At 67.1% G+C, this 55,952-nt stretch carries 51 protein-coding genes, 4 tRNA genes and 1 other RNA gene (2 of these 56 only partly in view); 24 read left to right on the top strand and 32 right to left on the bottom strand.

All coding sequences use genetic code 11. From position 1 onward, the window contains the following. The 3 genes from ACZ6IE_RS07040 to sucB form a co-directional block, all read left to right on the top strand. Nucleotides 1–739 carry the end of a leucyl aminopeptidase gene (locus tag ACZ6IE_RS07040; protein WP_464607346.1) on the top strand. It extends 797 nt beyond the left edge of the window, so the window shows 739 of its 1,536 coding nt (coding positions 798–1,536); the start codon falls outside the window, past its left edge; it ends in the stop codon at nucleotides 737–739. Nucleotides 740–842: 103 nt separating this feature from the next. Then, on the top strand, nucleotides 843–2,261 hold the full coding sequence (gene lpdA / locus ACZ6IE_RS07035; RefSeq protein WP_083709470.1) for a dihydrolipoyl dehydrogenase: 1,419 nt from the start codon (nucleotides 843–845) through the stop codon (nucleotides 2,259–2,261). A 57-nt stretch (nucleotides 2,262–2,318) separates the two neighbouring features. Then, the gene (gene sucB, locus ACZ6IE_RS07030; RefSeq protein WP_464607345.1) at nucleotides 2,319–3,809 is read left to right on the top strand and encodes a 2-oxoglutarate dehydrogenase, E2 component, dihydrolipoamide succinyltransferase; all 1,491 of its coding nucleotides are present in this window, start codon (nucleotides 2,319–2,321) and stop codon (nucleotides 3,807–3,809) included. Here sucB and ACZ6IE_RS07025 read toward each other — a convergent pair. After that, nucleotides 3,806–4,954 carry a hypothetical protein gene (locus ACZ6IE_RS07025; RefSeq protein ID WP_464607344.1) on the bottom strand — a complete coding sequence of 383 codons (1,149 nt, stop codon included), beginning with the start codon at nucleotides 4,952–4,954 and terminating at the stop codon, nucleotides 3,806–3,808. The two genes, sucB and ACZ6IE_RS07025, sit on opposite strands and share 4 nt — an antisense overlap. A 106-nt stretch (nucleotides 4,955–5,060) precedes the next feature. Between ACZ6IE_RS07025 and ACZ6IE_RS07020 the strand changes: the two genes are divergently transcribed. Then, the gene (locus tag ACZ6IE_RS07020) at nucleotides 5,061–5,768 is read left to right on the top strand and encodes a DUF4191 domain-containing protein (RefSeq protein ID WP_464607343.1); all 708 of its coding nucleotides are present in this window, start codon (nucleotides 5,061–5,063) and stop codon (nucleotides 5,766–5,768) included. 99 nt (nucleotides 5,769–5,867) lie between these two features. Here the strand turns inward: ACZ6IE_RS07020 and ACZ6IE_RS07015 are convergent, their stop codons facing one another. Further along, nucleotides 5,868–6,095, bottom strand: a complete 228-nt coding sequence (locus tag ACZ6IE_RS07015) for an RNA-binding S4 domain-containing protein (RefSeq protein ID WP_464608602.1) — start codon at nucleotides 6,093–6,095, stop codon at nucleotides 5,868–5,870. A 179-nt stretch (nucleotides 6,096–6,274) separates the two neighbouring features. Between ACZ6IE_RS07015 and ACZ6IE_RS07010 the strand changes: the two genes are divergently transcribed. Continuing rightward, the gene (locus ACZ6IE_RS07010; RefSeq protein WP_464607342.1) at nucleotides 6,275–8,152 is read left to right on the top strand and encodes an alkyl/aryl-sulfatase; all 1,878 of its coding nucleotides are present in this window, start codon (nucleotides 6,275–6,277) and stop codon (nucleotides 8,150–8,152) included. Nucleotides 8,153–8,177: 25 nt separating this feature from the next. Here ACZ6IE_RS07010 and ACZ6IE_RS07005 read toward each other — a convergent pair whose 3' ends face one another. Beyond that, complete coding sequence (locus ACZ6IE_RS07005; RefSeq protein WP_464607341.1) at nucleotides 8,178–8,516, bottom strand: RDD family protein; 339 nt, start codon at nucleotides 8,514–8,516, stop codon at nucleotides 8,178–8,180. A gap of 229 nt (nucleotides 8,517–8,745) precedes the next feature. On the opposite strand from ACZ6IE_RS07005, the gene glnA reads away from it, so the two are divergent. Next, on the top strand, nucleotides 8,746–10,170 hold the full coding sequence (glnA, locus tag ACZ6IE_RS07000; protein WP_079727494.1) for a type I glutamate--ammonia ligase: 1,425 nt from the start codon (nucleotides 8,746–8,748) through the stop codon (nucleotides 10,168–10,170). A gap of 284 nt (nucleotides 10,171–10,454) precedes the next feature. Here the strand turns inward: glnA and ACZ6IE_RS06995 are convergent, their stop codons facing one another. The 3 genes from ACZ6IE_RS06995 to ACZ6IE_RS06985 all read right to left on the bottom strand — a co-directional run bounded on the left by ACZ6IE_RS06995 (nucleotide 10,455) and on the right by ACZ6IE_RS06985 (nucleotide 15,143). Then, the gene (locus ACZ6IE_RS06995) at nucleotides 10,455–13,499 is read right to left on the bottom strand and encodes a bifunctional [glutamine synthetase] adenylyltransferase/[glutamine synthetase]-adenylyl-L-tyrosine phosphorylase (protein ID WP_464607340.1); all 3,045 of its coding nucleotides are present in this window, start codon (nucleotides 13,497–13,499) and stop codon (nucleotides 10,455–10,457) included. Nucleotides 13,500–13,523: 24 nt separating this feature from the next. After that, nucleotides 13,524–14,861, bottom strand: a complete 1,338-nt coding sequence (locus ACZ6IE_RS06990; protein ID WP_077053288.1) for a glutamine synthetase family protein — start codon at nucleotides 14,859–14,861, stop codon at nucleotides 13,524–13,526. A gap of 93 nt (nucleotides 14,862–14,954) precedes the next feature. Continuing rightward, nucleotides 14,955–15,143: a hypothetical protein gene (locus tag ACZ6IE_RS06985; RefSeq protein ID WP_077053289.1), complete on the bottom strand. Its 189-nt coding sequence runs from the start codon at nucleotides 15,141–15,143 to the stop codon at nucleotides 14,955–14,957. A 74-nt stretch (nucleotides 15,144–15,217) separates the two neighbouring features. Between ACZ6IE_RS06985 and map the strand changes: the two genes are divergently transcribed. Continuing rightward, a complete protein-coding gene (map, locus tag ACZ6IE_RS06980; protein ID WP_464607339.1) occupies nucleotides 15,218–16,102 on the top strand; it encodes a type I methionyl aminopeptidase in 885 nt (294 codons plus the stop codon). A 64-nt stretch (nucleotides 16,103–16,166) separates the two neighbouring features. Then, entirely contained in the window at nucleotides 16,167–17,102 is a 936-nt protein-coding gene (ppgK, locus tag ACZ6IE_RS06975) for a polyphosphate--glucose phosphotransferase (protein WP_464607338.1), read from the top strand. 150 nt (nucleotides 17,103–17,252) lie between these two features. Here ppgK and rnpB read toward each other — a convergent pair. The 4 genes from rnpB to ACZ6IE_RS06955 all read right to left on the bottom strand — a co-directional run bounded on the left by rnpB (nucleotide 17,253) and on the right by ACZ6IE_RS06955 (nucleotide 19,685). Continuing rightward, nucleotides 17,253–17,620: RNase P RNA component class A (rnpB, locus tag ACZ6IE_RS06970), an RNA gene on the bottom strand. 22 nt (nucleotides 17,621–17,642) lie between these two features. Next, nucleotides 17,643–18,065 carry a reverse transcriptase-like protein gene (locus ACZ6IE_RS06965; RefSeq protein WP_077053291.1) on the bottom strand — a complete coding sequence of 141 codons (423 nt, stop codon included), beginning with the start codon at nucleotides 18,063–18,065 and terminating at the stop codon, nucleotides 17,643–17,645. Then, the gene (locus ACZ6IE_RS06960) at nucleotides 18,062–18,799 is read right to left on the bottom strand and encodes a zinc ribbon domain-containing protein (protein WP_464607337.1); all 738 of its coding nucleotides are present in this window, start codon (nucleotides 18,797–18,799) and stop codon (nucleotides 18,062–18,064) included. The genes ACZ6IE_RS06965 and ACZ6IE_RS06960 overlap by 4 nt, the downstream gene beginning before the upstream one ends. A gap of 37 nt (nucleotides 18,800–18,836) precedes the next feature. After that, entirely contained in the window at nucleotides 18,837–19,685 is an 849-nt protein-coding gene (locus ACZ6IE_RS06955; RefSeq protein WP_464607336.1) for a Nif3-like dinuclear metal center hexameric protein, read from the bottom strand. 153 nt (nucleotides 19,686–19,838) lie between these two features. Here ACZ6IE_RS06955 and ACZ6IE_RS06950 point away from each other — a divergent pair, with 153 nt between their 5' ends. Continuing rightward, nucleotides 19,839–20,735: a helix-turn-helix transcriptional regulator gene (locus ACZ6IE_RS06950; RefSeq protein WP_464607335.1), complete on the top strand. Its 897-nt coding sequence runs from the start codon at nucleotides 19,839–19,841 to the stop codon at nucleotides 20,733–20,735. 78 nt (nucleotides 20,736–20,813) lie between these two features. On the opposite strand, the gene ACZ6IE_RS06945 is transcribed toward ACZ6IE_RS06950, so the two are convergent. After that, the gene (locus tag ACZ6IE_RS06945) at nucleotides 20,814–21,557 is read right to left on the bottom strand and encodes a hypothetical protein (RefSeq protein WP_464607334.1); all 744 of its coding nucleotides are present in this window, start codon (nucleotides 21,555–21,557) and stop codon (nucleotides 20,814–20,816) included. 178 nt (nucleotides 21,558–21,735) lie between these two features. Between ACZ6IE_RS06945 and ACZ6IE_RS06940 the strand changes: the two genes are divergently transcribed. Further along, nucleotides 21,736–22,548, top strand: a complete 813-nt coding sequence (locus tag ACZ6IE_RS06940) for a dienelactone hydrolase family protein (RefSeq protein WP_464607333.1) — start codon at nucleotides 21,736–21,738, stop codon at nucleotides 22,546–22,548. Nucleotides 22,549–22,648: 100 nt separating this feature from the next. Here the strand turns inward: ACZ6IE_RS06940 and ACZ6IE_RS06935 are convergent. From ACZ6IE_RS06935 to ACZ6IE_RS06910, 6 genes are all read right to left on the bottom strand, one after another. After that, nucleotides 22,649–22,722, bottom strand: a tRNA-Val gene (locus ACZ6IE_RS06935). A 29-nt stretch (nucleotides 22,723–22,751) separates the two neighbouring features. Further along, on the bottom strand, nucleotides 22,752–22,874 hold the full coding sequence (locus ACZ6IE_RS06930) for a Nif3-like dinuclear metal center hexameric protein (protein WP_464608601.1): 123 nt from the start codon (nucleotides 22,872–22,874) through the stop codon (nucleotides 22,752–22,754). A gap of 366 nt (nucleotides 22,875–23,240) precedes the next feature. Then, nucleotides 23,241–24,074, bottom strand: coding sequence for a hypothetical protein (locus ACZ6IE_RS06925; RefSeq protein ID WP_464607332.1), 834 nt, complete (start codon nucleotides 24,072–24,074; stop codon nucleotides 23,241–23,243). 3 nt (nucleotides 24,075–24,077) lie between these two features. After that, entirely contained in the window at nucleotides 24,078–25,025 is a 948-nt protein-coding gene (locus tag ACZ6IE_RS06920; RefSeq protein WP_464607331.1) for a ParB/RepB/Spo0J family partition protein, read from the bottom strand. Then, complete coding sequence (locus ACZ6IE_RS06915) at nucleotides 25,025–25,867, bottom strand: DNA adenine methylase (protein ID WP_464607330.1); 843 nt, start codon at nucleotides 25,865–25,867, stop codon at nucleotides 25,025–25,027. Before ACZ6IE_RS06915 ends, ACZ6IE_RS06920 begins: the two co-directional genes overlap by 1 nt. 92 nt (nucleotides 25,868–25,959) lie before the next feature. Next, a tRNA-Val gene (locus tag ACZ6IE_RS06910) sits at nucleotides 25,960–26,032 on the bottom strand. A gap of 49 nt (nucleotides 26,033–26,081) precedes the next feature. Between ACZ6IE_RS06910 and ACZ6IE_RS06905 the strand changes: the two genes are divergently transcribed. After that, complete coding sequence (locus ACZ6IE_RS06905) at nucleotides 26,082–26,771, top strand: hypothetical protein (RefSeq protein WP_464607329.1); 690 nt, start codon at nucleotides 26,082–26,084, stop codon at nucleotides 26,769–26,771. 8 nt (nucleotides 26,772–26,779) lie between these two features. Here the strand turns inward: ACZ6IE_RS06905 and ACZ6IE_RS06900 are convergent, their stop codons facing one another. After that, nucleotides 26,780–27,250: a peroxiredoxin gene (locus ACZ6IE_RS06900; RefSeq protein WP_077053298.1), complete on the bottom strand. Its 471-nt coding sequence runs from the start codon at nucleotides 27,248–27,250 to the stop codon at nucleotides 26,780–26,782. Between the two features lie 299 nt (nucleotides 27,251–27,549). Between ACZ6IE_RS06900 and aceE the strand changes: the two genes are divergently transcribed. From aceE to ACZ6IE_RS06870, 6 genes are all read left to right on the top strand, one after another. Next, nucleotides 27,550–30,276 carry a pyruvate dehydrogenase (acetyl-transferring), homodimeric type gene (gene aceE, locus ACZ6IE_RS06895; protein WP_464607328.1) on the top strand — a complete coding sequence of 909 codons (2,727 nt, stop codon included), beginning with the start codon at nucleotides 27,550–27,552 and terminating at the stop codon, nucleotides 30,274–30,276. Nucleotides 30,277–30,291: 15 nt separating this feature from the next. Then, nucleotides 30,292–31,485, top strand: a complete 1,194-nt coding sequence (locus tag ACZ6IE_RS06890; RefSeq protein ID WP_464607327.1) for a PucR family transcriptional regulator — start codon at nucleotides 30,292–30,294, stop codon at nucleotides 31,483–31,485. 97 nt (nucleotides 31,486–31,582) lie between these two features. Beyond that, complete coding sequence (locus tag ACZ6IE_RS06885) at nucleotides 31,583–32,494, top strand: ACP S-malonyltransferase (protein ID WP_464607326.1); 912 nt, start codon at nucleotides 31,583–31,585, stop codon at nucleotides 32,492–32,494. Between the two features lie 92 nt (nucleotides 32,495–32,586). After that, complete coding sequence (locus ACZ6IE_RS06880) at nucleotides 32,587–33,594, top strand: beta-ketoacyl-ACP synthase III (RefSeq protein ID WP_464607325.1); 1,008 nt, start codon at nucleotides 32,587–32,589, stop codon at nucleotides 33,592–33,594. Between the two features lie 61 nt (nucleotides 33,595–33,655). Continuing rightward, nucleotides 33,656–33,904 carry an acyl carrier protein gene (locus tag ACZ6IE_RS06875; RefSeq protein WP_077053303.1) on the top strand — a complete coding sequence of 83 codons (249 nt, stop codon included), beginning with the start codon at nucleotides 33,656–33,658 and terminating at the stop codon, nucleotides 33,902–33,904. A 126-nt stretch (nucleotides 33,905–34,030) separates the two neighbouring features. After that, nucleotides 34,031–35,272, top strand: a complete 1,242-nt coding sequence (locus tag ACZ6IE_RS06870; protein ID WP_464607324.1) for a beta-ketoacyl-[acyl-carrier-protein] synthase family protein — start codon at nucleotides 34,031–34,033, stop codon at nucleotides 35,270–35,272. Nucleotides 35,273–35,399: 127 nt separating this feature from the next. On the opposite strand, the gene ACZ6IE_RS06865 is transcribed toward ACZ6IE_RS06870, so the two are convergent. Continuing rightward, nucleotides 35,400–35,906 (bottom strand): DUF3145 domain-containing protein, encoded by a 507-nt coding sequence (locus ACZ6IE_RS06865; RefSeq protein ID WP_464607323.1) that lies wholly within the window; start codon nucleotides 35,904–35,906, stop codon nucleotides 35,400–35,402. 205 nt (nucleotides 35,907–36,111) lie between these two features. Here ACZ6IE_RS06865 and ACZ6IE_RS06860 point away from each other — a divergent pair, with 205 nt between their 5' ends. The 4 genes from ACZ6IE_RS06860 to ACZ6IE_RS06845 all read left to right on the top strand — a co-directional run bounded on the left by ACZ6IE_RS06860 (nucleotide 36,112) and on the right by ACZ6IE_RS06845 (nucleotide 43,132). Continuing rightward, entirely contained in the window at nucleotides 36,112–36,678 is a 567-nt protein-coding gene (locus ACZ6IE_RS06860; protein ID WP_464607322.1) for a PadR family transcriptional regulator, read from the top strand. Nucleotides 36,679–36,680: 2 nt separating this feature from the next. Then, nucleotides 36,681–37,631, top strand: coding sequence for an alpha/beta fold hydrolase (locus ACZ6IE_RS06855; protein ID WP_464607321.1), 951 nt, complete (start codon nucleotides 36,681–36,683; stop codon nucleotides 37,629–37,631). Between the two features lie 108 nt (nucleotides 37,632–37,739). Beyond that, a complete protein-coding gene (locus ACZ6IE_RS06850) occupies nucleotides 37,740–41,789 on the top strand; it encodes a Pls/PosA family non-ribosomal peptide synthetase (protein WP_464607320.1) in 4,050 nt (1,349 codons plus the stop codon). Beyond that, nucleotides 41,786–43,132 carry a M1 family metallopeptidase gene (locus tag ACZ6IE_RS06845; protein WP_464607319.1) on the top strand — a complete coding sequence of 449 codons (1,347 nt, stop codon included), beginning with the start codon at nucleotides 41,786–41,788 and terminating at the stop codon, nucleotides 43,130–43,132. Before ACZ6IE_RS06850 ends, ACZ6IE_RS06845 begins: the two co-directional genes overlap by 4 nt. Nucleotides 43,133–43,140: 8 nt before the next feature. Here ACZ6IE_RS06845 and ACZ6IE_RS06840 read toward each other — a convergent pair whose 3' ends face one another. Beyond that, the gene (locus tag ACZ6IE_RS06840; RefSeq protein ID WP_464607318.1) at nucleotides 43,141–43,638 is read right to left on the bottom strand and encodes a 4'-phosphopantetheinyl transferase family protein; all 498 of its coding nucleotides are present in this window, start codon (nucleotides 43,636–43,638) and stop codon (nucleotides 43,141–43,143) included. Between the two features lie 126 nt (nucleotides 43,639–43,764). On the opposite strand from ACZ6IE_RS06840, the gene ACZ6IE_RS06835 reads away from it, so the two are divergent. Beyond that, on the top strand, nucleotides 43,765–44,112 hold the full coding sequence (locus ACZ6IE_RS06835; protein ID WP_464607317.1) for a hypothetical protein: 348 nt from the start codon (nucleotides 43,765–43,767) through the stop codon (nucleotides 44,110–44,112). Nucleotides 44,113–44,129: 17 nt separating this feature from the next. Here the strand turns inward: ACZ6IE_RS06835 and ACZ6IE_RS06830 are convergent. The 3 genes from ACZ6IE_RS06830 to ACZ6IE_RS06820 form a co-directional block, all read right to left on the bottom strand. Next, a tRNA-Ile gene (locus tag ACZ6IE_RS06830) sits at nucleotides 44,130–44,204 on the bottom strand. A 42-nt stretch (nucleotides 44,205–44,246) separates the two neighbouring features. Beyond that, nucleotides 44,247–45,527, bottom strand: a complete 1,281-nt coding sequence (locus ACZ6IE_RS06825; protein WP_464607316.1) for a glycosyltransferase — start codon at nucleotides 45,525–45,527, stop codon at nucleotides 44,247–44,249. A gap of 119 nt (nucleotides 45,528–45,646) precedes the next feature. Next, entirely contained in the window at nucleotides 45,647–46,558 is a 912-nt protein-coding gene (locus ACZ6IE_RS06820) for a DMT family transporter (protein ID WP_464608600.1), read from the bottom strand. A 63-nt stretch (nucleotides 46,559–46,621) separates the two neighbouring features. Between ACZ6IE_RS06820 and def the strand changes: the two genes are divergently transcribed. Further along, on the top strand, nucleotides 46,622–47,188 hold the full coding sequence (def, locus tag ACZ6IE_RS06815; protein WP_077053313.1) for a peptide deformylase: 567 nt from the start codon (nucleotides 46,622–46,624) through the stop codon (nucleotides 47,186–47,188). Between the two features lie 123 nt (nucleotides 47,189–47,311). Here the strand turns inward: def and ACZ6IE_RS06810 are convergent. The 5 genes from ACZ6IE_RS06810 to dusB form a co-directional block, all read right to left on the bottom strand. Then, a tRNA-Asn gene (locus ACZ6IE_RS06810) sits at nucleotides 47,312–47,384 on the bottom strand. A gap of 84 nt (nucleotides 47,385–47,468) precedes the next feature. After that, nucleotides 47,469–48,308, bottom strand: a complete 840-nt coding sequence (locus tag ACZ6IE_RS06805) for an ABC transporter ATP-binding protein (protein WP_464607315.1) — start codon at nucleotides 48,306–48,308, stop codon at nucleotides 47,469–47,471. A 35-nt stretch (nucleotides 48,309–48,343) separates the two neighbouring features. Beyond that, nucleotides 48,344–50,581, bottom strand: coding sequence for a DNA primase (gene dnaG, locus ACZ6IE_RS06800; protein ID WP_464607314.1), 2,238 nt, complete (start codon nucleotides 50,579–50,581; stop codon nucleotides 48,344–48,346). 92 nt (nucleotides 50,582–50,673) lie between these two features. Further along, complete coding sequence (locus ACZ6IE_RS06795) at nucleotides 50,674–51,960, bottom strand: deoxyguanosinetriphosphate triphosphohydrolase (RefSeq protein ID WP_464607313.1); 1,287 nt, start codon at nucleotides 51,958–51,960, stop codon at nucleotides 50,674–50,676. After that, entirely contained in the window at nucleotides 51,953–53,125 is a 1,173-nt protein-coding gene (gene dusB, locus ACZ6IE_RS06790) for a tRNA dihydrouridine synthase DusB (protein ID WP_464607312.1), read from the bottom strand. The genes ACZ6IE_RS06795 and dusB overlap by 8 nt, the downstream gene beginning before the upstream one ends. Nucleotides 53,126–53,159: 34 nt before the next feature. Between dusB and ACZ6IE_RS06785 the strand changes: the two genes are divergently transcribed. Next, nucleotides 53,160–53,654: an aminoacyl-tRNA deacylase gene (locus tag ACZ6IE_RS06785; protein ID WP_464608599.1), complete on the top strand. Its 495-nt coding sequence runs from the start codon at nucleotides 53,160–53,162 to the stop codon at nucleotides 53,652–53,654. 51 nt (nucleotides 53,655–53,705) lie between these two features. On the opposite strand, the gene ACZ6IE_RS06780 is transcribed toward ACZ6IE_RS06785, so the two are convergent. The 4 genes from ACZ6IE_RS06780 to recO all read right to left on the bottom strand — a co-directional run. Then, the gene (locus ACZ6IE_RS06780; protein WP_464607311.1) at nucleotides 53,706–53,918 is read right to left on the bottom strand and encodes a hypothetical protein; all 213 of its coding nucleotides are present in this window, start codon (nucleotides 53,916–53,918) and stop codon (nucleotides 53,706–53,708) included. Then, nucleotides 53,915–54,667 carry a DsbA family oxidoreductase gene (locus tag ACZ6IE_RS06775; protein WP_464608598.1) on the bottom strand — a complete coding sequence of 251 codons (753 nt, stop codon included), beginning with the start codon at nucleotides 54,665–54,667 and terminating at the stop codon, nucleotides 53,915–53,917. The genes ACZ6IE_RS06780 and ACZ6IE_RS06775 overlap by 4 nt, the downstream gene beginning before the upstream one ends. A 101-nt stretch (nucleotides 54,668–54,768) precedes the next feature. Then, nucleotides 54,769–55,572: an isoprenyl transferase gene (locus ACZ6IE_RS06770; RefSeq protein WP_077053318.1), complete on the bottom strand. Its 804-nt coding sequence runs from the start codon at nucleotides 55,570–55,572 to the stop codon at nucleotides 54,769–54,771. Continuing rightward, nucleotides 55,569–55,952, bottom strand: the 3' portion of a protein-coding gene (recO, locus tag ACZ6IE_RS06765; protein ID WP_464607310.1) for a DNA repair protein RecO. It continues 354 nt past the right edge of the window; only the last 384 of its 738 coding nucleotides appear in the window; its start codon lies beyond the right edge, outside the window; its stop codon occupies nucleotides 55,569–55,571. Before recO ends, ACZ6IE_RS06770 begins: the two co-directional genes overlap by 4 nt.

The raw sequence follows: 55,952 nt of genomic DNA, 5'->3' as shown, positions 1-55,952 counted from the left end.
CGTCGGCAAGGGCATCACCTTCGACACGGGCGGCCTGTCGCTCAAGCCCGCCGGTTCGATGATCGGCATGAAGTACGACATGGCCGGTGCCGCGAGTGTGCTGGCCGTCATCGTGGCCGCCGCGCGACTCGAACTGCCCGTGCGCCTCACATCCTGGATGTGTATCGCCGAGAACATGCCGTCGGGTCAGGCCATGCGCCCCGACGACATCCTCACCATCCGCGGTGGCACCACCGTCGAGATCAACAACACGGATGCCGAGGGCCGCCTCGTGCTTGCCGACGGCCTCGTCGCCGCCAGCGAAGAATTCCCCGACGCCATCGTCGATATCGCCACCCTGACCGGCGCGCAGCAGGTCGCCCTCGGCAACCGATACTCCGGACTCATGGGCGACGACACGTTCGTCGCGCAGGTCAAGGCCGCGGCCGACGCCGTCGACGAACCCATGTGGCCCATGCCCTTCGCCGAGGAGCTGCGCAAAAAACTCAACTCCCCCATCGCCGACCTGCAGAACGCCAAGCTCGGCCAGACGGCCGGAGGCATGTTGCTCGCGGGCGCGTTCCTGCGCGAGTTCATCGGCGACACCGAGGACGGCAGCGGCCAGATCCCCTGGACCCACATCGACACGGCCGGACCGTCGAACAACACGGATGCCGCTTACGGGTTCACGGGCGGAGGCCCGACCGCGTCGGGCGTTCGCACACTGCTGAAAGTGGCCGAAGAGTTTAGCCGCCCGTAGTAGGCTCGAATGGGCAAAGGATGCCCGCCTCTGCGTCGCCTGAGAACCAGGCGGGCGCACACCAGCAACATGCACAACACCAGATGCTTGAGGGAGAAGTTCAGTGTCGGAAACCAACCCGTCCGGAAACACCACGTCTGAGAACCAGGGATCGAACGACACGTTCGACCTGGTCGTGTTGGGCGGTGGATCAGGCGGATACGCCGCAGCGTTGCGCGCGTCAGAGCTCGGCTTCACCGTCGGCATGATCGAGAAAGACAAGGTCGGCGGCACGTGCCTCCACCGCGGTTGCATCCCCACCAAGGCGCTGCTGCACTCGGCCGAGATCGCCGATGGCGCTCGCGACTCCGAGAAATACGGTGTGAAGGCCACCTTCGAGGGTGTCGACATCCAGGCCGTCACGGCCTACCGCGAGGGCATCGTCGCCAAGAAGTACAAGGGCCTGCAGGGCCTCGTCAAGGCGCGCAAGATCACGACCATTGAAGGCGAGGGTCGTCTCACGTCCCCCACCACGGTCCAGGTCGGCGACCGCACCATCACGGGCAAGAACGTCATCCTCGCCACGGGCTCCTACAGCCGCTCGCTGCCCGGCCTCGAGATCGGCGGCCGCGTCATCACGAGCGAGCAGGCGCTGCAGCTCGACTTCATCCCCAAGAAGGTCGCCGTGCTCGGCGGCGGCGTCATCGGTGTCGAGTTCGCGAGCGTGTGGAAGTCCTTCGGCTCCGACGTCACGATCATCGAGGCGCTCCCCCACCTGGTTCCCAACGAAGACGAGTCGATCTCCAAGTCGCTCGAGCGCGCGTTCCGCAAGCGCGGCATCAACTACTCGCTCGGCGTGCGCTTCCAGAGCGTCACCCAGAACGATGACGGTGTCGTCGTCACGCTCGAAGACGGCAAGACCTTCGACGCCGACCTGCTGCTCGTCGCCGTCGGCCGTGGCCCGTCGACCGCCAACCTCGGCTACGAAGAGGTCGGCGTCACCATGGATCGCGGCTTCGTCATCACGAACGAGCGCCTCGAGACGAGCGTTCCCGGCGTCTACGCCGTCGGCGACATCGTCCCCGGACTGCAGCTGGCACACCGAGGCTTCCAGCAGGGCATCTTCGTGGCCGAAGAACTCGCCGGGTTGAAGCCCATCGTCATCCCCGACATCAACATCCCCAAGGTCACCTACTGCGACCCCGAGGTCGCGTCGGTCGGCTACAGCGAAGCCAAGGCCAAAGAGCAGTGGGGCGACGACAAGATCTCGACCTACGACTACAACCTCGCCGGCAACGGCAAGAGCGAGATCATCGGCACGACGGGTTCGGTCAAGGTCGTTCGCGTCAACGACGGCCCCATCATCGGTGTGCACATGATCGGCGCCCGCGTCGGTGAGCTCATCGCCGAGGGCCAGCTCGTCGTCAACTGGGAGGCGTACCCCGAAGACATCGCGCCCCTCATCCACGCGCACCCCACGCAGAACGAGGCGGTCGGCGAAGCATTCCTCGCGCTGGCCGGAAAGCCGCTGCACGCGCTGTAAACAGCAGAAGCACCAAGACAAACAGTCACGAATTAGGTTTTTGAAGGAGTTAAGGTCATGAGCGAATCCGTTAGCCTCCCGGCACTCGGCGAGAGTGTCACCGAGGGCACGGTCACCCGCTGGCTGAAGAATGTGGGAGACCGCGTCGAGGTCGACGAGCCTCTGCTCGAGGTCTCGACCGACAAGGTCGACACCGAGATCCCGTCGCCGGTCGCCGGCGTCATCGAGAAGATTCTGGTCCAGGAAGACGAAACCGTCGAGGTCGGCACCGCGCTGGTCGAAATCGGTGACGGCTCGAGCCAGGGATCGTCCGACGAGGGTTCCGCTCCCGAGGGCGAGGCACCCGCATCCGAGCCGGCACCCGCCGAAGAGGCGCCCGCGCCCGTCGAAGAGCAGCCCGTTCCCGAGGCTCCCTCCACCGAACAGCCCGCCGACGAGGTCGCATCCGCTCCCGCGGAAGACGCCCCCGAGGCCGAGGACGAGAAGGGCAACGCTTACGGCGCTGCCGCTCAGCCCGCCGCCCCGAGCGCGCCGTCGGCTCCCACCGAGGCACCGGCTCCGGTGTCCGCAGCGTCCTCCGCTCCTGCGGCTTCCGCACCGGCCGAGCAGTCCGCTCCGGCCGGCGACGGCAGCAACTCGGGCTACGTGACGCCGCTCGTGCGTCGTCTCGCTCAGCAGGAAGGCGTCGACCTGTCGACCGTTTCTGGCACGGGCGTCGGCGGCCGCATCCGCAAGGAAGACGTGCTGGAGGCTGCCAAGGCCAAGAACGCGCCGAGCGCCGCACCGGCCGCGGCACCCACCGAGGCCGCGCGCAAGCCGCTCGAGACCTCGCCGTTGCGTGGCACCACGCAGCCCATGTCGCGCCTCCGCAAGGTGGTCGCACAGCGCGCCGTCGAGTCGATGCAGTCCTCTGCTCAGCTCACGAGCGTCGTCGAGGTCGACGTCACCAAGATCGCTCAGTTCCGCGACCAGGTGAAGGGTGAGTTCCACTCCAAGACCGGCAACAAGCTGTCGTTCCTGCCGTTCTTCGCCCTCGCGGCGACCGAGGCTCTGAAGGCCTACCCGGTCATCAACGCCACGATCGACGGCGACCAGATCGTCTACCCCGACCACGAGAACCTCAGCATCGCCGTCGACACCGAGCGCGGCCTGCTCACCCCCGTGATCCGTGACGCGTCGTCGCTCGACCTCAACGGTTTCGCCGCGCAGATCGCCGACCTGGCGGCCCGCACGCGTGACAACAAGCTGAAGCCCGACGAGCTCGCCGGCGGAACGTTCACGCTGACCAACACCGGTTCGCGCGGCGCCCTGTTCGACACCCCGGTCGTCTTCCTGCCGCAGGTCGCCATCCTCGGCACCGGCATCGTCACGAAGAAGCCCGTCGTCATCTCGAACGGCGGCGTCGAGTCGATCGCGATCCGTTCGATGGTCTACCTGGCCCTGTCCTACGACCACCGCATCGTCGACGGCGCGGATGCCTCGCGCTTCCTCGTCGCCGTGAAGAACCGTCTCGAAGACGGCAACTTCCAGAACGACCTCGGAATCTAACCTCGGCATCCAGCCTCGGTTCGATCCCCTCGAGCGGCGTCCACTTCGGTGGGCGCCGCTTCGTCGTGGGCGGGGTCCTCGGGGCTGGCGAGGTCGGCACGGTTCGGTGGGCCCGCGGGATTCGCGGGTGAGCGCACCCAGGCCTGTTCAGCGCACCAGGCGAACAGCTGAGCTTCGAGGAGCGTCAGGGTGGCGCGCGCCGAAGCCCCTTCGATCTGATCGCACCAGGATGCCCACCGGGTCGACAGCGCAGGGCCCGCCATCCTCGATTCGCCTAGAAGACCAGAGAACTCGGCTACCACGGCAGCCAGCGTCGAGAGCGCTTCCTCGGCCGGGATAGCCTGCTCGCCGCCTCCGCGAGCCGTCGCCGCAGCCGAGGGCCGCTCGCGTCGCGCGAGGAGTAGCCCGGTATCGACGACGACCAGGCCCCCGCACTCGTCGTGCGCGAGCGCGCTCAGGCGCAGCGGCTCGGGCCCGTATCCGGCTTCGAGGAGTTCGATGACGCCGTTCAACAGCGGCACCAATACGGCCACGGCGAGAGAACTCACTACATTGTGATCGCGCTGAAGAGCGACGCTGAGGGCTTCGCCGACCGCTGGGTAGACTGCAGCCTCACAGGCGCCGAACGGTTCCTCGACCGACGGCTCGGTCATCTCGAGCGCGACCGGTCGCGGAATGATCTCGCTGCGGATATCGCGGCGCGAGGCGAGCTCGAGTTCCGCCCTGCGGGTGCATTCGGGTGGCCTTGTCGACGCTGCCGTGCCCTTCTGCCAATCGGCTGCACCTGCACGCCGATTGAGCCCCGAAATGAACCGGGAGGCCCTCAGAGGGAGCAAACCTCTGAGGCCTGGTGCGGTGAGCTGCACTGGGGTTTCCGACGCGGGGACGTGCAACTCGTGCCACACCCGCACGCGCACAGACTCGCGACGCTCACCGGCCTGTTTGCGACCGTGGGCGTTGTCGCCGTCGCCGTCGTGCTCGTTACGATACCCATCCCCTTGTCGATGGCCGTTCACGGGCGCAGGGCATGAGGCGTCGAAGTCGGTCACACGGGCCCAGACGGAGCGCACGGCATCGAGGGTGTAGCCCCCGACCAGTGTGCCGATCAGGGGGTGACGCGAAGCATCCGACATGACGCCCAGCATGACGCGCCGCTCGTCGCACGGTGCCGCCGGTCACCGACTTGTGGACGAAACGGAGGATCGCAAACTGTGCAGAGCGAAAGCGCCGGATGCCGGTATCCTTGACACCATGGCACGTAAGGAAAAACCCGCGAAGAAGGCGAAGGAGCCGGGTCGTCTCAAGCAGATGGCTCAGGTCTTCCAGATGACTCGCCGCTATGACCCGAATGTCGTCTGGGCGATGCTGCTCGGCTTCCTCGGCGGCGTTGCCGTCGGTGTGGCGCTGGCACTCATCTTCTCGCGCGACAGCGTCTTCGGCATCGTCCTCTGGGTGATCGCCGGTGTGCTCGCCGGAATCCTGGCGGCCATGCTCATCTTGGGTCGCCGCGCCGAGCGTGCGGCCTACGGTCAGATTGCCGGGCAGCCCGGAGCCGTGGGCGCCGTCTTCCGCGGGTCGCTCCCCCGCAGCTGGCGCGGCAGCGAAATGCCCGTCAACGTCAACGGTCGCACGCAGGATGCCGTCTACCGGGCCGTCGGCCGCGGCGGCGTCGTTCTTGTGGGCGAAGGCCCCATCTCGCGCACCCGCAAGCTCGTCGACGACGAAAAGCGCAAGATCAACCGCGTGCTGCCGAACGTTCCCGTCACGGTCTTCTATGTCGGCCCCGATGACGATTCGGTCGAATTGCACAAGCTCGCCAAGTCGGTGCGCAAGGTGAAGAACACGCTCACCAAGCCCGAGGCGCTGGCCGTCTCCAACCGTCTCGCGTCCCTCGGCACGCAGATGCCTATCCCCAAGGGCGTCGACCCGTTCAAGGCTCGCCCGCAGCGCGCCCGCTAGTCCACCTCAGCATGTGAAGAAGGCTCGTCCGAGAGGACGAGCCTTCTTTGTTTATGAGGCTGAGGTGCGAGGCTCGAGACGCGTATGGTTGCGATTGCCTTAGTGGCTGACGCGCACCCGGTGACCCTCGAAACCGACGATATCTCCGACCTGCAGCTGACGCCCGCGCCGACGATCGACGTCTCCGTTGACGGTCACCAGGCCATCGGCGATGACCTCTTTGACGTTTCCGCCGGAGTCGAGAAGGCCCGCGAACTTGAGGAACTGGCCGAGGCGGATATCGTCCCCGCCGATGGGAACGTCTTCGACCGGAGCGGAACTCATCATCATTGCCCCATGATATCGGCCGTCGCCCCGCTCGGCCCGCGAGGTCGCCACGCGAAACCGCCTGACGTCTTCGCAATGTGCTGGTCAGACGCCACATCCTGGCCAGGACTCTAGACCAGCCGAGCGAGAAGGAGGATAGTCGGAGCACAGACATCCGCCAGGAAGAGATGGGGCACGCAATGGAGCACAAGCCGCCAACCGAAGCGATCGAGAGGGCACACGCTGCACGGGCGCAGTCACTGCCACTCGGCGACCGGGCCGACTTCGACAATGCCGATCGGGGGTTCATCGCGTCACTCGACCCCGCCACCATTCGCTCGTCGAACGGCTCGGTCGTGTGGGATGCCGAGAGCTATGCATTCCTCGATCCCGCAGAACCCGCGCCGGCGAGCGTCGACCCGAGCCTGTGGCGCCAATCCACCCTGGTTGCGAAGCAGGGCCTCTACGAGGTCGTGGAGGGGATCTACCAGGCGCGCGGATTCGACCTGTCGAACGTGACCTTCGTCGAGGGCGACTCGGGCGTCATCGTGATCGACCCGTTGATCTCGACCGAAACCGCTGCAGCCGCGCTCGCTCTCTATCGTCGGGAGCGCGGAGATCGGCGCGTCGTTGCCGTGATCTACACACACAGTCACGTGGATCATTTCGGTGGTGTCTTCGGTGTTGCCTCGGTCGCCGAGGTAGAGGCTGGCACGATCGAGGTCATCGCGCCGCAGGGCTTCGTGGAACACGCCGTCTCCGAGAACGTCTACGCGGGCACGGCCATGTCCCGCCGCGCCGGCTACATGTATGGCGCCGTCCTCGAGCGTGGGCCGCGGGGGCAGGTCGGAGCGGGTCTCGGCCAGACGACTTCGCAAGGCGAGGTCGGCTTGATCGTGCCGACCATCGACATCACGACGACCGGTCAGACCCACACGGTCGACGGGGTCGACATCGAATTCCAGATGGCGCCCGGAACGGAGGCGCCCGCCGAGATGCACTTCTATTTCCCCCGGTATCGAGCGCTCTGCATGGCCGAGAACGCCACCCACACGCAGCACAATCTGCTCACCCTGCGCGGCGCCCTCGTGCGCGACCCGCACGTGTGGTCCAGCTATCTCACCGAGGCAATCGACACCTTCGCGGCTCGCTCCGATGTGGCGTTCGCCTCACACCATTGGCCCACCTGGGGAGGCGACGAGATCGCCGCATTCCTCGGCGTGCAGCGCGATCTCTACGCCTACCTCCACGACCAGACACTCCGCTACATCAACCAGGGTCACACCGGTGCAGAAATCGCCGAGATGATCCAGCTCCCCCCGGCGCTCGAGGCATCCTGGAGCACCCACGGGTACTACGGCTCGGTCAGCCACAACGTCAAGGCGATCTATCAGCGCTACATGGGCTGGTTCGACGGCAACCCGGCCAGGCTGTGGCCACATCCACCGGCCGAGATCGCGGTTCGCTATGTCGACGCCATGGGCGGCATCGAACGGGTCGTCGAACTGGCTCGCTCGGCCTTCGACGCGGGCGACTTCCGCTGGGCAGCCACACTCCTCGACCACGCCGTGTTCGTCGACGACACCCACAGCGCGGCCCGTGAACTCTATGCCGACACGCTCGAGCAGCTCGGCTACGGTTCGGAGAACGGCACCTGGCGCAACTTCTTCCTCTCGGGCGCCACCGAGCTGCGCGACGGCAACTTCGGCACGCCGACCGCCACATCGGCCCACGCGATCGTCGCCCAACTCAGTCCCGAGCAACTGTTCGACTCGCTCGCGATTTCGGTCGACGGCCCCCGCGCGTGGCACCTCGATCTTGCGATGAACGTCACCTTCACCGACCTCGATACGACCTATGCGGTGACGCTGCGCAACGGTGTGCTGATCAGCACACAAAAGGAGACCCCGCCGGATGCCGCACTCACCCTCGCCCTGACTAAAGAGCGCATGATCGCCGTGTTGGCCGGCGACCTCGACTCCCCCGGAATCGACGCCACGGGCGATCTCGCGGTTCTGCAGCAGCTGCTCTCCGTGCTCGACAGGGGTGACCCCGGGTTCGAGATCGTCCTGCCCTGACCGACGAGCCGCCCGGATATGCCCGTCAGCGACTGCGAATGAGGAGCGTGCCCGCGACCTTGTCGTGGAAGCCGCGCTGATCCGAGTCCCAGACGAGGGCCGGAACGAGGACGGAGAGGAGGAGGGTGCGCACGACCGGGCGCCAGACGCCAATCCATCCGCCACCCAGTTTGACGACACGGATGCCGACCGCACGGTGGCCGAGACCACCCCCGATGGTCGGGATGAACACGATCTGCGTGACGACGAAAACGAGCAGCGTCGCCCACGTGTCGTAGTTGAAGAAAGCGAACGAGATGAGCGCCGAGATGGCGCTGTCGATGAGGAACGCCGAGATGCGACGACCCGGCCGAGCGATGCTCATCACACCCTCTTCTGGCAGGCCCAGACGCTGCCCGGGATAGCGGCTCGGTTGGAGGTCTCCGAAGCGGACGCTAGGCTTTGGGGGGTTCGGCACGGCTCAAGTCTACGTGCCCATCGACTCGTAACACGCCCGAAACATGGGCGACACTGCGGGGTAATGCCCTATCAATAGCCTCGGGTTGGGTGCATGTCGCACCCCGCTCGGTACGAAGCCATTTGGAGTTCTTCCCATGTTCAGTGATTCCTCCGAGGTGCTCAAGTTCATCAAAGACACGGACGTCAAATTCCTCGACATCCGATTCACCGATCTTCCTGGTGTGCAGCAGCACTTCAACATCCCCGCCTCGACCGTCGATGAGGAGTTCTTCTCCGTCGGCCAGTTGTTCGATGGTTCTTCCATCCGCGGTTTCGCCAACATCCACGAGTCCGACATGCAGTTGATCCCGGATGTCTCGACCGCCTACGTCGACCCCTTCCGCGCCGAGCGCACCCTCATCATGGTGTTCGACATCTACAACCCCCGCAACGGTGAGGTCTACTCCAAGGATCCGCGTCAGGTCGCCAAGAAGGCCGAGAAGTACCTGGCCTCGACCGGCATCGCCGACACCGCGTTCTTCGCCCCCGAGGCCGAGTTCTACATCTTCGACGACGTCCGTTACGAAGTGAACCAGCACTCGAGCTTCTACTTCGTCGACTCCGAAGAGGGCGCCTGGAACTCGGGCCGCGTCGAAGAAGGCGGAAACCTCGCCAACAAGACCCCCTACAAGGGCGGCTACTTCCCCGTCTCCCCCGTCGACAAGCAGGCCGACCTGCGCGATGACATCTCGCTCAAGCTGATCGACGCCGGACTCATCCTCGAGCGCGCTCACCACGAGGTGGGCACGGGCGGCCAGGCCGAGATCAACTACCGCTTCGACACGATGGTGCACGCGGCCGACGACATCCTCAAGTTCAAGTACATCGTCAAGAACACGGCCGACCAGTGGGGCAAAACGGCGACGTTCATGCCCAAGCCCCTCTTCGGCGACAACGGTTCGGGCATGCACACGCACCAGTCGCTGTGGAGCGAAGGCAAGCCGCTGTTCTACGACGAGGCCGGCTATGGCGGACTCTCCGACCTGGCTCGCTGGTACATCGGTGGCCTGCTGAAGCACGCCCCCGCCGTGCTCGCGTTCACCAACCCGACCGTGAACTCGTACCACCGTCTGGTTCCCGGCTTCGAAGCCCCCGTCAACCTGGTCTACTCGGCCGGTAACCGCTCGGCCTCGATCCGCATCCCGATCACGGGCACCAACCCCAAGGCCAAGCGCATCGAGTTCCGCGCGCCCGACGCCTCGGGCAACCCGTACCTCGCGTTCGCCGCTCAGCTCATGGCGGGCCTCGACGGCATCAAGAACCGCATCGAGCCGCACGAGCCCGTCGACAAGGACCTCTACGAGCTGCCCCCCGAGGAAGCGAAGAGCATTCCTCAGGTTCCCGCCACGCTCGAGGGCGCCTTGGCCGCGCTCGAAGCCGACCACGAGTTCCTGCTCGCCGGCAACGTGTTCACCCCGGAGCTCATCGAGACCTGGATCGAATACAAGCGCGAGAACGAGATCAAGCCGCTGGCCCAGCGCCCGCACCCGTTCGAGTACGAGCTGTACTTCGGCGTCTAGTCGCTGAACGACCGCTTGCCGGTTACCGAGGGCCGCTCCGATTCGTCGGGGCGGCCCTCGGCCGTTCGGGGGAGCTAGATAGGTTGCGCTAGATTTCGAACGGGGGCGGGAACGGTCGACCGATTAGCTACTCGGCCGCACCCGTCGCAGTGGACCCGGTAGGCCGGCAGGGTGTGGCGATCTTCGTTTCGTGTCGCGGTTATGGATGCTGAACCGCACTGTTCACAGGAGTACATGCGGTGAGGCTAGCGCGTGCCACCGACAGTCGCGGCGCCTCGGCGCGCTTAGGCCGTCGAAGGCTGGATGCGGTCGGGCAGGCCGTAGAAGCGCTGCTCGAAGACGCGGCGGGCCCGGCGGGTGACCGCGAGGTAGTCCTGCTCGAGCTGCGTCGCCGATCCCGGCGGATACTCCATGACGCGCGCGATGCCCTCGAGCTGGCGGCGGTCGCTGGGTAGGACATCCGTGGTCTTGTTGAGCCAGAGCGTCATGCTGCTGCGGAGGCGCGAGGCGAAGAGCCAGGCTTCGCGCAGGCGCTCGGCGTCGGCATCGGGGACGAGGTGTTCGCGGGCGACGACGGCGAGGGCATCCAGCGTGGATGTCGTGCGGAGGTCGGGGATGGCGGCGGCGTGTTCGAGCTGCATGAGCTGCACGAACCATTCGACGTCGCTCAGCGAACCCCGGCCGAGCTTCACGTGGCGCGTCGGGTCGGCACCCTGCGGCAGCCGCTCGTTCTCGACCCGCGCCTTGATGCGTTTGACCTCACGCACCGCCTGTTCGGCGATCGCGGCCGGGTAGCGCACCGTGTCGGCCAGCGACTCGAAGTCGGCGAGCAGCTGCTCGTCCCCCGCTACGCCGCGCGCCCGCAGCAGCGCCTGCGCCTCCCACGTGAGCGACCAGCGCTCGTAGTAGGCGCGATAGGAGTCGAGCGAGCGCGCCTGGGGCCCGTTCTTACCCTCTGGCCGCAGGTCGGTGTCGAGGTCGAGCGGCACGCGGTGATCTTCCGTGAGGCTCGACAGTGCTTTCACGATAGCGTTGGCGGCCTGCGTGGTCGCCTCGGGGGTGCCGGTGGTCGCGCGGAAGACGTAAAGCAGGTCGGCGTCGGAGCCGAAGCCCAGCTCGCCTCCGCCGTAGCGTCCCATGCCGATCACGGCGAATTCGAGCGCGTCCGATCCCAGTCCGTCGCGGCGGCGGATGGCCCGCAGCACACCGTCGAGGGTGGCCGTCGTGACGTCGGTGAGTCCGGCCCCGAGCTGTTGCAGTTCGACGACGCCGAGCACCGACGAGATCGCGAGACGCAGGAGCTCCCGGCGACGCATCCGCATGATGGCCTTGGCGGCGGGCTCGGCATCGGCGTGACGGCGCAGAATCGAGGATGCCTCATCGCGCAGTGTGGTGAGGCTGCGCGGCTTGAGTTCCCGATCGTCCTCCAACCACGCGGAAGCCTCGGGGATCTGATCGAGCAGCTCGCCGATGTAACGCGATCCGCTGAGTACGCGGGTCAAACGCTCGGCCACACCCGACGAGTCGCGCAGCATGCGCAGGAACCAGTGCGTGCCGCCGAGCGACTCGGACAACCGCCGAAACGCGAGTAGCCCGTAGTCGGGGTCGGCACCGTCGGCGAACCAGCGCAGCATGACCGGCAGCAGGTGACGCTGGATGGTGGCCCGGCGCGACACCCCGCCCGTGAGCGCCTGGATGTGCGACAGCGCACCCCGCGCGTCGCGGAACCCGATAGCCGCCAGGCGCGCCTCGGCCTGCTTGGGGCTCAGCGTGACCTCGTCCTCGGGCAGGGCCGCGACGGCGCTCAGCAGCGGGCGGTAGAACAGGCGCTCGTGCAGCGTGCGCACCTCGTTCTTGGTGCTCTCCCAGCGCGTGACGAGGGCGTGACCCGTCGTGGCGAGACCCGAGGCGCGGGCCAGGACACGCAGGGATGCGTCATCCCGGGGCATGAGGTGCGTGCGCCGCAGCCGGCTGAGCTGCAGGCGGTGTTCGAGCACCCGCAGCAGGCGGTAGTCCTGCGCGAAACCGGCGGCCTCGACGCGGCCGATGTAGCCGCTCTCGGAGAGGGCACCGAGCGCCCGGATCGTGCCACGCTCGTGCACGCTCTCGTCGCTCTGGCCGTGCACGAGCTGCAGCAGCTGCACCGTGAACTCGATGTCGCGCAGGCCGCCGGGCCCGAGCTTCAGCTGGTAGTGCAGCTCATCTGACGGGATGTTGTCGGTCACGCGCTCGCGCATGCGCTGCACCGAGTCGACGAAATTCTCGCGGGACGCGCTCGACCACACCTTGGGCCAGAGCGCGTCGACGTAGCGCTGGCCGAGGTCGGGGTCGCCAGCCAAGGGACGTGCCTTCAGCAGCGCCTGGAACTCCCAGCTCTTGGCCCAGCGCTCGTAATAAGCGATGTGCGAATCGAGCGTGCGCACGAGGGCGCCCTGCTTGCCCTCGGGGCGGAGGTTCGGGTCGACCTCCCAGAGCGGCGGCTCGAAACCAGCCTCGGAGATGCCGCGCATGGTGAGAACGGCCAGGCGCGTCGCGATGTCGACGGCCTTCGAGTTGTCGAGCCCACCCTGCTCGTCGCCCTCGGCCACGAAGATCACGTCGACGTCGCTCACGTAGTTGAGCTCGTTGGCGCCCGCTTTGCCCATGCCGATGATGGCGAAGCGGGTGAGGGCGACCTCGTCGCGCGTGAAACGGGCCGGGCCGGCGCCGGGCATGGTGACGTGGGTGCGGGCGACGGCGAGGGATGCCTCGAGCGCGGCGCCCGCGGCATCCGCCAGTCGAGTGGCCACCCGGTCGAGCACGGCCGAGGCGTCGGAGGCCGAGAGGTCGAAGGCGGCGATGCGCACCAGCCAGCGGCGATAGCGGATGCGGAGGTCGGTCCAGAGGCGGTCTTCCGACCAGGCTGCAGGTCCTGCATCAGCCGCGCTCGCGCCGCCCGCGGACGCGAAACCATCGGACTCGTGCACGGTCGCCAGCAGGTCGTCGGCGATCTGGGCGGCCGACGGAAGCTCCGCAGCGGGCTCGGTGACGACATCGAGTTGGTCGGGATGCCGCTCGAAGAATTCGACGAGTCCCTGCGACGCACCGGCCAACCGCAGCAGAACCACGCGGTGCACGGGATCGGCGAGCAACCGGGCCGTGCGTCCGTCGTCGACGCGGGCGAGCGACACGATGGCGCGCAACGCCTGGTCGGGGTCGGCGGCCACCCGGAAGTCCTCGAGGAACTCGCGCGGGTCGACGCCGGCGACCTCCTGCAGAGTGTCGAGGATCTCTCTCGACTCACTGAGATCGGCAAAGCCGATGCGCGCCAATTCGGTCAGAGTCGCCATCTGCCGCTGCACGGAGCCTCCTGCTTAGAGGATTTCGATGTTCTTGGCGAGCTCGTACGGCGTGACCTGCGCGCGGTACTCCTGCCATTCGCGACGCTTGTTCAGCAGCACGTAGTTGAACACCTGCTCACCCAGCGTCTCGGCGACGAGCTCGGACTCCTCCATGTACTGGATGGCGTGGTCGAGGCTCGCGGGCAGCGACGAGTAGCCCAGGGCGCGTCGCTCGGTGTCGCTCAGGCTCCACACGTTGTCTTCGGCCTCGGGCGGCAGCTCGTACTCTTCCTCGATGCCCTTGAGGCCGGCGGCCAGCATGAGCGAGTAGGCGAGGTAAGGGTTGGCGGCCGAGTCGATGGCACGGTATTCGACGCGCGACGACTGCCCCTTGTTGGGCTTGTAGAGCGGCACGCGGATGAGCGCGGACCGGTTGTTGTGACCCCAGCACACGAAGCTCGGAGCCTCGTCGCCGCCCCAGAGGCGCTTGTAGCTGTTGACGAACTGGTTCGTGACGGCCGTGATCTCGGGCGCGTGCTTGAGCAGGCCGGCGATGAACTGGCGGCCGGTCTTCGACAGCTGGTATTCGGCGCCGGCCTCGTAGAACGCATTCTGGTCACCCTCGAAGAGCGACATGTGCGTGTGCATGCCCGAACCCGGGTGGTCGGAGAGCGGCTTCGGCATGAACGTGGCGTAGACGCCCTGCTCGATGGCGACCTCTTTGATGACGGTGCGGAACGTCATGATGTTGTCGGCCGTGGTGAGCGCGTCGGCATAGCGCAGGTCGATCTCGTTCTGGCCGGGGCCCGCCTCGTGGTGGCTGAACTCGACCGAGATGCCGAGGTCTTCGAGCATGCGCACCGAGCGGCGGCGGAAGTCGTGGGCCGTGCCACCGGGGACGTTGTCGAAGTAACCGGCCGAGTCGACGGGGATGGGGCCCTCCGGCCCGAGCTGCGCGGACTTCAGCAGGTAGAACTCGATCTCGGGATGCGTGTAGAACGTGAACCCGCGGTCGGCGGCCTTCTCGAGCGTGCGCTTCAAGACGTTGCGCGGGTCGGCGACGGCGGCGACGCCATCCGGGGTCGTGATGTCGCAGAACATGCGCGCGGTGGGGTCGATCTCGCCGCGCCAGGGAAGAATCTGGAACGTGGTCGGGTCGGGGTGCGCCAGCAGGTCGGACTCGTAGGAGCGCGTGAGCCCCTCGATGGCCGAACCGTCGAACCCGAGGCCCTCGGCGAAAGCACCCTCGACCTCGGCGGGCGCGATGGCCACGGATTTGAGCGTGCCCACCACATCGGTGAACCAGAGCCTGACAAACTTGATGCCTCTGTCTTCGATGGTCCGAAGAACGAAGTCAGTCTGCTTATCCATGCACTCCTCTTTCCGGGCGATCGCCGATGTCTCGAAGCAAGCCTCAAGAACTCCAGGCTAGTGGATTCTGACGAGCGTCGCGGATGCCGAACCTCAGCGATCTTCTGCAGCTTCTTCGGCCGCCCAACGCTGGCTGTTCTCGCGCAACTTGTCGAGCGCGTGCGCCGCCTCGCTCTGGGTGGCGAATGGCCCGACGCGATCGGCTGACGGTGAGGCGTACCCCTGCTCGACGGCCTGCGTCTTCATGTTGTACCAGTACTGCTTCGACGGATCTTCTGACATCGTCGTCCCCTTCTGTGCCGCGCCGATCTTGCTTCTGTGCCCCGCCGATTCTGCGCCGGACTAAGCTTGATCCTATGCCCAAGGACTCTCACGGACACCTGATTCCCGGCCAGCTCACCGCGGTCAAACCGGTGCCGGCCAGCATCCCCCGCCCCGAATATGTGGGCAAGACGGCGCCGTCGCCCTTCACCGGCTCAGATGTCTACCCGCCCGAGAAGATCGAGGCCATCCGCCGCGCCGGTCGCATCGCCGCCGACGCCATCGCGCTCGTGGGCGAGAACGTGAAGCCGGGCGTGACCACCGAACAGCTCGACGCCATCGGGCACCGCTACCTCATCGAGCACGACGCCTACCCGTCGACGCTCGGCTACCGCGGCTACCCGAAGTCGCTGTGCAGCTCGATCAACGAGGTCATCTGCCACGGCATCCCCGACGACACCGTCTTGGAGGACGGCGACATCGTCAACATCGACATCACGGCCTTCGTCGGCGGCGTGCACGGCGACTCGAACCGCACGTTCATGGCGGGCGAGCCGCGCGACGAGGTGCGCCTGCTGGTCGAGCGCACCGAGGAGTCGCTGCGCCGCGGCATCAAGGCCGTCGCACCCGGCCGCCAGGTCAACGTCATCGGCCGCACCATCGAGTCCTACGCTAAGCGCTTCGGCTACGGCGTCGTGCGCGACTTCACGGGCCACGGCGTGGGCGAGGCGTTCCACTCGGGCCTCATCATCCCCCACTACGACTCGGCGCCGCAGTTCGACACCGTCATGGAGGTGGGCATGGTCTTCACCATCGAGCCTATGCTGACGCTCGGCACCCACGAGTGGGACATGTGGGCGGATGACTGGACCGTGACGACGCGCGACAAGAGCATCACCGCCCAGTTCGAACACACCCTCGTGGTGACCGAACGCGGGGCAGACATCCTGACGCTGCCGACCGGCCAGACAAGCTTCTAGCGCGGCGACGGCGCGCGCCACCACCCCTCCCGTTCGAACCCGCAACCCCTCTAAGGTGACTGTCATGGCGAAAACCACCAGCGGAACTCCGATTCCCGCTCAGACCGCATCCGACACCGACGTCTCGTCGGCCTCCACCAAGACCGCGATCGGCATCGACATCGGCGGCACGGGCATCAAGGGCGCGATCATCGACCTGGCGTCGGGCGAGCTGCTCACCGACCGCATCAAGGTGCCGACGCCCGACGGCGGCAAGCCCGCCGACATCCTGCAGACCACCGTCGACCTGCTCAAGCAGCTCGACCCGCCCTCCGCCGACACACCCGTGGGCGTCTGTTTCCCCGCCATCGTCAAGCACGGGAAGACGCTGTCGGCCGCCAACGTGTCGAAGAAGTGGATCGGCCTCGACGCCGAGAAGCAGTTCGAAGACGCGCTGGGTCGCGAGATCACTTTCGTGAACGACGCGGATGCCGCGGGCTATGCCGAATCCGCTTTCGGGGCCGCGAAAGACCAAGAGGGTCTCACGATCATGACGACGCTCGGCACCGGCATCGGAGGCGCGCTCATCTTCAACGGCGTGCTCATTCCCAACGCCGAGCTGGGCCACCTCGAGATCGACGGCCACGACGCCGAGTCGAAAGCGTCGTATGGCGCCAAGGAGCGCGACGACCTGTCGTGGGAGCACTGGGCAAAACGGCTGCAGAAGTACTACGACAAGCTCGAGTTCCTCTTCTCCCCCGACCTGTTCATCGTGGGCGGTGGCGTGTCGAAGCACCACGAGAAGTTCTTGCCGCTGCTCAGCTTGAACACGCCCATCGTTCCGGCGCACCACCGCAACAACGCGGGCATCCTGGGCGCCGCGGCGCTGGCCGTGCACGGCGATGCGGCCGCGCACGTTGGCAGCACCTCTGCGGGCGCCGGCTCCGACGCCGATACCCGGGCCGACGGCGCCAGCGCGTCGGGCGAGAAGATGGCCAACTCGGGCGCTGCCAAGAAGTAGTGGCGACTCGCATCCAGCGAGAGAGTTAAAACAGAACGATGCGGCGGCTCGATCATGAGCCGCCGCATCGTCGTTTCCGCAACAGCGTCGTTTCCGCACCAGCGTTGTTTCCGAACCAGCGTTGTTTCCGCAGCAGGGCGGCAAAGAAGGTGAACGGGTCGGCCGATACGCCGGGTTCTGTCGGCCGCTTGCGCGACCGTGACGGCCATCTCTCTCGGGACTACGTTGCCGCAGCCCTCTAGCGGTCTACCCGAACACGGGACGAGCAGCCCCATGGTGTTCTGTCTGACCTTGCTCCGGACGAGGTTTACCGAGCCGACCAGGTCACCCTGGCCTCTGGTGGTCTCTTACACCACCGTTTCACCCTTACCGCCGGTTGCCCGACGGCGGTCTACTTTCTGTGGCACTGTCTCGCGGGTTGCCCCGGGTGGGTGTTACCCACCATCCTGCTCTGTGGAGCCCGGACGTTCCTCGGCATCACACCCGAAGGCGGATGACGCGACCGTCTAGCCGGCCCGTTCGCCCCCAGTCTATCGAGAGCTATTCGGCGAAACTGACCTTGCGGTCCATGGCCTTGTTGGCGATGGCGTCGGCGCGGGAGTTCTCGGCGCGCGGGATCCACTCGAACGTCACCTGGCGCGAGCCGATGAGCGCGTGGGCCTCGCGGGCAAGCTTCTGCATGTCGGGATGCTTGATCTTCCAGCGGCCCGACATCTGCTCGACCACGAGCTTCGAGTCCATGCGCACGTGCACGACGGCGGTCGGATCGATCTCGAAGGCTTTCTTGAGCCCGGCGATCATGCCGTGGTATTCGGCGACGTTGTTGGTGGCGATGCCGACATACACGCCTTCTTCGGCGAGGATCTCACCGGATGCCTCGTCGATGACGATCGCGCCGCTGCCGGCGATGCCGGGGTTGCCGCGCGAACCGCCGTCGGCTTCGACGACGAAGGAGTGGCTCACGAGAGACCAGACTCTTCGGTGCGCACGACGATGGCGTTGCACTCGGGGCACTGCACGACGGCGTCGATCTCCTGAGCGCGCAGCGACTGCAGGTCGTTGCCCGTGAACGTGATGTTGCAGGCCCCACAGGTGCCCGCGCGGAACAGTGCCGCGCCGAAACCGCCGCGCGCACGCAGCTTCTCGTAGAGGGCCAACAGCTCGGGCGTGACCTTCTCGGCCACGGTGTTGCGCTCACCCGTTGCGGTGCCCAGCTCGCCGCTCAGGCGATCGAGGGCGGCTTCGCGCTCGGCCTCGAGGGTCTGGATGCGGGCGGTCAGCTCAGCCTCGTCGGCACGGGTAGCATTCACGACGGCCTCGTCGGTCTCGGCCCGCTCCATGACGACGAGTTCCATCTCTTCCAGGTTGTCGCGGCGACGCTTCAACGACTCGAGCTCCTGCTCGAACGCCTGCACGTCTTTCGCCGAGGCCGTCTGCTGCAGGCGCTCGGTGTTGCGCGCGACGCGGGCCTCGACCAGCTGCACATCGCTCTCGAGCCGCGAGAGTTCGGCGCGCGTGTCGTCGAGCGTCCCGGTCTCGGTGGCGAGTCGTCCGCGCAGCGCATCGAGCTGCGTGCGCAGCTGCGCGATCTCCGCGTTCTGCGGCAGATTCTTGGTGCGGTGGTTCAACTGAGCGACCGTCGTATCGACGGCCTGGAGCGAGAGCAATTGCTTCTGCTCGGCAAGACTGGCTTTCACACTGATCCCAACGTTGTAGCGATACCTCTATCTTCGCTCATTGCGTGACGACAAAGTCCCACGGATCGGTGCGGATCTCGCTCACGAGCACCTCGACGCCCGGCAGTTCGCGGCGCAACTGTTCGGCCGCGACATCCAACCAGAGCCATTCGGATGCCCAGTGGGACGTGTCGATGAGCGCGGGCCCGTCGCCCAGCCGCGCCTGCTCAACGAATTCGGACGCCGGATGGTGCCGCAGATCGCTCGTGATGTAGACGTCGGATGCCTGCACCGCGGCCTCCCCGAGCAGCGAGTCGCCCGCGCCCCCGCAGAGTGCCACTCGCTGCACCGGGCGGTCGTACTCCCCCGCGACGCGCACGCCGGTGGCGGTGGCGGGCAGGATCGTGCCGAGGGCTCGCGCCAGGTCGCCCAGGCGCACAGGCTGCGGAAGGGTGCCCACGCGGCCGATGCCTGCCAGGGGCGCTTCGGGGTCGGCGTCGCGGAGAGGCTGCTCTTTCGAGACGACGATGGGTGCGACGTCGGTGAGGCCGAGGTGCCGGGCCAGCACGGCCGAGGTGCCGTCGGCCACGACATCCGCGTTGGTGTGCGCGGCGAGCAGGGCGCAGTCGTTCTTGATGAGCTTCTGCAGCAGCGCACCCTTGTACGTGGAGGACGCGATCGTGGTGACCCCGCGCAAGAGCAACGGATGGTGGGTCAGCAACACGCCGGCGCCGTGTTCAACGGCTTCGTCCACCGTCTCGGCGACCGCGTCGACCGCGAGCAGGATGGTGGCGACGGGCTGCTCGGACGCGCCGGCGATGAGTCCCGAGGCATCCCACGACTCTTGTCCGTCGATCGGCCACAACTTCTCGACCACGTCGGTCACGGTGCGCAGGGTGGTAGTCATGGCAACCAGCCTAGGCCGGGTCGCACGGTGCTCGACCGATGTAGGTGATCGAGATCGCACTGTCAACGGTAGGCCGATTATGCCGGACCCCGCCCGTGGATGCGACGATGGAACCGACGGCGAGGGGGACGTGTGGGAATGAAGGCACCGACGATGGAACTCATGCGGCCGGGCCAAGCGCTGCAGCTGGGCCTGCCGGAGCGCGCACCCGACTTTGCGCGGCTGCTCGTTGCACCCCCGCTCGACGAGGTTCCGCTCGGCGACCGGGACTGGTTGCACGATCGCTACCGCGAGATCGTTCCGATCGTGCTGCTGCCGGCCCTCGTGGCCGTCGAGCAGGGAACGCCCGTGCCCGAATCGTGTCTGGTGAGGCTGCGGCACGTGGCCGCCCGCGCGGCGGTGGGGCCCGGCGTGAACTTCTCCGTCGTGTTGCGCGGAGCGTTCCCCGCATTGAAGGTGTTCTCCGTCGTCATCCGGCATACGCGGAACGCGAATCGTGCTCAGACGGTGCTCGCGATGGCCCGCGCCTCCCACGTGGCTTATGAGCTCGGCTCGTGTTGGGCCGAGAGCTGGGCCGCTCATCGCGCGCGTCTCGACGCGGCGGACCACGTGAGCGGCGAAACGGGAGACCCCGTGCGGGATACGGCGGCGCCGGGAGAGCTCACGGATGTCGGGCTCTCGGATGTCGGGCTCTCGGATGTCGAGTTGGCTGCGGCATCCGAGGCGCTGACCGCGGATGAGGCGGACATGCTCACGCTCGCGGCCTACGGGCTGTCGAACGAGGAGATCGCGCGGAGTACGCGGTTCAGCCGCCAGACCGTGGCATGGCATTTGTCACGGCTGATGCGGTCCTGGCGCGCGCCCAACCGCACGGCCCTCGTCGCCGTCGCCTTCGTTCGCGGTGCGCTGGTCGCCCGTGCACCGCGTCAGGCCCATCGTTCGAAGTCCGCGTTGCCGCCCGCGCCCCCGTCCGCAGCGCCGGCCATCGACACAAACTCGACAACGCCAACAGCGGTGCTCGACACAACCGACGCCGCAGAGGCGTCGTGACCGCTGCCTGACCGGGCCGACACGACAAAGGCCCCATTCACCGACGAGCGGTAAGCGGGGCCTTGCGTTACGTGGCGACTATCCGAAGTAGTCGTACCACTGGTTCGGGTCTTCGGGCACGCGGTTGGTCTCACCGCAGCCGGCCTCACCGCGGCCGGACTCCCCCATGCGCGTGGGGTCGGGAACGTCACGCTGCACGTCGTTCAGGCTCTGCGTGCCGGCGTCCTCCCAGACCGAGACGACCTGGCCGGTGGTGAGCCCGATGCGGTTCTCCCGCTCGACGGTCACTTCGATGGGTCCCGTCTCGCGCACGAACGGCTCACCCAGGGTGGCAAAGTTCGTCTGCCCCGAGTTGGCGACGATCTCGTCGGTGTTGGCGGTCGCCGTGGTGGATGTCTCGGTGTAGCTGCTCTCGACACCGATGCTGAAGATGTCCTTGATGTTGAGGCCGGCGTTGCCACCGACCGTCCACGATTGCGAGAAGGTCACCGTCTGCATCTGGAGTCGCTTCGTCTGGTTGCTCTGGCCGTCGCAGGCCGAGACCTTCGTGTCTGGAACGGCCTTCCACCGCGTGAACTTCTGCACGTCGCCGCCCGGCTTGTAGGTGCAGTTGGCGGAACGGAAGACCCCGCCGTCCTTCGAGATGGTCTCGCCGCTGCAGAGCTGCTGCAACTCTTCGCCCGAGAAGCCGGGTGCGTCGGCGGCGTTCGCCGGGGTGACGCCCATCACGGCGCCGAGGATGCCGGCCGACAGCGCCGCCGAGGCGATGCCGATCGAACGACGGGTGCGGGTCTTGGTCGGGGTGCTCTGGACATTCGTCATGATGAGGTTCCTTCCGCGTTTCGCTTCTGTGTGATGTCTTCAGACTGGCGCGGCCGAGGAACGGGTGGAAGGAGCTCATCCGAGTGTTAGTCGATCGACTAACGGTGGGTTCGGCCGTCTAGGAAGGAGTCGCCTGGGAAAGAGTCGAATGACGGCCATCCGGTCGTAGGTTGGGCCTATGACCGACAATGCGCCCACGGCGACCCTCGATGGATGGACGAAAGCCCCGTTCACGGGCGGCGGGTTCACGTATGACTGTTACGAGAAGGGAAGCGGGCCGGGTGTCGTCCTGATCCCGGAGATTCCCGGCATCACGCCCGAGGTTCTGGGGCTCGCCGAACATCTCGTGGCCGAAGGGTTCACGGTGGTCGTGCCGTCACCATTCGGGCAGCCGGGGCGCGCGGCGTCGACCGGGTACATTCTCAAGACCGTTGCCCGGTTGTGCGTCGCGAGCGAGTTCCGCGCTTTCGCCGCTGGGGCGCATCGGCCCATCACCGACTACCTGCGTGCGGTGGCCGCCGATCTGGCTTCGCGGACGCCCGGCCGCGGGGTCGGCGTGATCGGGATGTGCTTCACGGGCGGCTTCGCGCTCGCCGTCGCCGTCGACGATTCGGTGGCCGCCTCGGTGTTGAGTCAGCCCGCCGCGCCCTTCCCGATCGGGCGGGCGCGTCACATGGACCCGACCATGTCGCCCGGCGAGTTCGACCGCGTCGCCGAGCGCGCCAGCGCCGGAGAGGTGTGCGCGATCGGCCTGCGCTTCAGCGAGGACGCGAGCGTCCCTCGCGCACGGTTCGCCACAATCGCCGACCGGCTGGGCGACGCCTTCGAAGTCATCGAACTCGATTCCTCGGCGGGCAATCCGGATGGTTTCGCCCGCGGCGCGCATTCGGTGCTCACGAACGAGGTGCGTGAGCATCCGCAGAACAGTGCCTACCGAGCCAGGGAGCGAGTCGTCGCGTTCCTGCGCGACCGCCTCAAGGCGGAACGCTGAGTCACCGCAACCGCTAGGACGACCGCGCAGTCATCTGCGCCACCTGCAAGGCGGACCAGGAACGCAACCGCGCCGCCTGCAAGGCGGGCCATAAATACGGTGGGCCCTACCGGGGTCGAACCGATGACATCCACGGTGTAAACGTGGCGCTCTACCAGCTGAGCTGAAGGCGCCTCACCGCGTGACGCGGCATGCACCCATGTTTAGGTGGAGGACGCGACCGTGGTGACCACGCGCAAGAGCAGCGGATGATGCGTCAGCAACTTCCCGGCTCCGCTCTCGATCGCTTCGTCCACCGTCTCGGCCACCGCATCGACCGCGAGCAGGATGGTGGGGGCGGGCTGATCGGAGGCACCGACGATGAGGCCTGAGGCATCTCACGACTCGTGTCCATGGATAGGCCAGAGCTGTTCAACCGCAGCGACTTCCTATAGAGACGCTTTCATGCCTCTACAGGATGGTCGTAATCCGTTCATGCGAGTGAATGAAGATCTTGAAGGCTGCTGCATCAGGGGATATTGTGCCACCGGTACCGTGCAGTGCAAGTTTGTGATTATTCGCGGTACGCCGTTGAGCACAGCCCCTGCCTACTTCACAATCGAGCTATACGGGCTCCTCCGCGCGCAATCAACACGTCGTGCTCTCCCTTGCCACGACGAACGTACTCTGTAATCAATTGATGATGTTGACGTTCAGTCGTTGAGTAGCAGTTTCATCGCGTTCACGATTACGATCAAGTCCTTACCCACCTGAGTACGGAGGGCCCGTGCCCGCGCCCCGTTCTTATATTTGAAATGAGCTACCGTCACTCGACGCGGGTTGATTCGTTCGAGCGCCTGAGCAAGTCGGCTCTCCATCTGACTCGGGCCGGTAAGCTCGCCGTATGCCCGAGCCAACGCGCCCAAAGTCATCTTCGACACCTGAGCTTCTGTGAGAGTCACAGGCTTACCCTTGTCGTTGACAAACGAGGCCCGGCCGCCCCTAATAGCCTTCGCTAGATAGGATCTCGCTTCCGTTTCGAGAGCCTGGCACGCATCCTCGAATGACTCCTTCCAGCTCCCTTGCGACCAAAGCTCCTTGGAGCTTCCAAGCTTACGAACCAGCTTTCGGGAGAGACCTGGAAATTCGGCATTGAGCGACAGATCATGAGGCGCGCAGATCGAGTTCACCCCTGAGGCGTCGACTACGTCCACGCCGACGCCCAGTACCCTGAGACGCGATAAATCCGCGGGGGTGACGGAGTTACCGTTGGCGATGACAACGACGTACCTAGTATCGCGCGTTGAAGCCTTTCCGTATTTGGCCCACTCTTCAGCTCGCGGCACGTTGACCGCGGACGCCACTTCATAAAAGTAATCTTGCTGTGCGTTCCGGGTTCCTCGAAATACCGGACTATTCGGATACTCCAACTCGTACGGCTCGCACTGCACACGGTAACCCTGCGACTCAAGCCAGGTTCCATATGCAACTACCGAATCGAGGAGATCTACCGGGACGAGCTCGAAATCTTTTGCTTTCACCGCCATGATCTAATTCCGAAGCAGATCGTTCAGCAGGTCCCGCAGTTCCACCAGACTTTGGCGCGTAGTCTCCGAAAAACTTGCCGAATCCCGGAGGCCCGCGAGATTGAGCGAAAGACGCTTCGTGGCAAGCTCGAGGCTGTGCTCCTGCTCGGCTCTCTCTACGGATGCTTTGTAGGCGTCGCGGACGGTGAAATTAGGGTCTTCGATCAGTCGCTGGACGCTCGACCGAACATTTGCGCCGGAAACGTCCTCGCGCTCGACCGCCCTAGCCATCCGCGTGAGCAAGCGAGGTTCGACCGTACTGTTCAGCACGTTCTTCTGAAACTTATCGATGAGAGCGCGTTCTAGCGTCTCCCTTTCTCCGTCCGAAATGACGGACTGCTTCGCAAGCGCCCGCCCTCCTCGCGTCACTTCGAGTAGGTGGTCAACAGTTAGCGTCTGGTCCGCCCGCGGCAAGTCTTGCTCGTCTTCGATAAGAGCCAGGTACTCGCTCGGCAACCCCAAGATGTTCTTCAGTCTGCGGACTTCACCGCGGCTGAGGCTGGCAAGCTGGGCAAGTTGACTTTCGGTTGGGAGCCGGCCCTCGTTCTTGTCGTACAGCGCCTCAAGCTGCTGAAGCTTTAGCGCGGTTGGGAAAGGGTCCCAATCCGATCTGGCGTTGTGAATCGCAAACATCATCATGATGTTCTGGATCAACGTCGGTTCGGGTTGCACAATGATCGGTACTCGGCGCAGGCCGAGCTTTTTGGAGCAGCGCCAACGCCTTTCGCCGTCAAGCAAGACAAAACCACCCTGCGAGGACTCGTAGACCGTTAGGGGTACTAAAATCCCATTCGCTGCGATACTCGCTTCGAGCTCAAGCAACTCCTTCTCGCGAAATACGAGGCGTGGGTTTTCGGGATTAGGTCTTATCTCCGCGGGCGATGCGACGCGGACGGTAGCGCTAAGTTCCATCAGGAAGGGTTCCCCACCATCAGTACTTCAGATGTTCTTCCGCGTTTCGCTTTCGAGGCTGCCAACGTGGAAGCTCGTTCTGTGACAACCAACTCAAACCCCGCATACAAATCTATGACGCTCGCGTGATGCGCGTTCGTAACCAAAACTGTTGCCCCCCGATGAACCGCCGCTTGCACGGATTTAGCTAAACGTACCTGATCATCCCACGAAAAAATCTTTTCGTTGTACTCGACGAAGCCATTCTCATTATGAGACGTTACATAAGGAGGGTCCACGAAAACTAAATCTCCTGCTTCCGCTTGCTCGACGCTCGCAGAAAAGTCTCCATGCGTGATCGAACTTCTCGACGGGTCGAGGAGTTCGGACACCCCAAGCAGGTTGGTTCTGTCACAGATGAACTCGGATTTTGGGGCTCCCCAAGGGACGTTGAATTCCCCCTTCAAATTAACCCGGTACAGACCGTTGAATGCTCCCTTGTTCAGATAAATGAATCGGCCCGCGCGCTGCAGGTAGCCGCCTCCCCGCTCTGCCCGCGCGCGGTAGTACTCGTCCTTATTCAGAGGACGCTTCGTTGCTTCGCGGTATACGCCGTGCGGGTTGGAGGCAATCGCCCGCCACGTGTTCACCAGAGGGACACACGCGTCATTCAAGAGTGCACTTGATGGTTGCAGTGTCAAAAAGAGGGACCCGCCACCCAGGAAAGGCTCAATGTACCGGCCATAATCTTCCGGAACGTGCGGGAGAATTTGGGAGATCAGTCTTCTCTTCGAGCCAGCCCAACTGACGAAAGGCTTGACCCCACCTGCCAGTGCGACCATATCAACTACATTCTTCTTCACGGTGCCTGATGCTCGAACGGCACTCTTCAATCGAATACGCCCAAGACGCCACGCCGCCGTCAACGCGGAACGGTGACAGATCTATACAAGGGTGGGCCCTACCGGGATCGAACCGATGACATCCACGGTGTAAACGTGGCGCTCTACCAGCTGAGCTAAAGGCCCTCACCGCGTGACGCGGCGAGCACCCATGTTACGGCATACACTCGGCCTCATGGAACAACACCCGTCGCGGCAGGTGCCGGCCGAGCACCGCTGGCCCGCCATCATCGGGGTGCTGGCGGCTTTGACGTTGTATGCGTTCCTACCGAACGATCTCTTGAGCGTGCAGCGTTATGTGGTGGTCGGGATCGGGCTGCTGCTCGTCATCCCGCTGCTGATCCTCAACCCGCATCGCCTGAACCGCGAGACGCGGTTGTCCCGCCTCCTGTCGCTCGGCCTGGCGCTCCTCATCCTGGTCGCCAACCAGATCACGCTCGTGCTGCTGATCAAGCTGCTCGTCGACGGAACCCATGACGGGCCGCCCCTGCTGCTCTCGGCGCTGCAGGTCTGGCTGACGAACGTGATCGCCTTCGCGCTCGTGTTCTGGGAGCTGGACCGCGGCGGCCCCGTTGCCCGCACCCGGCTCGCTCGCGACCAGTTGCAGCCCGCGGACTTCCGTTTTCCGCAGGACGAGGACGACGACGCCATCACCGAGGTGCGCGCCCGATCGAGCGCTGTGGCCGACTGGGTGCCGACGTTCGTCGACTACCTCTACTTCTCGCTGTCGAACTCGATGGCGTTCTCGCCCACCGACACCATGCCGCTGTCGCATCGCGCGAAGCTGCTCATGGGGCTCGAGGCATTCGCCGGGTTCATCATCCTGGCGCTCGTCATCGCGCGCGCGGTCAGCCTGATCGGCTAAGAACGGGCTTAGGCCGGCTGGTGCAGTTCTTCGAGGGCTGCGCGGTAGGCGGCCAGCGAGCGCGCCTCTCCGGGAGCGGTGATGAAGCTGGCGCGGATGATTCCCTGCGTGTCGATGATGAAGGTCGCCCGGTTGGAGAGCCCCTTCACATCGAGGAACACGCCGTACTCCTTGGCGACCTGACCGTGCGGCCAGAAGTCGGCGAGCAGGTTGAAGTCGTAACCCTCTTGTTCGGCCCAGGCGCGCAACGTGTGCTTCGAATCGACCGAGATGCCGATGAGCTCGACGCCTTCGGTGCGGAACATGGCGATGTTGTCGCGCAGGGCGCACAGCTCGCCCGTGCAGATGCCCGAGAACGCGAGCGGGAAGAAGACCAGAACGACGGGACGCTTGCCCCGGAACTCGCTCAGACGGATCAGTTCGCCGTATTGGTTGGCGAGCTCGAAGTCCGGAGCCTGTGTGTCGTTCTCCAAAGCCATGAGTGAAACGTGTCCTTTCAGGCCGCGTGAGCCTGGCATCGATGCGGCAGGGTTGTGCGCGCCTAACGTAGGCCGATCGTACTCTTCACCTCGCGCGTGTCAAACGAAGGCTGAACAGAACCTGAACGCGGCTCGGATGCGGGGGCTCGCGGCATCCTCGCGTGCAGGTGTGCGCGTGGTCACCGAAACCGCCCGAAGTGGCTAGGCTGGAGTGTGGTGCCCGATGGCCACAACACGGCTATCCACTCCTGTGCGCACCGCCCATCAGGCACGATCTGCCGCGTAGAGAAAGGTCGACGGTGACTGTAAACAACCAGGACCCGTATTCGGTCAGCGACAACGACATCGATCCCGAAGAAACTTCGGAATGGAACGAATCGCTCGAACAACTCGTTGAGGTCCACGGCCGCGGGCGTGCCCGCGAGATCATGCTCAGCTTGCTGAAGCGGTCGCGCGAACTGCACCTCGGTGTTCCCATGGTTCCGACCACGGACTACATCAACACCATCGCATCCGAGAACGAACCCGAGTTCCCCGGCAACGAAGAACTCGAGCGCCGCTACCGCGCGTGGATCCGCTGGAACGCGGCCATCACGGTGCACCGGGCACAGCGGCCCGGCATCGGTGTGGGCGGCCACATCTCGACGTACGCGTCATCCGCCGCTCTCTACGAGGTCGGCTTCAACCACTTCTTCCGTGGGCAAGACCACGCGGGCGGCGGCGACCAGATCTTCATCCAGGGTCACGCCTCCCCCGGCACCTACGCGCGTGCCTTCCTCGAGGGCCGCCTCACGACCGACCAGCTCGACGGGTTCCGTCAAGAGAAGTCGCACGCCCCCAACGGCCTGTCGTCCTACCCGCACCCGCGCCTCATGCCCGAGTTCTGGCAATTCCCGACCGTGTCGATGGGCCTCGGCCCGATCAACGCCATCTACCAGGCGCAGGCCAACCGCTACCTCACCAACCGCGGAATCAAGGACGCGTCCGACCAGCAGGTCTGGGCGTTCCTCGGCGACGGCGAGATGGACGAGGTCGAATCCCGCGGCCAGCTGCAGGTCGCGGCCAACGAGGGCCTCGACAACCTGAACTTCGTCATCAACTGCAACCTGCAGCGACTCGACGGACCGGTGCGCGGCAACGGCAAGATCATTCAGGAGCTCGAGAGCTTCTTCCGCGGCGCCGGCTGGAACGTCATCAAGGTCATCTGGGGCCGCGAGTGGGACTCGCTGCTCGAGAACGACACCGAGGGCGCGCTGCTCAACCTCATGAACAGCACCCCCGACGGCGACTTCCAGACCTACAAGGCCGAGTCCGGTGCCTACATCCGCGAGAACTTCTTCGGCCGCGACGAGCGCGCCGCGAAGCTCGTCGAGGACTACTCCGACGACGACATCTGGAACCTGAAGCGCGGTGGCCACGACTACCGCAAGGTCTATGCCGCGTTCAAGGCCGCTTCCGAGCACAAGGGCCAGCCGACCGTCATCCTGGCGCACACCGTGAAGGGCTACGGCCTCGGCCCGCACTTCGAGGGTCGCAACGCCACGCACCAGATGAAGAAGATGACGCTCGACAACCTCAAGACGTTCCGCGACGCGATGCACATCCCCATCACCGACGCGCAGCTCGAAGAGAACCCCTACCAGCCGCCGTACTTCAAGCCGTCCGACGACGACGAGGCGATCCAGTACCTGCACGACCGCCGCAAGGCATTGGGCGGATACGTTCCCGAGCGTCGCTCGAAGTACACCGACATCACGCTGCCCGACGACTCGGCCTACGCCATCGCCAAGAAGGGCTCCGGCACGCAAGAGATCGCCACCACCATGGCGTTCGTGCGCACGCTGAAAGACCTGATGCGCGACAAGCAGTTCGGCAACCGCGTCGTCCCGATCATCCCCGACGAGGCCCGCACGTTCGGCATCGACGCCTTCTTCCCGACGTCCAAGATCTACAACCCGAACGGCCAGCACTACACGTCGGTCGACCGCGAACTGCTGCTCGCCTACAAGGAGAGCCCGCAGGGACAGCTCGTGCACGTGGGCATCAACGAGGCCGGAGCATCCGCGGCCTTCACGGCGCTCGGCACGACCTACTCGACGCAGGGCGAGCCGCTCATCCCGGTCTACGTCTTCTACTCGATGTTCGGGTTCCAGCGCACCGGTGACGCCCTGTGGGCTGCCGGCGACCAGATGGCCCGCGGGTTCATCATGGGTGCCACGGCCGGTCGCACGACGCTCACGGGCGAGGGCCTGCAGCACGCCGACGGCCACTCGCCATTGCTCGCCGCAACCAACCCCGCCGTCGTCACCTACGACCCCGCATACGGCTACGAGATCGGCCACATCCTGCGCGCCGGCCTCGACCGCATGTACGGCGGTCACCACGAAGACCCCAACGTGATGTACTACATCACCCTCTACAACGAGCCCATCGTGCAGCCGAAAGAGCCCGAGAACCTCGATGTCGAAGGCCTGTTGAAGGGCATCTACAAGCTCAACGAGTCCTCGCACGATGGCATCAAGACGCAGATCCTCGCGTCCGGTGTCGCCCTGCCCTGGGCCCTCGAAGCCCAAGAGCTGCTCGCCAACGACTGGGGCGTCTCGGCGGATGTCTGGAGCGTCACCAGCTGGAACGAGCTGCGCCGCGAAGGCCTCGCCGCCGACGAGCACAACTTCCTCAACCCGCACGAGGACGAGCGCATCCCGTTCGTCACGCAGAAGCTGCAGGGCACCGAGGGACCGGTCGTCGCGGTGAGCGACTACTCGCACGCCGTGCCCGACCAGATTCGCCAGTTCGTGCCGAACGACTTCGCCACCCTGGGTGCCGACAACTTCGGCTTCTCGGACACGCGCGCCGCAGCCCGTCGATTCTTCAAGATCGACGGACCGTCGGTGGTCGTGCGCACGCTCGAGCTGCTCGCCAAGCAGGGCAAGGTCGACCGTTCGCTCGCGTCGCAGGCCATCGAGAAGTACCGTCTGCACGACGTGAACGCGGGCACCTCCGGCAACGCCGGCGGCGAGAGCTAAGCTCAGCCACCCACCGTGCCACGAACGAAAGAGGAGACGCTCGCCTGGCTGCGCCGCATCAGCGGCGAGCTGGCGACCGTCACATTGAAACGGCTCGAAGACACGCTGCCCTGGTATGTAGAGATGCCGCCGGGGCGGCGGTCGGCGGTCGGACTCGTCGCCCAGGCGGGCATCTCCTCGTTCATCTCGTGGTACGAAGACCCCCAGAGCACCCCGTGGATCGCCGCCGACGTGTTCGGCGCCGCCCCGCGTGAGCTGCTGCGCTCGGTGAGCCTGCAACAGACGTTGCAGCTCATCCGCGTCGTCGTCGAGGTCGTCGAGGAGCGCGTCGCCGACAAGGGCGAACACCTGCGCGAAGGCATCCTGCTCTACTCGCGCGAAATCGCCTTCGCCTCGGCCGACGTCTATGCGCGAGCCGCAGAAGCCCGAGGTCTGTGGGATGCACGCCTCGAGGCGCTCGTGGTCGACTCGATCCTGTCCGGCGAAGCCGACGACGAGCTGCCCTCCCGCATCGCCGCCCTCGGCTGGCATGGGCACGGAGAGGTCGCCGTACTCGTCGGCACGACTCCCCCGCAGCTCGACGTCGACCAGCTGCGTCGCACGGCGCGGCATCTGTCGGCCGACGTGCTGATCGGCGTTCAGGGCAGCCGCCTCGTGCTCGTCATCGGGCGCGCCGAGGTGCGCGAGACCGACGACGAGAACGGCGGCTCGGCCCAGCCCCTCAGCTTCATGGACATCGCACGACAGCTCGAGACCGGTTTCGGCGCGGGGCACCTCGTGCTCGGGCATCCGGTGCCGACGCTCGTCGAAGCATCTCGGAGCGCACGCGCGGCCCTCGCCGGGTTCGCAGTAGCCCGGTCGTGGCGTCACGCCCCGCGGCCCGTGCAAGCCGACGAACTCTTGCCCGAACGCGCGTTAGCCGGTGACCCCCTCGCCCGCGCCACCCTGATCGAGAAGGTCTACCGGCCGCTGCACGCGCACTCGGCCGAACTCGTCAACACGCTGTGGTGCTACCTCGACAACGGGCGCTCGCTCGAGGCCACGGCGCGCGAGCTCTTCGTGCACCCCAACACCGTGCGCTATCGCCTGAAACGCGTCTCGGATGTCATCGGCTGGGACGCCACGGGCGCGCGCGAGTCGCTCATCCTGCAGTCCGCGCTCATCCTCGGGTCGATCGCCGAACCCGAGCAGACCAAGCGCCGCCGCTGAGGCATCCGGCAGTTTTTGCCGAAACCGACAAAGGGTTTGGCGATAGTTGTGCCGTGTTCAACACCCGAAACGCTCGACCTGTTGGCAGACTAAGAGCGTGATCGTCATTGTCTGCCCGGGTCAGGGCTCCCAAACTCCCGGTTTCCTCACTCCCTGGTTGCAGGATGCCGAGGCCCGCGACCTGCTCGCCGGCTACTCCGAGGCGGCCGGTGTCGACCTCGAGAAGCACGGCACCGTGTCCGATGCGGACACCATTCGCGACACGGCCGTCGCCCAACCGCTCATCGTCGCGGCGGGACTGCTCACTCTGCACGCGCTGCGCCGCTCCGGGGCGCTCGACAAGATCGGCGGCATCGCCGGTCACTCCGTCGGCGAGATTACCGCGGCGGTCGGCGCCGGCATCCTCACCGACGACGCCGCCATGCGCTTCGTCGCCGCGCGGGCCCGTTACATGGCCGAGGCCGCTGGCCAGGCATCCACCGGTATGAGCGCCGTTCTGGGTGGCGACGAGGCCGCGCTCCTCGAACGCCTCGCCGAGCTGGGCCTCGAGCCCGCCAACTTCAACGGCGGCGGCCAGATCGTCGTCGCCGGTGCCACCGACGCCCTCGCCGCCCTCGCGGCAGAACCGCTGCGCGGCACCCGGGTCATCCCACTGCAGGTCGCCGGCGCCTTCCACACGCGCTACATGCTCGCGGCGCGGGATGCCCTCGCCGCCGACGCCGCAGCGCTCACCCCCGCCGACCCAACGCTCACGCTCTGGTCGAACCACGACGGAGCCGTCGTCACCTCGGGAGCCGAGTTCGTCTCGTCCCTCGTGGCCCAGGTCTCGTCGCCCGTGCGCTGGGATCGCTGCATGGAGTCCTTCCAGGCTGCAGGACTCGACGGCCTCATCGAACTCGCGCCCGCCGGTGCGCTCACGGGGCTCGCCAAACGCGGACTCAAGGGTGTAGCGTCCGTTGCGATCAAGACCCCGGACGACCTCCAGGCCGCCCTCGACCTCGTTTCCTGATTTCCCCCTCACCGGATGCCGCAGCCCGCGACGACGGTGACATTGCCCGGTCGATTCTCGAATCGACCCGAACGACGCTTGGATTCTCCCCTATGACTTCCCTTCCCGCCCTGCAGCAGTCCACCGGACCGCAGTTCACGCGCATCTACGCCCTGGGTGCCGCCCGCGGCGACCTCGTGGTGCCGAACGAAGACATCATCGGCCCCATCAATTCCTCGGACGAGTGGATCCGCCAGCGCACGGGCGTCATCACGCGCCGCCGCGCATCCGAGAACATCACGGCCGTCGACCTGGCCGAAGAGGCCTCGCGCGAGGCGATCGAGAAGTCGGGCGTCGACCCCCAGAAGATCGGCGCCGTGCTCGTCTCCACCGTGAGCAACACCGTTCAGACCCCCTCGATGGCCGCGCTGCTCGCCGATCGCGTGGGCGCCAACCCCGCGGCCGCCTACGACATCTCGGCCGCGTGCGCCGGCTACACCTACGGCATCGCACAGGCCGACGCCCTCATCCGTGCGGGTCTCGCCGAATACGTGCTCGTCGTGGGCGCCGAGAAGCTCAGCGACATCATCGACCCGACCGACCGCACCATCTCGTTCCTGCTGGGTGACGGGGCAGGCGCGGCCGTCGTCGGCCCGAGCGACACCGCGGGCATCTCGGCCTCGGTGTGGGGTTCGGATGGTTCGAAGTGGGACGCCGTCGGCATGTCCGGCACGCTCAAGGACTACCGCAACAAAGGCATCGAGTGGCCGACGCTGCGCCAGGAGGGCCCGACCGTGTTCCGCTGGGCCGTGTGGGAGATGGCGAAGGTCGCACAGGAAGCGCTCGACAAGGCGGGTGTGACGAGCGACCAGCTGGCCGCGTTCATCCCCCACCAGGCCAACATGCGCATCGTGGACGAGTTCGCGAAGCAGCTCAAGCTGCCCGACACGGTCGTCATCGCTCGTGACATCGAAACCACGGGAAACACCTCCGCCGCCTCCATCCCGCTCGCCGCTCACCGCCTGCTCGCCGAGAACCCCGAACTGTCGGGCGGACTCGCGCTGCAGATCGGCTTCGGCGCGGGCCTCGTATTCGGCGCCCAAGTGGTCGTTCTGCCGTAAATACCATCCGTCCTCACCTAAACTGGGTGACGGTCAATCGACACCCCCCAAGGAGATAAAAATGGCATTGTCCAACGAAGAAGTACTTGCCGGCCTGGCCGAGCTCATCAACGACGAGACTGGCATCGCGACCGACACGGTCGAGCTGGACAAGTCGTTCACCGACGACCTCGACATCGACTCCATCTCGATGATGACGATCGTCGTCAACGCCGAAGAGAAGTTCGACGTCAAGATCCCCGACGAAGAGGTCAAGAACCTCAAGACCGTCGGCGACGCCGTCACCTTCATCGTTCAGGCTCAGGGCTAATTCGGCGCGGCCTTCGGGTCACGCCTACCAGCTTCTCCGCGACGGGGGCCACGGTCCAGGGATTCGTTCTTGGGCCACGCCCCCGTCGCGAGCCAGATCGCACCGTACTTTCAGAGAGTTTGTCGAATGACCCCCAAACGTATTGTTGTGACCGGCCTCGGAGGCACCTCGCCGCTCGGAGGCACCGCCGACGAATCGTGGCGCAACCTGCTCGCCGGCCAGTCCGGAGCGTCGACCCTCGAACAGGAATGGGCCTCGAAGTACGAACTGCCCGTGCAGTTCGCCGCCCAGGCTCGCGTGCCCGCCTCCGAAGTGCTCGAGCGCGTCGAGACCAAGCGTCTCGACCCCTCCAGCCAGTTCGCCCTCATCGCCGGGCGTGAGGCTTGGAAGAACGCCGGCGCCCCCGAGGTCGAGCCCGAACGCCTCGGCGTCGACTGGGCCACCGGCATCGGCGGCGTGTGGACGCTCCTCGACGCCTGGGATGCCCTGCGCGAACGCGGACCCCGCCGCGTCATGCCCATGACGGTTCCCATGCTCATGCCCAACGCCCCGGCCGCCGCCGTGGGCATGGACCTCGGCGCCCGAGCCGGAGCCCGCACCGTCGTCTCGGCCTGCGCCTCGAGCACCGAGTCCATCGCCAACGCCTACGAGCACCTGCAGCAGGGCCACGCCGACATCATCGTCGCCGGCGGTTCCGAAGCGGCCATCAACCCGCTTCCGCTCGCGGCCTTCGCATCGATGCAGGCCCTGTCGAAGCGCGGCGACGACCCCGCGACGGCATCCCGCCCCTACGACGTCACGCGCGACGGTTTCGTGCTCGGAGAGGGCGCAGCCGCCCTCGTGCTCGAGACCCTCGAACACGCCGAGGCCCGCGGCGCGACCATCTACGCCGAACTCGTCGGTGGAGCGGTAACGAGCGACGCCTATCACATCACCGCACCCGACCCCGAGGGCTCCGCCGCCGCGCGCGCCATGCTCGAGGTCGTGCAGAACGCGGGCGCCTCGCTGACGGATGTCGTTCACGTCAACGCGCACGCCACGTCGACGCCCGTCGGAGATATCGCCGAATACAACGCCCTGCGCCGCGTCTTCGGAGACCACCTCGACAACATCGCCGTCAGCGCCACGAAGGCCTCCACCGGCCACCTGCTCGGCGGCGCCGGCGCGATCGAGGCGCTCTTCACCGTGATGGCCCTGCACGAACGCATCATGCCGCCCACGATCAACCTCACCGAACAAGACCCCGACATCCACCTCGACGTGGTGACGTCGCCGCGCAAGCTGCCCGACGGCGATCTGCTCGCCATCAGCAACTCGTTCGGTTTCGGCGGCCACAACTCGGTGATCGGCTTCCGCAGCTTCAACTAGTCGACACGCTCGACGACAGGTAGCCAGACAGAAGGCCCCGGCGGTATTCCGCCAGGGCCTTCTGTTCATCTGTGGGGGCGTGCGCTGGAGAACGTGCTCCGAACACTTCACCCGGGCGGGTGGGTGGTCAGCCCACGTGGTGCAGCCAGACGACGGGCGCCGCCTGATCGCCGGCATAGCGGAACGCCTCGAGTTCGTCGTCCCACGGCTGGCCGAGTGCGCCGCTCAGTTCCTGCTGGAGCAGGTGCGCGTTCGCGCCCGCGGTCGACATGGCGGCGCGGATGCGGTCTTCGGGGATGACGATGTTGCCCCCGGAATCCGTCTGGGCGAAGAAAATGCCGAGATCGGGCGTGTGCAGCCACCGACCACCGTCGGAACCCGGGCTCGCGTCTTCGGCGATCTCATAGCGCAGGTGCTCCCAGCCGCGCAGGGCGGACGCGAGAGCCGCGCCGGTGCCCTGCGGGCCCTCCCACACGAACTCGGCGCGCTTGGCACCCCGCAGCACGGGTTGCTCGGCCCAGTCGAAGTTGACCGCACGACCGATGGCGCGACCTGCGGCCCATTCGACATGGGGGCAGAGCGCGCGGGGAGACGAGTGGATGAACACCACTCCTCTGGTTGACGTCGCCTGCATCTGATCCTCCGTTCACTGCGGTGCGTCTTCCCCTACGACCGCTCGGATGATTCGAGATGCTGCTTCTGAAGTTGTAGTCCCGATTATCACCCAGGGTCAGGGCAAAAACAACCGACATTCCGGCACGGCGGCCGATACCCAGGCTGGCGGCATCCCTATACTGAGCAGAGGTTTCCGATCGGGAGCCCGAGCCGAGGAGTGCAGCATGTCGGTACGAGCCGGACTTCTCGCTATTTTGAGCCTCGGGCCCGCCTACGGTCTGCAGGTGCGGGACGAGTTCCTCGATCGCGCACCGCACCGCACGAGCGTCAACGTCGGCCAGATCTACAGCACGCTCGACCGCCTGATGACGGCGGGTCTGGTGCGAAATCGCGGCATGACCGACGACGGACTGCCCCTGTATGGCTTGACCGATGCCGGCGAGGATGCCGTGGCCGAGTGGGTGCGCGTCGCCGAAGCCAATGCCGGCGACCGCATCGACGATCTGCTCGACCAGGTGCTCATCGTGTCGTCGTTGCCGGGGGTGGATATCGCACCCGTGGTGGCGGGGTACCGTGCGCAGTTGACGCCCGGTGTGCTCGGCGATGGGGGTGACGGCAGCGCGAACGCGCAGCGTGTTGCAGCCGAGGCGGCGAGGCGCAGCGTCCGCGATGCGCTCGTGGCCTGGCTGGATGAGTTCGAGTCGACGATCGGCGCGGGCCCCGGTGCATCCAGGCCCCAACGCGATGTGCGGCCGAGTCGTGGGCGACGCCCGGGGTCGACGATCGCGTGAACGTGTCGGCGGATGGCGCAGCGCTCGAGCTCGATGCCAGCGCGCTCGGGTTGGAGCGCCGGGAGGTCGAGACGATCCTCGGGCGCGTCGTCGTCCATACTCGGGCCGGGGTCGTGGGCGCGGGGTCGCCTCTGATCCTTCTGCACGGCGCCGCGGGATCGTGGAGCACCTGGACGCCGCTCATCGCCGAGTGGGATCGTCGAGGCGATATGGCCGGCCGGGTACTCGTGCTGGTCGATCTTCCCGGATGGGGCGGTTCGCCGTTCCCGGGCGATGAGGATGCCTACACGATCGAGGCGCTCGGGGACGCCGTCCTCGAGGCAGCCGACGCAGTGCTCGACGCTCGCTCCTCTGGTTCGCGCTATCGGCTGGTCGGGCATTCCCTCGGCGGTTTCGTCGCCTTGCATCTCGCCGCGGCTGCACCCGAACGCGTCAGCCGGGTCGACCTCGTGTCGGCCGTGAGCTTCGCGGTCATCGACAGCGGCGCCCATCCGGTGCGCGCTTTCCGGCGGTTGCCGGGGTTCACCGGTTTGCTGCAGGGCATGCGCTTTCTCGGCATCCTGCCCGGGCGGGGCGCGCCGCTCGTGCGCTTCTTGACGCGGCTCGGCTTGTTGCCGCTTCTCGTGTCGCCCCTGTTCGACCGTCGTCGACCCGTCCACCCGAGTGTCGTCGCGGCGCTCGGCGAGGAGCTTCGTCCGCATGCGTTCGTCGCGGGCACACGGCGCGCCGCGCGGTATCCGGCGCACGAGCGGTGGCGGCGCATCACGTGCCCCGTGCACCTGGTGTCGGGCGACCGCGATGTGTTCGTGGCCCGCGACGACCCCGCGGCGCTTGCCCGCACGGTGCCGACCCTGCGCCGCACCCGTCTAGCCCGCACCGGCCACTTCGCGCATATCGAGAACCTCGACGGCACGCTCGACGCGTGGGGTTCAGACACCCGATCGGCCGGCTGACCGGATGCTGCGCTCCCCCGCACGTTGCCATCCGTTCAACGCCCGTCTACCTGTGCTCCGTAGCCTGGCGGTACCCGAACCAGCCTCACGACACCATCGGAGCCCGGCGTGACCGAAACGCTCGATACCCCCGCCGATAACGACCCCGCACGGGTGCTCGAACGCGGCGCTCACGCATCCGCCCCCCGCACGCTGATCGACATCCTGCGCGAGACGACGGCGCGGCACCCCGACGCCTCGGCCCTCGAAGATGCCCGGGGCGCCCTCAGCTATCGCGAGCTCATGGCGAACGTCGTCCGCGTGGCCGCGCGCCTCGTGGAGGACGGCGTGGGCCGCGGTGACCGCGTGGGCGTGCGACTCGCCTCGGGCTCGCGCGAGCTCTACATCGCCATCCTCGCGGTCATGGCCGCCGGTGCCGCCTACGTGCCCGTGGATGTCGACGACCCCGACGAACGCGCCGACCTCGTGTTCCGCGAGGCCCGCGTGCGGGGCACGCTCTCGGGCGATGGCTGGCTCGAGGGCCCGGACGGCACCCCGCGCACGCGGATCTTCGACGGCTCGGTGCCCCACGCCAGCACGCATTCCCAACCCATGCTCACGCCGCCGACACCCGACGACGACGCTTGGATCATCTTCACCTCGGGTTCGACGGGCACGCCGAAGGGTGTCGCCGTGACGCATCGCTCGGCCGCGGCCTTCGTCGACGCCGAGGCACGCCTGTTCCTGGCCGACGAGCCCATCGGGCCGGACGACCGGGTGCTGGCAGCCCTCTCGGTGGCATTCGACGCGTCGTGCGAGGAGATGTGGCTGGCCTGGCGCAACGGCGCGTGCCTCGTGCCCGCGCCCCGCTCGCTCGTGCGCACGGGCTCAGACCTCGGTCCTTGGCTCACGACGCACGGCATCTCGATCGTGTCGACGGTGCCGACGCTCGCGAGCCTGTGGCCGGACGATTCGCTCGAGAACATCCGCCTCTTGATCTTCGGCGGCGAGGTGTGCCCGCCCGAGCTCGTCGCGCGCGTCGCCGTGCCAGGACGTGAGGTCTGGAACACCTACGGCCCGACTGAGGCGACCGTCGTGGCTTGCGCGGCCCTGCTGCACGCGGGAGAACCCGTGCGCATCGGCCTGCCCCTCGACGGCTGGGACCTCGCCGTCATCGGCGACGACGGCATGCCCGTGCGCGGCGACGAGGTGGGCGAACTGGTCATCGGGGGCGTCGGTCTGGCGCGGTATCTCGACCCGCAGAAGGACGCCGAGAAGTACGCCACGCTGCCGTCCCTCGGTTGGGAGCGCGCCTATCGATCGGGCGACCGCGTGCGTTTCGACGGCGAGGGTCTCGTGTTCGCAGGCCGCGTCGACGACCAGGTGAAGATCGGCGGCCGCCGCATCGAACTGGGCGAGATCGAGGCCGCCCTGCAGAAGCTGCCAGGGGTGTCGGCCGCCGCCGTCGCGGTGCAGAGAACCGAGGCCGGGAACACCGTGCTGGTCGGCTATCTGGCTGTGGGCGACCCGCAGACGTTCGACCATGCGGGTGCCACGCGGGCGCTTCGGGACGAGCTGCCGGCCGCACTGGTGCCCGTTCTCGCGGCGCTGGACACGCTGCCCACGCGCACCTCGGGCAAGGTGGACCGCGGCGCGCTGCCGTGGCCGCTGCCCGCCGCCGAAGCCCGCCCGGGTGACCCGGGACGCGGTGACGAGGCGGACGATCTCTCCCCCGCCGAGGTCCTCTTCCGCAGCGTGGCGGCCGATTGGCAGGCCGTGCTCGGCATTCCGGTGTCGGATGCCGACGTGAACTTCTTCGACCTCGGCGGCGGGTCGCTCTCGGCCGCCCAATTGGTGGGTCGCCTGCGCGCCCACGTGCCCGAGTACACGGTCGCCGATCTCTATGACCACCCGCGGCTCGGAGCCCTGTGCGATGACCTGCTCGAGCGCTCGGCGGATGCCGATGCCGAGCAGGCGGCGGGGGCCCGCTCCGGCGGCCGTGCGCGCCTGTCCGATCACGTCGTCCCGCCCGTGCCGCGCTCGATGCAGGTCTTCCAGACACTCGCGGGCCTCGCGCTGCATCTCGTGGGCGGCATCCGTTGGACCGCCATCGCCCTCGGCATCGCGACCCTCCTGCACGCGATCGACGATCTGCCGAACGATACCTCCTTCGACGCGCTTCCCACGGCCCCGCTGTGGTTCGTCGTGCCCGCCCTGCTGCTCTTCGCGACCCCCATCGGCCGCATGGTGCTGTCGGTCGTCGTCGCGCGCGTGCTGCTTCGCGGGGTGCGGCCGGGTGATCACCCGCGCGGCGGCTCGGTGCACCGACGGCTCTGGTTCGCCGAACAGATGCAGACGTCGATCGGCGCCGTCTCGCTCGCCGGCGCGCCCTGGATCGTCTACTACGCCCGCGCACTCGGCGCCAAGATCGCACCCGATGTGGACCTGCACACCGTGCCACCCGTGACGGGCATGCTGACGATCGGCCGCGGCGCGTCCATCGAACCGGAGGTCGACCTGTCGGGCTACTGGATCGACGGGGATGTCGTCCGGCTCGGCTCCATCCGCATCGGCGCCGAGTCGAGCGTGGGAGCCCGCAGCACTCTCGCGCCCGGCACGCGGCTCGGTCGGGGTGCCGAGGTCATCGCAGGCTCTGCGGTCTTCGGGCGCGTTCCCGCCGGCCAGCAGTGGGCGGGTTCGCCGGCCGTGCGCGTCGGCCGCTCACGCGCCTGGTGGCCGGGTGCGCGTCCCCCCAAACGCACGCGCTGGGTTGCGGCATTCGGCGCATCGTCGGTGGCGCTCGCCGGCATTCCCGTGCTCTCGTTCGCGCTGGGTGTGGCGGTCCTGGCGCGGTCCATCGCCAACGCACCCGATCTCGCCGCGGTGCTGATCCGGGCGCTGGCGGGCATCGTTCCGGCAACCCTTGCCGCGGGTCTACTCCTCGCGGGCCTCGTGGTCGTGTGCGTGCGCCTTCTCAGCATCGGCGTGACGGCGGGCGTGCATCCCGTGCGGAGCCGCGTGGGCTGGCAGGTCTGGTCGATCGAACGGCTGCTCGACCTTGCCCGCTCGTTCCTCTTCCCGCTCTATTCCAGCCTCTTCACGCCGGTGTGGCTGCGCCTGCTGGGGGCGGATGTCGGGCGCAACGTCGAGGCATCCACCGTGTTGCTCGTGCCCTCGATGACGACGGTGCGCGACGGGGCGTTCCTCGCCGACGACACCCTCGTGGCCTCCTACGAGCTGGGCGGCGGCTGGTTGCGCATTTCCCCCGTCGTCATCGGTAAACGAGCATTCCTCGGCAATTCGGGGATGGCCGGATCGGGTCGCAACGTCCCGAAGGGCGCGCTCGTGGCCGTGCTGTCGGCCGCGCCCCGCAAGTCGAAGCCCGGCACGTCGTGGCTCGGCTCACCGCCCGTGCAATTGCGCCGTTCGGCCGAAACCGGCGACCAGAGCCGCACCTACGAGCCGCCCGCCCGCCTGCGCGTGGCGCGCACCGTGTGGGAGCTTCTGCGCGTCGTGCCCGTGGTCGTAAGCGCCCTGCTCGGCCTGCTCGTCATCGTCGCGCTGCTCGCGGCCGCCGATGCCGGTGGAGTGGGGCTCGCGATCGTGGCGTCGCCGTTCGTTCTGACCGCAGCTGCGGCGCTGGCAGCCGTCGTCACCTCGGCCGCCAAATGGGTGCTCGTCGGCCGGATTCGTGAATCGGAACATCCGCTCTGGTCGTCGTTCGTCTGGCGCACCGAAGTGGCCGACACCTTCGTCGAGATGACGGCGGCGCCCTGGTTCGCGCGCCTGGCCTCGGGAACGCCCGCCCTCGTGTGGTGGCTGCGCAGCCTGGGCTCTCGGATCGGCCGCGGCGTGTGGTGCGAGAGCTACTGGTTGCCCGAAGCCGACCTGGTGACGCTGGGCGACGGCAGCACCGTCAACCGCGGCTGCGTTGTGCAAACACACCTCTTTCATGATCGAATCATGTCTATGGATTCGGTCACCCTCGCGGCCGGCTCGACACTCGGGCCGCACAGCGTCATTCTTCCCGCCGCCACGATCGGTTCCCACGCCACGGTCGGGCCCGCGTCGCTCGTCATGCGCGGCGAAACCGTGCCCGCCTCGAGCCGCTGGTCGGGCAACCCCATCGGCCCGTGGCGTGACGTGACGACCGCCGACTATCGCGTCGTCGCCGAATGACGGGTGCGCCGGCGGCACGCAACGCTGACCCCTACATTCCGGCCCTCGGCAACGATGGCTATCGCAGCGTGCACTATGACCTCGAGCTCGACTACCGGGTGTCGACGAACCGGCTGGCGGCCACGGCGAGCATCACGGCGATCGCTGACGCTGACGCTCTGCCCCTCGAGCGCATCGAGTTCGACCTCGCGGGCCTCAGCGTTTCGTCGGTCTCGGTCGACGGCGTGCGTGCACCCAAGGTTCGACAGGTGCGCAACAAGGTCGTCATTCACCCGCGCGAACCCATCGTGGCCGGCGCCACCTTCGAGGTGCGCATCGCCTACGCGGGCGCTCCGAAGCCCCGCCGCAGCCGCTGGGGTCTCGTCGGTTGGGAAGAGTTGCAGGACGGCGTGATCGTCGCGTCGCAGCCATCCGGGGCGTCGTCGTGGTACCCGTGCAACGATCTGCCGAGCGACAAGGCGAGTTACCGCATCCAGGTCACGTGCGAGCGGGACTATGCGGTGGTCTGCAACGGTGTTCTCGAGGAAAGCTCGACGACGGGCGGCCGAACGCGCTGGGTGTACCAGCAGAACGAGCCCACCTCGACCTATCTGACGGCCGTGCACATCGGGCGCTATCGCCGCGAACGCATGAACGTCAACCCCACGGCCTCCCCCGCGACCATCCATGCCGCCTTCCCGCCCGCCCTCAGTGCCCGGGTGCACCACGACTTCCGCGACCTCCCCGCCATGATGGATGTCTTCAGCCAGCGTTTCGGCCCCTATCCGTTCCCCGAATACACCGTCGTCGTGACCGAGGACGAACTCGAGATCCCGCTCGAAGCCCAGGGCCTCGCGTCGTTCGGATCGAACCACGCCGACGGCCACGGCGGCTCCGAGCGCCTCATCGCGCACGAGCTCGCACATCAGTGGTTCGGCAACTCGGTGGGCCTCAGATCGTGGCGTCACATCTGGCTGAACGAGGGTTTCGCCTGTTACGCCGAGTGGATCTGGGCCGAGGCGTCGGGCGGGCCGACCGCGGATGCCTCGGCGCGCGCGCACCACGGGCGCCTCTCGGCCTCGCCCCAGGATCTCATCATCGGTGACCCGGGTGCCGACGACCTCTTCGACGACCGCGTCTACAAGCGAGGCGCGCTCACCGTGCATGCCCTGCGCCTGATGCTCGGCGACGAGAGCTTCTTCGCGCTCGTGACGGCCTGGACGGCGCGTTACCGGCACGCGACGGCCGAGACCTCCGACTTCGTGGGCATGGCGACCGAAGCCGTCGGGCGCCCGCTGGATGACTTCTTCCGCGCGTGGCTCGAACAGCCCGAGTTGCCGCGGCTGCCGACCGCTCGCGGCTGAGCCCGCCTCTAGCCGAGCTCGGCGACCCGCGCGACGGCCCCGACAAGACCGGAGGCGAGAGCCAGGTCCGTGCCGCGATAGACGATGTCGGCATCATCCCGCACGATCGCGCGCCAGCGCGGCGACCCGGTCGTCGGGTCGACACTCACGTCATGGTCATCGTGATTGCGATCGCGATCGCGATCGTCAGCGTCATTGCGACCGTGATCGTCGGCGTCGGCGTCGGCGTCGGCGTCATCCTCGACGAAGTACACGTCGAGCGGGTCGACACGCAGGCCACGCCCGTCCGCCTTGAGAACGGCTTCGACCCTCACCCACCGCTGCAACACCTCGCGTTCGTCGCCGGTGTCCACTCCGAGCACGGCAGCCACGTCACGCACGCGCTGAAGGACATCGCCCGACCCGACTCCGTGGCGAGCGGAAAACAACACCTCGATGTCGACACCGAGTCGAGCGTCGTCCGAGACGGCCACCACGATGACGTCCTCCGACGTCGACAGCGACACAGAGGGAACGGAGGCCGACGGCCTGAGCGCCAGCGACGCCCGCCCAGGCGACGGCGTCCGCGCGCCTAAGCGGTCCGGCTCCGCGTCCGTCTCGGCGCCTTCGCGCAATGCAAGCGTCAGAGGCCCGTGCGGCCCGCCACACGAGGGGCAGCGCGCATCCACAACGAAGCGGAGGTCGCTCTCTCCGAGGAATTCTGCGACGGCGCTTTGCACGAGAGCCCGCGAGCGGAGAAAACGCGTCCGATCGCGATCATCCCGACGCTGACCGTCGTAGCGCGAGCCCTGCTCATGCGCACTCTGCTCGCGCGCACTCTGCTCGCCCGGACTCCGCGCACCTGGACCCTGGGCACCTGGACCCTGGGCACCTGGACCCTGGGCACATGGACCCTGGGCACATGGACACTGCCCGCCCAGAGCATCCCAACGCTCTCGCTGCGTCTTGCCGAGGATCACGCGCTGCGCGGGACGATCTGAGAACAGATCGTCCGAAGTAGGGCGGGCGGGACTCGAACCCGCGCATAGTCGTGTTATGAGCACGATGCCTTAACCAGCTTGGCTACCGCCCCAGGCTTGCAGCGCCGCATTCATCCTAGCGACAAGCGTCGCCGCTAGCGCTCGGACGGTGTCGACGCGGCAACCTCGGGCTCGTCGCTATCGTCAGCGGCATAGGCCGTGGTCACGGCATCGCCCCGGTAGAGGCTTTCAAACGTCGACAGGGTGCGCTGGATGTCGTGCGCCTCGATCAACCGCAGCGATTCGCGCTTCATGGCGACCAGCTTCTCCTCCGGCATCGTGAAGATGTCGGTGAGGCGGGCGGCCAGCTCGTCGGAGTCGCCCGGCTCGAACAGGTAACCGTTCTCGCCGTCGTGCACGAGGTGCGGCAGCGCCATCGCGTTGGCTGCGACCACGGGAAGCCCGGAAGCCATCGCCTCCATGGTGACGATCGACTGCAGTTCGGCGATCGACGGCATGGCGAGGACCGTGGAACGCGTGTAAGCGGCCCGCAACTCGACGTCGTCGACGTAGCCGGTGAAGGTGACGCGATCGCCGAGGTCGAGCTGCTGCACGAGGTTCTCGAGGTTCTTGCGCTGGTCGCCGCCGCCGACGATCTCGAGCGTGGCGTCGAGCGCGGGGTCGAGCTTCGAGACGGCCTTGATCAGCACGTCGATCTGCTTCTCACCCGTCACGCGGCCGACGAAGACGATGCGGTTCGCGGTGCGGGGCGTGAAGTCGGGCGTGTACATGTGTGCGTCGATGCCGCACGAGATGGCGCGCACGCCCGTGAGGCCCGTGTACTTCTCGAGGAAGTCGGCGGCCTTCTGCGTGGGCGTGGTGACGGCTTCGGCGCGGCTGAGCGTCTTCTTGGCGGTCTTCCATGCCCAGGAGATGAGCCGGTTCTGCAGGCGCTTCGGGATGAGCGTGAACTCGAGCATGTTCTCGGGCATGAGGTGGTTCGTGGCGACGATGCGGATGCCACGCTTCTCGGCCTCGTAGGACAGGCCGAAACCGGTCACGAGGTGCGACTGCGAGTGCACGACATCCGGTTTGACCTCGTCGAGGATGCGGGCGCTGTGACGTTTGATGTCCCACGGCAAGGCGAAGCGCAGCCAGTCGTGCGGGTACCAGCGCCAACTGCGCAGGCGGTGGGCGGTCATGAGCTCGCCCTCGTGGCGCTCGGTCCAGGTGCCGTGTCGGCGCGACGCGGCGGGTGCCACGATGTGCACCTCGTGGCCGCGCGCAACCATTCCGGCGGCGAGACGCTCGGCGAAACGGGCAGCGCCGTTGACGTCGGGGGCGAAGGTGTCGGCACCGATCAGAATGCGCAGCGGGCGCTTCTGGGCGGGACCTGTGGCCGGGGCGGACGCGCTCGGATCGACGGGATCAGACAAGGCGGGTGTTTCCTTCGCTCGTGGTCGGCAGGGCTTCGGCCGAGGCCGGAGTGGTGCTTCTCGCGGATGTGCACCGTCAGTCTAACCAACGGCTCTGTGGTCGCCCGGGAGCGCCGCGCTTACTTCGTGATGCCCGGATGGTGCCGCGCCAGCTGGAAGACGCCCCACACGGCGATGGCGCCCGCGATGACGAAACCGATCGCGGCCCAGAGGGGGGCCTGCGAGGCCTCGCCCAGCACGATGATGCCGATTCCGACGGCCACCATGGGATCGATGACCGTGAGGCCCGCGACGACCAGGTCGGGCGGGCCCGACGAGTAGGCGTTCTGCACGAAGTAGGCGCCGAGCGCAGTGGCGACGAGCAGGCCGATCACGCACAGCACCGTGAGCCACTCGAAGTTGCCGTTCTGGATGCGGTTGATGATGACCTTGGCGAGCGTTGCCACGAAACCGTAGATGATGCCCGCGCACAGGATGTAGTAGATGGCCTTGAAGCGTTTGCGGAGCGTGCCGAACGAGACACCGGCGGCGATGAGCACGACGAGCAGGATCCACAGGATGGTGATGAGCTCGTGGTCGGTGATCGGCTTCTCGACCGCGAAGCTGGCGGCCAGGGCGACGAAGAGGCCGACACCCGCCACACACGCGATGACGGCTTGCACGGACTTTCGGTTGAGCCGCACCTTCGAGATGCGCGCGTTGAGGATGGTGGTGATGACGAGCGCCACGGCGCCGAGCGGCTGCACCACGATGAGTGGCGCGAAGTTCAGCGCCGTCAACTGCAGCACGATGGCGAGGCCCAGCATGACCGTGCCGAGCACCCACGAGGGCCGCTTGATGAGCGCGCCGAGCTGCGCGCCCGAGAGACCCGAGTTGGCGCCGTTCGAACTCGCCTCGACCTTGGCGACACCGCGGTGCTGGTATTGCGCACCGAACGACAGGAACACGGCGCCGATGAGGGCGAGCGGAATGCCGATGAGGGCCCGCGGGTCTGGCACCAACGAGGCGGTGAGGTCGGCGATGTCGGCCATGTCGTCGATCAGTGGAATCACGTAATGACTGTACCCGTAGGTCGGCCCGGATAGGCTCAACGAATGACCATCCTCCCCATTCGAATCACCGGAGATCCGGTGTTGCACTCCCCCGCCAGCCCCGTCACCGTGTTCGACGACACGCTGCGCACACTAGTCTCCGACATGTTCGAGACGATGGATGCGGCGCCCGGCGTGGGTCTCGCGGCGCCGCAGGTGGGCGTCGGCTTGCGCCTCTTCGTCTACACCTACGACACCGACGAGGGCGAGCCGTGGCGCGGCGTCGCCATCAATCCCGAGCTATGGATCACGCCCCTCCCGGCCGGCGCTCCGGAAGACGAGCTCGACTCAGAGGGGTGCCTGTCGGTGCCCGGCGAGCGTTTTCCGCTCGTGCGTTCGGAACGCGCCATCCTGCGTGCCGTCGATCTCGACCAGAAGCCCTTCGAACTCGAGGTAGACGGCTGGAGGGCCCGAATTCTGCAGCACGAATTCGACCACCTCAACGGCGTGTTGTATGCCGATCGCCTCGTGGCCCCCTATTACAAGACCGTGCAGAAGGCCATCAAGAAGGCCGGCTGGGGCGTCGACGGCATCAGCTGGATGCCGGGGGTCGACGACCTCGACGCGTAAGGGATGTCGGTGCGCAGGTTCTGCGCGCCGCTCCCTGCGCTTGAGGCGCCCCGGTGCTCAGGCTTCGGGCAGTACTTTCGCTCACAAAAAAGGCCGCGGGGGTGGAGCCCACGCGGCCTTTCGCTCCCCGAGTTGGACTCGAACCAACAACCTATCGGTTAACAGCCGATTGCTCTGCCAATTGAGCTATCGAGGAATACGATCTGGTGCATTTCTGCATCAGCGCGTAGCAACTCTACCAAAGGATTTCGTTCCGCAAAATCGAGGGGCGGAGTGGCGGCTATTCGGGCGTGTCGGCCGCCGCGACATCCGACTGCTCGATGCTGTTCAGGCGTGCCAGGAACGGGTGTCGCCCTTCGGCGAGCAGGTCGTCGACGTCGCCGACGCCCACGATGCGCCCGCGGTCGAGGGCGAGCACGCGTGTGGAGACTTTTCGGTGCAGGGTCAGGTCATTCGAGATGACGACGGCCGCGAAGTCGCGACCGGTGCGCAGCGTGTCGAGCAGACTGACGATGGCGGGGCGCACGGTGACGTCGATGCCAGCCGTGGGTTCGTCGGCGATCAGGAGCTTCGGCCCGAGGATCAGGGAACGCGCGATGGCGACGCGCTGCCGCTGACCGCCCGACAGCTCGAAGGGAAACTTCTCGAGCACCGCGAGCGGGAGTTGGACGGCTTCGAGCATGGCGGCCACGCGCGACCCGAGAGCTTTTCGATTGTAGCGACGGTCGCGCGACAGCACGGGCTCGGCGATGATCTCGGCTGCCGTGTAGTCGGGCGTCAGCGTGCCGCTGGCGTCTTGTGCGAGGTAGGCCACCGAGAACTGCACCTGGTTGCGGGCGCGCCGGCGGATGCCGCGCAGCTGTTCGCCGAGCACGGTGACCCCGCCGCCCGTGATGTCGGGCATGCCGGGACCGGCCTGGGCCGAGAGCACTCGCGCGAGCGTGGATTTGCCCGAGCCGGACTCGCCCACGATGCCCACGATCTCGCCCATGCCCACGCGGAAGCTCACGCCGTTGACCGCGCTATAAGGAAGGGAACCGTGGTGGCCCGGGTATTCGGCGGTCAGATCGTCGACGACGATGGCGGACGAAGGCGGGGCGGACCGGTCGGTGCTCGTCATGCGTCCATCCTGCCCCATAGCGGCTGCACGAAAAGTCAGGATGTCTCTTTGAGCGCGCGGCGCTCGGCCTCGAGGTCGAGCAGCTGTCGTTGCACGGCGCGGTAGGCCTCGCGGTCGGTGGGATCGGTGCGCTGCAATTTTCCGAGCATCTCGTGCGATTGCCGCAACAGCTCGCGTTCGACGAGAGCCGAGGCGATCTCACGCACGTACGCGCTGAGGTCGCGCTCGGAACGCTCGGGCACCGGTGCAACGGCGAGCTGCTGGATGAGGGAGGCGAGGGGCACGGGAACGGCGTCGATCACGCGCGGGAACCAGGCCTCGGTGCCGAAACTCTCGAGCGTCGTGGCGATGGCATCGCGGATGACCGCGAGCGACGGGTTCACGAAACCGGTGTGCACGGCGCGCGCCACCAGCTCGTGACCGGCCAGTTCGGGGAACTGCAGGATGGCCATGAGCGCATCGCGTTCGAGCCGCGTGGCCTGGTCGGGCGGAAGGTCGGCGAGAGACAACGGCCGTTCCTCGCGCAACGACGTCACCGCTCCCCCATCCCGAGCATCGAGGATGCCGGGGCCGTCGCCATCGGGGCCGTCGGGCGCCCAGCCACCCCCGTCGTCGTACTCGTCGTCGGGCTCGGGCGGGTATTCATCGGGCGCGACGCTGCGGAGCGAGCCATCGGACGCCCATGCGTTCTGCTGCGAGCCATACTGCCCGGCCCCGTAGCTCCGAGGACCGCCCGTTGCGGCGCCGTTCTGAACCGGCGCCTGTGTCGGTGCCTGTGTCGGTGTCTGCGTCTGTGTCGGTGCCTGTGTCCCCGCCTGCGCGGCGGGCACATACGCCGCCGTACCGTTCGGCGTCATGCCGAGCGTGATGACTCCCCCGGGGTTGCTCGTGATGGCGCGCGACGCGGCGGGACGCGATGCCCCGCGGGACCCGGCGCCGCCCGAGCCACTGCCGCCGCGCGATGACCCCCGCACGGCCGTCTGCACCTCGTCGAGCTCGAGCCCTAACTGCCGGGCGAGCACGCGCTCGTAGCCCGGGCGGATCGACGCGTCACGGATGTCGGCCACGATGGGCGCCGAGGCGCGCAGGGCGCTCACGCGACCCTCGACGGTCTCGAGGTCGTACTGCGACAGCACCTGACGGATAACGAACTCGAACATGGGCTCTTTGGAGTCGACCATGCGCTGCACGGCCGCATCGCCCTGGGCAAGGCGGAGATCGCACGGGTCGAGCCCGTCGGGCGCCACGGCAACATAGGTCTGCGCGGCGAAGCGGCGCTCTTCGGTGAACGCGCGCATGGCGGCCTTTTGGCCGGCGGCATCCGGGTCGAACGTGAAGATGACTTCACCCGTGGCGCTGTCGTCTCCGAGCACGCGGCGCAGCACCTTGATGTGGTCGACGCCGAACGACGTTCCACAGGTCGCCACGGCCGTCGTCACGCCGGCGAGGTGGCAGGCCATGACATCCGTATAGCCCTCGACGACGACGACGCGTTTCGAGCGCGAGACATCGCGTTTGGCGAGATCGAGCCCGTAGAGCACCTGGGCCTTGTGATAGACCGCGGTCTCGGGGGTGTTCAGGTATTTGGGGCCCTTGTCGTCGTCGAGCAGCTTGCGCGCCCCGAAACCGATGGTCTGCCCGGTGACGTCTCGGATGGGCCAGACGAGGCGCCCCCGGAACCGGTCGTAGACGCCGCGGTCGCCCGAGGAGACGAGGCCCGCGGCGCTCAGCTCGTCGGTGGTGAACCCCCGCGATTTGAGGGCATTGGTGAGGGCATCCCAACTCTTGGGGGCGAAACCCACGCCGAAGCGCGTGGCCGCCGCCTGGTCGAAGCCACGCTCTCCGAGGAACCGACGGCCCACATCGGCCCCGGGCGTCATCAGCTGCTCGCGGAAGAACTCTTCGGCCGCGAGGTTGGCGGCCAGCAGACGGGAGCGCGCGCCGTGCTCGCTGCGCGCCTGCCCGCCGTCTTCGAACGTGAGCTGGAAGCCGACTCGGCCGGCCAGGCGCTCGACCGCGTCGGTGAAGGTGACGTGATCCATCTTCTGCAGGAACGAGATGACGTCGCCCGATTCGCCGCAGCCGAAACAGTGGTAGAAACCGACCTGCGGGCGCACGTGGAAGCTGGGACTGCGCTCGTCGTGGAAGGGGCACAGGCCCTTCATCGAGCCAACGCCGGCGGACTTCAGCGAGACGTATTCGCCGACCACATCGGCGATATTGGTGCGCGCCTTGACCTCGTCGATGTCGCTTTGACGAATGAGTCCGGCCATGTCTTCATCCTACGTTGCACGGCCGACATCCGAACCCGCGGTCGCTCCTCAGAGGCGGTGCGCGGCGGCTCGTCGGGGGCTGCGCTCGGGCTCTATTCGGCGGGCGTGCTCGGGCGTTCGAGCCAGCTGAGCGCCGACTGGTCGGTGAGGCTCGCGACCTGGTCCACGACGACGCGTTTGCGCGCCGCATCCGAGTCGGCGCGACGCCAGTCGTCGGCGAAACCCACGTCGAGCGAGCGCTCGCCCTCGCTGTAGAGGCGGTCGGCGAGCGAGGTCAGGACATCGCGCTGCTGGCGATAGATCGGCTGGCGCGCATCGCTCGACATGACGAACGCCGCGACGACGCCCTTCAGCACGGCGATCTCGGCCATGATGCCGTTGGGCACGACGACGTCGGCGTTGAAGCGGATGAGCGCATCGCTCGCCGCAGCCTCACGCGTGGCTGCCGTGGCCTGCCCCGCGAAACGCCCGATCATCTGGCTGGTGAAGTTCTTGAGCTTGGCGAGGTCACGCCGCGACGCGTCCCAGCTGCTGACCCACAGATCGGATGCCGCGAGCCGTTCGAATGCCGACCCCAGGTCGTCGAGGCTGAATTCGTCACCGGCCCAGGCCTGCACGGCCTTAATGAGCGAATCGTGCCCGGCGCGGGCGCTGAGGAACGCGGGGTCGATGTATTCGTTCACGATGGCGTCTTCGAAATCGTGCACCGAGTAGGCGATGTCGTCGCTCAGGTCCATGACCTGGGCCTCGATGCAGCGCTGGCGGGCCACCGGGGCCCCCGAGCGCAGCCACTCGAAGGCGGGCGTGTCGTCGTCGAAGAAGCCGTATTTGGCGCGCCCACCCGGGTCGGGAACGCTCTCGGCCGCGGGCCACGGATATTTGCAGCTCGCGTCGAGGCTCGCACGCGTGAGGTTGAGGCCGTAGCTCTGGCCGTCGGGCCCGTAGACCTTGGGTTCGAGGCGCGTGAGCAACCGCAGCGTCTGCGCGTTGCCCTCGAAACCACCGATGTCGGCGGCCCAGTCGTTGAGGGCGCGTTCACCGTTGTGGCCGAAGGGCGGGTGACCCAGGTCGTGCGCGAGGCAGGCCGTGTCGACCACATCGGGGTCGAGCCCGAGGCTGTTCGCGAGCTCGCGGCCCACCTGGGCGACCTCGAGCGAATGCGTGAGGCGGTTGCGGGCGAAGTCGAGCCCGGCCGTGGGGCTCAGGACCTGCGTTTTGGCGGCGAGACGCCGGAGCGCGCTCGAGTGCAGCAGCCGCGCGCGGTCGCGGGCGAAGTCGCTGCGGCGCGACGAGTGGTGCTCGGGCAGCCAGCGCTCTTCGTCGTGCGGGGTGTAGCCATCCCGCTGTTCGGCACGCGCGACGCCCTGGGGCTCAGCCACCACTGGTGCTCAATTCGGCCTCGTTCAGGTCGCTCTGCTCGCGGGTGGCGAGCGTGCGGCTCTCGAGCCACCCCTCGGGCAGGGCCGGACGTTTGGGCGTGCCCGCGCGACCGCGCTGACCTTCGGCCGCTTCGCCGGGGTAGGGCAGGTCGCCGTCGAGCGTGCCGAGCAGGTCGTCCATCTGCTGCAGGGATTCGACCGTGGCCAGGCGCGCGCGCAGGTCGCCGCCGACCGGATAGCCCTTGAAGTACCACGCGACATGCTTGCGGATGTCGCGGCACCCCCGCTCTTCGCTGTCGAAGAACTCGGCCAGCAGCACGGCGTGGCGTCGGAACGTGGCCGCCACCTCGCCGAGGCTCGGCTGGTGGGTGGTGTTCTCGCCGCGGAACGCCGCCGCCAGGTCACTGAAGATCCACGGGCGACCGAGGCATCCGCGACCGACGACCACACCGTCGCAGCCCGTCTCTTCGACCATGCGCACGGCGTCGGCACCCGACCAGATGTCGCCGTTGCCGAGAACGGGAACGTCGGTGATGGTTTCTTTCAGGGTGCGGATCGCGCTCCAGTCGGCGTGCCCCGAATAGAACTCGGATGCGGTGCGCGCGTGTAGCGCGATGCTCGACACACCGGCCCCCTGTGCGGCTTTCGCGGCCTCGAGGTAGGTCAGGTGGTCGGGGTCGATCCCCTTGCGCATCTTGATCGTGAGCGGCACAGAACCGGCCGCCTTCACGGCACCCTCGACGATGTCGCGGAACAGGTCTTGCTTCCACGGGAGCGCCGCGCCGCCGCCCTTGCGGGTGACTTTGGGCACGGGGCATCCGAAGTTGAGGTCGATGTGGTCGGCCCGGTCTTCGGCGACCAGAATGGTGACGGCCTCTGACACGGTCTTGGGGTCGACGCCGTAGAGCTGGATGCTGCGGGGCGTCTCGGACTCGTGGTGCTGGATGAGGCGCATGGTCTCGGGCGTGCGCTCGACGAGGGCGCGCGACGTGATCATCTCGCTGACGTAGAGACCCGCGCCGAATTCGCGGCAGAGGCGGCGGAAGGCCGTGTTGGTGATGCCCGCCATGGGCGCCAGCACGACCGGCGCCTCGAGCGAGAGGTTGCCGATGGTGAGGGCCGGGGCGGCGCTCTGGGGGTGGCTTATCGTGGATACGGCAGACATAACTACTCAATTCTCCCAGATCGGGGCGCAGGGCATGGACGACGGGTCGAACTTCGGCGATATCGAGGGAACGGATCGCGTGCGGGCGCACGCCGCGCAGGTGGGGTTGGACGTCGAGATCGTCGAGCGACCAGAGGCGTCGAGCCTCGAGGAGGCCGCCTCGCTCCTCGGGATCACGCCCGGCGAGATCGTGAAGACGCTCGTCGTGAAACGCCACGACGGCTCGTTCCTGTTCGCCCTCGTGCCGGGCGGCCGCAAGATCTCGTGGGCGAAGCTGCGCGCGGTCGTGGGCGTGAACAAGCTGTCGCTGCCCGACAAGGAACTCGCACTCGAGGCCACCGGGTACGAACGCGGCACCATCACGCCGCTCGGCAGCCGCACGGTGCTTCCCGTCTATGCCGACAGCACGATCGGTCCGGGCCGCATCGCGCTCGGGGCCGGCGCTCACGGCCACAGCCTCTTCGTCGACTCCGAGGCGTTCCTGACTGCGCTCGGCGCCCAGGTGGGCGACATCACCGACCCCGAGTAGCCGACGACCACAAGCTAGCGAACGACGCGCCGAACGGCGAACGGCGAACGGCTAGTTATCCGCGGAACCGCTGGCCATGCCGGGGATGACACATGAGTCGCCCTCACAGAATCCGACGTCGGTTGCACCCAGCACCATGAGGGGCGCCCGAGTCGCGCCCATCGGAGTCGGCGTTGCGGATGCGAGCGGCACCCGCGCGGCGGTCACGATGGGCTGAACGTCGGATCCCGGCTGAGACGCCGCGCCCGCAGCATCCGTGGTCATGCGCCGGCCTTGTCGTCGGTTGCGGCACCCGCGGCACCCTCGGCACCCTCGGCGTTCTCGGCCGCAAGCTCGGCGGCGGCGGCCATCCGCACCTGCAGCACCTGCTCGAGCACGTCGGCGAAGGTGTCGGCCTCTTGCGCTCCCGAGATGCCGTAGGCACCGTCGAGCACGAAGAAGGGCACGCCCTGAATGCCGTACTGGCCGGCGATGGCCTGGTCTTCGCGCACGCGCGGGGTCATCTCGCCCGAGCGCAGCGTCGTCTCGGTCGCGACGGGGTCGAGTCCGACCTCGGCACCGTAGGCGACGAGGTCTTCGATGCGGCCGACGTGGCCGCCCTCGACGAAGTAGGCCTTGAACAGGCGCTCCATGAGTTCGAGCTGCACGCCGTGGTCTTTCGCGATGTGCAGCAGTTCGTGCGCCTTGACCGTGTTGGTGTGGTGCAGCTTGCCGAAGTCGTAGTCGAGTCCGACGGATGCCGCGATATCGGTCACGCGCGCCAGCATCTCCTTCACCTGCTCGCGCGGCATGCCCTTGTGGCGGGACAGGAAGTCCAGCTCGTCGCCCTCGAAGTCGACCGGTGTGTCGGGCGCCAGCTCGAAGGAGTGGTACTCGATGGCCACCGCGCGATCGTCGCCCGCGGCCAGGTACTTCTGCATGCCGGCCTCGAACTTGCGCTTGCCGATGTAGCACCAGGGGCACGCGATATCGGACCAGATGTCCACAGAGATCGTGCCGACGGCTTGGGCCACCGAGTGGACGGCGTCGGTCGTGGTGGTCTCGGGCTGCGATGTCGTTTCAGTCACGACACAGGTCAACGGCCGGGGGCTCGCCCGCATTCCCGAGAACCGCGTCACGCCTGGGGAGTGTCGACCGCTCCCCCGAAACGACGGTCGCGCCCGATGTAGAGCCCGATCGCCTCCCACAGGTCGGTGCGGCTGAAATCGGGCCACAGCCGGTCGAGGAACACCATCTCGGCGTAGGCGCTCTGCCACAGCAGGAAGTTGCTCGTGCGCTGCTCCCCCGACGACCGCACGAACAGGTCGACGTCGGGCATTTCGGGCGTGTAGAGCGCCTTCTGAATGGTTTTCTCGCTGATGCCAGAGGGCTTCAGGCGCCCGGCTTGCACGTCGGCGGCGATCTTGGCCACGGCATCCGCGATCTCGGTGCGACCGCCGTAGTTGACGCACATGGTGAGCGTGAGCACGTCGTTGCCGGCCGTCAGCTGTTCGGCGTATTGCAGCTCGTTGATGACGGATGCCCACAGCTTCGGTTTGCGGCCCGCCCAGCGCACGCGCACGCCCCACTCGTTGAGCTGGTCTCGGCGCCGGTGCAGCACGTCGCGGTTGAAGCCCATGAGGAAGCGCACCTCGTCGGGCGACCGCCGCCAGTTCTCGGTGGAGAACGCGTACACCGACAGGTGCTTCACGCCGGCCTGGATGGCGCCCGCGACGACGTCGAGCAGCGCGGCCTCACCGGCCTTGTGCCCCTCGACGCGCGACAGGCCGCGCTTGTTGGCCCAGCGCCCGTTGCCGTCCATGACGATGGCCACGTGCTCGGGCACGCCCTTCTTCGGGAATTCGGGCGGGTAGACGCCGGTCCAGTCGAGGGCGCGATATTCGACGGCGTCTTTGTGCGTGTAGGGCTTCGGGCTCAACGCCGGCCCTCCTCTCGGGATACGTGCGAGAGCGACTTGAGGCCGCGCTCGAGGTGCCACTGCGTGTAGGCGGCTACGACGCCGCTCGCGCGGGAGGTGGCGGACGGGGAACTGGCTTCGACGACATCCCAGCTGCCCGTCAAGAGAGCTGCGAGATGGTCGATGGTCTCGGCGTCGAGGCGCGGGGCACCGGGAGGGGCGCAGTCGTCGCACACCACACCGCCCAGCTGCACGACCGCGTGGGTGTGCGGGCCCTCGGCCTGGCAGCGCGCGCAGTCGTAGAAGCTCGGAGCCCAGCCGGCCAGGGAGAGCGCACGCAGGAGGTAGGAGTCGAGTGTCTGGTTCGGCACGTGTTCGCGGCGCGACAACGAGCGCAGCGC

This window comes from Okibacterium sp. AC114 (assembly GCF_979253355.1).
This window is presented reverse-complemented; position numbering and strand designations above follow the sequence as displayed.

What these genes read in the sequence shown, in the direction of transcription:
- ACZ6IE_RS06920 (WP_464607331.1), bottom strand. Translation starts at nt 25,025, where the DNA reads ATGGAACTTAGCGCTACCGTCCGCGTCGCATCGCCCGCGGAGATAAGA.
- ACZ6IE_RS06805 (WP_464607315.1), bottom strand. Translation starts at nt 48,308, where the DNA reads ATGACGAGCACCGACCGGTCCGCCCCGCCTTCGTCCGCCATCGTCGTC.
- ACZ6IE_RS06925 (WP_464607332.1), bottom strand. Translation starts at nt 24,074, where the DNA reads ATGGCGGTGAAAGCAAAAGATTTCGAGCTCGTCCCGGTAGATCTCCTC.
- sucB (WP_464607345.1), top strand. Translation starts at nt 2,319, where the DNA reads ATGAGCGAATCCGTTAGCCTCCCGGCACTCGGCGAGAGTGTCACCGAG.
- ACZ6IE_RS06950 (WP_464607335.1), top strand. Translation starts at nt 19,839, where the DNA reads ATGGAACTCATGCGGCCGGGCCAAGCGCTGCAGCTGGGCCTGCCGGAG.
- glnA (WP_079727494.1), top strand. Translation starts at nt 8,746, where the DNA reads ATGTTCAGTGATTCCTCCGAGGTGCTCAAGTTCATCAAAGACACGGAC.
- ACZ6IE_RS07015 (WP_464608602.1), bottom strand. Translation starts at nt 6,095, where the DNA reads ATGATGAGTTCCGCTCCGGTCGAAGACGTTCCCATCGGCGGGGACGAT.
- def (WP_077053313.1), top strand. Translation starts at nt 46,622, where the DNA reads ATGACCATCCTCCCCATTCGAATCACCGGAGATCCGGTGTTGCACTCC.
- dusB (WP_464607312.1), bottom strand. Translation starts at nt 53,125, where the DNA reads ATGTCTGCCGTATCCACGATAAGCCACCCCCAGAGCGCCGCCCCGGCC.
- ppgK (WP_464607338.1), top strand. Translation starts at nt 16,167, where the DNA reads ATGGCGAAAACCACCAGCGGAACTCCGATTCCCGCTCAGACCGCATCC.
- ACZ6IE_RS07005 (WP_464607341.1), bottom strand. Translation starts at nt 8,516, where the DNA reads ATGAGCATCGCTCGGCCGGGTCGTCGCATCTCGGCGTTCCTCATCGAC.
- ACZ6IE_RS06945 (WP_464607334.1), bottom strand. Translation starts at nt 21,557, where the DNA reads ATGACGAATGTCCAGAGCACCCCGACCAAGACCCGCACCCGTCGTTCG.
- ACZ6IE_RS06995 (WP_464607340.1), bottom strand. Translation starts at nt 13,499, where the DNA reads ATGGCGACTCTGACCGAATTGGCGCGCATCGGCTTTGCCGATCTCAGT.
- ACZ6IE_RS06990 (WP_077053288.1), bottom strand. Translation starts at nt 14,861, where the DNA reads ATGGATAAGCAGACTGACTTCGTTCTTCGGACCATCGAAGACAGAGGC.
- ACZ6IE_RS06865 (WP_464607323.1), bottom strand. Translation starts at nt 35,906, where the DNA reads ATGCAGGCGACGTCAACCAGAGGAGTGGTGTTCATCCACTCGTCTCCC.
- dnaG (WP_464607314.1), bottom strand. Translation starts at nt 50,581, where the DNA reads ATGGCCGGACTCATTCGTCAAAGCGACATCGACGAGGTCAAGGCGCGC.
- ACZ6IE_RS06785 (WP_464608599.1), top strand. Translation starts at nt 53,160, where the DNA reads ATGGACGACGGGTCGAACTTCGGCGATATCGAGGGAACGGATCGCGTG.
- map (WP_464607339.1), top strand. Translation starts at nt 15,218, where the DNA reads ATGCCCAAGGACTCTCACGGACACCTGATTCCCGGCCAGCTCACCGCG.
- ACZ6IE_RS06870 (WP_464607324.1), top strand. Translation starts at nt 34,031, where the DNA reads ATGACCCCCAAACGTATTGTTGTGACCGGCCTCGGAGGCACCTCGCCG.
- ACZ6IE_RS06845 (WP_464607319.1), top strand. Translation starts at nt 41,786, where the DNA reads ATGACGGGTGCGCCGGCGGCACGCAACGCTGACCCCTACATTCCGGCC.
- ACZ6IE_RS07020 (WP_464607343.1), top strand. Translation starts at nt 5,061, where the DNA reads ATGGCACGTAAGGAAAAACCCGCGAAGAAGGCGAAGGAGCCGGGTCGT.
- ACZ6IE_RS06905 (WP_464607329.1), top strand. Translation starts at nt 26,082, where the DNA reads ATGGAACAACACCCGTCGCGGCAGGTGCCGGCCGAGCACCGCTGGCCC.
- ACZ6IE_RS07010 (WP_464607342.1), top strand. Translation starts at nt 6,275, where the DNA reads ATGGAGCACAAGCCGCCAACCGAAGCGATCGAGAGGGCACACGCTGCA.
- ACZ6IE_RS06985 (WP_077053289.1), bottom strand. Translation starts at nt 15,143, where the DNA reads ATGTCAGAAGATCCGTCGAAGCAGTACTGGTACAACATGAAGACGCAG.
- ACZ6IE_RS06820 (WP_464608600.1), bottom strand. Translation starts at nt 46,558, where the DNA reads ATGGCCGACATCGCCGACCTCACCGCCTCGTTGGTGCCAGACCCGCGG.
- ACZ6IE_RS06955 (WP_464607336.1), bottom strand. Translation starts at nt 19,685, where the DNA reads ATGACTACCACCCTGCGCACCGTGACCGACGTGGTCGAGAAGTTGTGG.
- ACZ6IE_RS06900 (WP_077053298.1), bottom strand. Translation starts at nt 27,250, where the DNA reads ATGGCTTTGGAGAACGACACACAGGCTCCGGACTTCGAGCTCGCCAAC.
- ACZ6IE_RS07025 (WP_464607344.1), bottom strand. Translation starts at nt 4,954, where the DNA reads ATGCTGGGCGTCATGTCGGATGCTTCGCGTCACCCCCTGATCGGCACA.
- ACZ6IE_RS06880 (WP_464607325.1), top strand. Translation starts at nt 32,587, where the DNA reads ATGACTTCCCTTCCCGCCCTGCAGCAGTCCACCGGACCGCAGTTCACG.
- ACZ6IE_RS06875 (WP_077053303.1), top strand. Translation starts at nt 33,656, where the DNA reads ATGGCATTGTCCAACGAAGAAGTACTTGCCGGCCTGGCCGAGCTCATC.
- ACZ6IE_RS06940 (WP_464607333.1), top strand. Translation starts at nt 21,736, where the DNA reads ATGACCGACAATGCGCCCACGGCGACCCTCGATGGATGGACGAAAGCC.
- ACZ6IE_RS06780 (WP_464607311.1), bottom strand. Translation starts at nt 53,918, where the DNA reads ATGACCACGGATGCTGCGGGCGCGGCGTCTCAGCCGGGATCCGACGTT.
- ACZ6IE_RS06860 (WP_464607322.1), top strand. Translation starts at nt 36,112, where the DNA reads ATGTCGGTACGAGCCGGACTTCTCGCTATTTTGAGCCTCGGGCCCGCC.